Source organism: Polaromonas sp., assembly GCF_010365105.1.
In the GTDB taxonomy this organism is placed as follows: domain Bacteria; phylum Pseudomonadota; class Gammaproteobacteria; order Burkholderiales; family Burkholderiaceae_C; genus Polaromonas.
In genome coordinates this window covers 261,543-316,249 of sequence record NZ_JAAFGZ010000001.1, presented here as the reverse complement: position 1 = coordinate 316,249, position 54,707 = coordinate 261,543, and the positions used below count along the sequence as shown (strand labels likewise).

Annotated in this window: 48 protein-coding genes and 1 pseudogene; 20 read left to right on the top strand and 29 right to left on the bottom strand. The window is 64.3% G+C overall.

The window, feature by feature from the left end; all coding sequences use genetic code 11:
• Nucleotides 1–317: 317 nt before the first annotated feature.
• From GZ092_RS01485 to GZ092_RS01465, 5 genes are all read right to left on the bottom strand, one after another.
• Nucleotides 318–1,487 carry an FAD-binding domain-containing protein gene (locus GZ092_RS01485; protein WP_293633856.1) on the bottom strand — a complete coding sequence of 390 codons (1,170 nt, stop codon included), beginning with the start codon at nucleotides 1,485–1,487 and terminating at the stop codon, nucleotides 318–320.
• Nucleotides 1,484–3,070 (bottom strand): cryptochrome/photolyase family protein, encoded by a 1,587-nt coding sequence (locus GZ092_RS01480; RefSeq protein WP_293633854.1) that lies wholly within the window; start codon nucleotides 3,068–3,070, stop codon nucleotides 1,484–1,486. The genes GZ092_RS01485 and GZ092_RS01480 overlap by 4 nt, the downstream gene beginning before the upstream one ends.
• A complete protein-coding gene (locus GZ092_RS01475; RefSeq protein WP_293633852.1) occupies nucleotides 3,067–3,234 on the bottom strand; it encodes a DUF2256 domain-containing protein in 168 nt (55 codons plus the stop codon). Before GZ092_RS01475 ends, GZ092_RS01480 begins: the two co-directional genes overlap by 4 nt.
• A gap of 157 nt (nucleotides 3,235–3,391) precedes the next feature.
• Nucleotides 3,392–3,601 carry a DUF2788 domain-containing protein gene (locus GZ092_RS01470; protein ID WP_293633850.1) on the bottom strand — a complete coding sequence of 70 codons (210 nt, stop codon included), beginning with the start codon at nucleotides 3,599–3,601 and terminating at the stop codon, nucleotides 3,392–3,394.
• Complete coding sequence (locus GZ092_RS01465) at nucleotides 3,601–4,380, bottom strand: DUF2189 domain-containing protein (protein WP_293633890.1); 780 nt, start codon at nucleotides 4,378–4,380, stop codon at nucleotides 3,601–3,603. Before GZ092_RS01465 ends, GZ092_RS01470 begins: the two co-directional genes overlap by 1 nt.
• A gap of 289 nt (nucleotides 4,381–4,669) precedes the next feature.
• On the opposite strand from GZ092_RS01465, the gene GZ092_RS01460 reads away from it, so the two are divergent.
• Both GZ092_RS01460 and GZ092_RS01455 read left to right on the top strand, forming a co-directional pair.
• The gene (locus GZ092_RS01460) at nucleotides 4,670–5,038 is read left to right on the top strand and encodes a TraR/DksA family transcriptional regulator (protein WP_293633848.1); all 369 of its coding nucleotides are present in this window, start codon (nucleotides 4,670–4,672) and stop codon (nucleotides 5,036–5,038) included.
• Nucleotides 5,039–5,475: 437 nt separating this feature from the next.
• On the top strand, nucleotides 5,476–6,240 hold the full coding sequence (locus GZ092_RS01455; protein WP_293633888.1) for a DUF2189 domain-containing protein: 765 nt from the start codon (nucleotides 5,476–5,478) through the stop codon (nucleotides 6,238–6,240).
• A gap of 38 nt (nucleotides 6,241–6,278) precedes the next feature.
• Here GZ092_RS01455 and GZ092_RS01450 read toward each other — a convergent pair whose 3' ends face one another.
• From GZ092_RS01450 to dcd, 4 genes are all read right to left on the bottom strand, one after another.
• Nucleotides 6,279–6,893, bottom strand: a complete 615-nt coding sequence (locus GZ092_RS01450) for a heme-binding protein (protein ID WP_293633847.1) — start codon at nucleotides 6,891–6,893, stop codon at nucleotides 6,279–6,281.
• A 95-nt stretch (nucleotides 6,894–6,988) separates the two neighbouring features.
• The gene (locus GZ092_RS01445) at nucleotides 6,989–7,210 is read right to left on the bottom strand and encodes a TIGR02450 family Trp-rich protein (RefSeq protein WP_293633846.1); all 222 of its coding nucleotides are present in this window, start codon (nucleotides 7,208–7,210) and stop codon (nucleotides 6,989–6,991) included.
• A complete protein-coding gene (locus GZ092_RS01440; protein ID WP_293633845.1) occupies nucleotides 7,207–7,413 on the bottom strand; it encodes a hypothetical protein in 207 nt (68 codons plus the stop codon). Before GZ092_RS01440 ends, GZ092_RS01445 begins: the two co-directional genes overlap by 4 nt.
• Before the next feature lie 28 nt (nucleotides 7,414–7,441).
• Nucleotides 7,442–8,014 (bottom strand): dCTP deaminase, encoded by a 573-nt coding sequence (gene dcd, locus GZ092_RS01435; protein WP_029523828.1) that lies wholly within the window; start codon nucleotides 8,012–8,014, stop codon nucleotides 7,442–7,444.
• Between the two features lie 257 nt (nucleotides 8,015–8,271).
• Between dcd and GZ092_RS01430 the strand changes: the two genes are divergently transcribed.
• Nucleotides 8,272–8,694, top strand: coding sequence for a BLUF domain-containing protein (locus GZ092_RS01430; protein WP_293633840.1), 423 nt, complete (start codon nucleotides 8,272–8,274; stop codon nucleotides 8,692–8,694).
• 22 nt (nucleotides 8,695–8,716) lie between these two features.
• On the opposite strand, the gene guaD is transcribed toward GZ092_RS01430, so the two are convergent.
• The 12 genes from guaD to GZ092_RS01370 form a co-directional block, all read right to left on the bottom strand.
• Nucleotides 8,717–10,006: a guanine deaminase gene (gene guaD, locus GZ092_RS01425; RefSeq protein ID WP_293633838.1), complete on the bottom strand. Its 1,290-nt coding sequence runs from the start codon at nucleotides 10,004–10,006 to the stop codon at nucleotides 8,717–8,719.
• A gap of 18 nt (nucleotides 10,007–10,024) precedes the next feature.
• Complete coding sequence (locus GZ092_RS01420; RefSeq protein WP_293633886.1) at nucleotides 10,025–10,393, bottom strand: 6-carboxytetrahydropterin synthase; 369 nt, start codon at nucleotides 10,391–10,393, stop codon at nucleotides 10,025–10,027.
• 17 nt (nucleotides 10,394–10,410) lie between these two features.
• Nucleotides 10,411–11,046, bottom strand: a complete 636-nt coding sequence (gene queE / locus GZ092_RS01415) for a 7-carboxy-7-deazaguanine synthase (protein ID WP_293633836.1) — start codon at nucleotides 11,044–11,046, stop codon at nucleotides 10,411–10,413.
• Nucleotides 11,047–11,064: 18 nt separating this feature from the next.
• Nucleotides 11,065–12,147 carry a BMP family ABC transporter substrate-binding protein gene (locus tag GZ092_RS01410; protein WP_293633834.1) on the bottom strand — a complete coding sequence of 361 codons (1,083 nt, stop codon included), beginning with the start codon at nucleotides 12,145–12,147 and terminating at the stop codon, nucleotides 11,065–11,067.
• An 82-nt stretch (nucleotides 12,148–12,229) separates the two neighbouring features.
• Entirely contained in the window at nucleotides 12,230–13,492 is a 1,263-nt protein-coding gene (locus tag GZ092_RS01405) for a YbfB/YjiJ family MFS transporter (protein WP_293633832.1), read from the bottom strand.
• Nucleotides 13,493–13,613: 121 nt separating this feature from the next.
• Nucleotides 13,614–14,000, bottom strand: coding sequence for a response regulator (locus tag GZ092_RS01400; RefSeq protein WP_293633830.1), 387 nt, complete (start codon nucleotides 13,998–14,000; stop codon nucleotides 13,614–13,616).
• 2 nt (nucleotides 14,001–14,002) lie between these two features.
• Nucleotides 14,003–16,393 (bottom strand): ATP-binding protein, encoded by a 2,391-nt coding sequence (locus tag GZ092_RS01395; RefSeq protein ID WP_293633828.1) that lies wholly within the window; start codon nucleotides 16,391–16,393, stop codon nucleotides 14,003–14,005.
• A 79-nt stretch (nucleotides 16,394–16,472) separates the two neighbouring features.
• Complete coding sequence (locus GZ092_RS01390) at nucleotides 16,473–17,513, bottom strand: adenosine deaminase (protein WP_293633826.1); 1,041 nt, start codon at nucleotides 17,511–17,513, stop codon at nucleotides 16,473–16,475.
• 93 nt (nucleotides 17,514–17,606) lie between these two features.
• Nucleotides 17,607–18,758: a BMP family ABC transporter substrate-binding protein gene (locus tag GZ092_RS01385; RefSeq protein WP_293633825.1), complete on the bottom strand. Its 1,152-nt coding sequence runs from the start codon at nucleotides 18,756–18,758 to the stop codon at nucleotides 17,607–17,609.
• Between the two features lie 79 nt (nucleotides 18,759–18,837).
• A complete protein-coding gene (locus GZ092_RS01380) occupies nucleotides 18,838–19,758 on the bottom strand; it encodes an ABC transporter permease (protein ID WP_293633824.1) in 921 nt (306 codons plus the stop codon).
• On the bottom strand, nucleotides 19,758–20,840 hold the full coding sequence (locus tag GZ092_RS01375) for an ABC transporter permease (protein ID WP_293633822.1): 1,083 nt from the start codon (nucleotides 20,838–20,840) through the stop codon (nucleotides 19,758–19,760). The genes GZ092_RS01380 and GZ092_RS01375 overlap by 1 nt, the downstream gene beginning before the upstream one ends.
• Nucleotides 20,837–22,390: an ABC transporter ATP-binding protein gene (locus GZ092_RS01370; RefSeq protein WP_293633820.1), complete on the bottom strand. Its 1,554-nt coding sequence runs from the start codon at nucleotides 22,388–22,390 to the stop codon at nucleotides 20,837–20,839. Before GZ092_RS01370 ends, GZ092_RS01375 begins: the two co-directional genes overlap by 4 nt.
• Nucleotides 22,391–22,693: 303 nt before the next feature.
• Here GZ092_RS01370 and xdhA point away from each other — a divergent pair, with 303 nt between their 5' ends.
• A complete protein-coding gene (xdhA, locus tag GZ092_RS01365; protein ID WP_293633819.1) occupies nucleotides 22,694–24,283 on the top strand; it encodes a xanthine dehydrogenase small subunit in 1,590 nt (529 codons plus the stop codon).
• Nucleotides 24,280–26,679 carry a xanthine dehydrogenase molybdopterin binding subunit gene (gene xdhB, locus GZ092_RS01360; RefSeq protein ID WP_293633817.1) on the top strand — a complete coding sequence of 800 codons (2,400 nt, stop codon included), beginning with the start codon at nucleotides 24,280–24,282 and terminating at the stop codon, nucleotides 26,677–26,679. The genes xdhA and xdhB overlap by 4 nt, the downstream gene beginning before the upstream one ends.
• A 9-nt stretch (nucleotides 26,680–26,688) precedes the next feature.
• Here xdhB and GZ092_RS01355 read toward each other — a convergent pair whose 3' ends face one another.
• Nucleotides 26,689–27,516, bottom strand: coding sequence for a thermonuclease family protein (locus GZ092_RS01355; protein ID WP_293633815.1), 828 nt, complete (start codon nucleotides 27,514–27,516; stop codon nucleotides 26,689–26,691).
• 285 nt (nucleotides 27,517–27,801) lie between these two features.
• On the opposite strand from GZ092_RS01355, the pseudogene GZ092_RS01350 reads away from it, so the two are divergent.
• The 8 genes and pseudogenes from GZ092_RS01350 to GZ092_RS01315 all read left to right on the top strand — a co-directional run.
• Nucleotides 27,802–28,440 (top strand): annotated as a pseudogene (locus GZ092_RS01350) (porin); the annotation flags it as partial.
• A gap of 162 nt (nucleotides 28,441–28,602) precedes the next feature.
• Nucleotides 28,603–28,761, top strand: a complete 159-nt coding sequence (locus GZ092_RS01345; protein ID WP_293633814.1) for a hypothetical protein — start codon at nucleotides 28,603–28,605, stop codon at nucleotides 28,759–28,761.
• A 214-nt stretch (nucleotides 28,762–28,975) separates the two neighbouring features.
• Nucleotides 28,976–29,374: a group III truncated hemoglobin gene (locus GZ092_RS01340; protein WP_293633812.1), complete on the top strand. Its 399-nt coding sequence runs from the start codon at nucleotides 28,976–28,978 to the stop codon at nucleotides 29,372–29,374.
• A 240-nt stretch (nucleotides 29,375–29,614) separates the two neighbouring features.
• Nucleotides 29,615–31,267: a cbb3-type cytochrome c oxidase subunit I gene (locus GZ092_RS01335; protein WP_293633810.1), complete on the top strand. Its 1,653-nt coding sequence runs from the start codon at nucleotides 29,615–29,617 to the stop codon at nucleotides 31,265–31,267.
• Nucleotides 31,257–31,859 carry a cbb3-type cytochrome c oxidase subunit II gene (locus tag GZ092_RS01330; protein WP_293633808.1) on the top strand — a complete coding sequence of 201 codons (603 nt, stop codon included), beginning with the start codon at nucleotides 31,257–31,259 and terminating at the stop codon, nucleotides 31,857–31,859. The genes GZ092_RS01335 and GZ092_RS01330 overlap by 11 nt, the downstream gene beginning before the upstream one ends.
• A gap of 15 nt (nucleotides 31,860–31,874) precedes the next feature.
• The gene (locus GZ092_RS01325; RefSeq protein ID WP_293633806.1) at nucleotides 31,875–32,483 is read left to right on the top strand and encodes a cytochrome c; all 609 of its coding nucleotides are present in this window, start codon (nucleotides 31,875–31,877) and stop codon (nucleotides 32,481–32,483) included.
• A gap of 88 nt (nucleotides 32,484–32,571) precedes the next feature.
• Nucleotides 32,572–33,213, top strand: coding sequence for an SCO family protein (locus GZ092_RS01320; RefSeq protein ID WP_293633804.1), 642 nt, complete (start codon nucleotides 32,572–32,574; stop codon nucleotides 33,211–33,213).
• Nucleotides 33,210–33,866 (top strand): hypothetical protein, encoded by a 657-nt coding sequence (locus GZ092_RS01315; RefSeq protein ID WP_293633802.1) that lies wholly within the window; start codon nucleotides 33,210–33,212, stop codon nucleotides 33,864–33,866. Before GZ092_RS01320 ends, GZ092_RS01315 begins: the two co-directional genes overlap by 4 nt.
• On the opposite strand, the gene GZ092_RS01310 is transcribed toward GZ092_RS01315, so the two are convergent.
• Nucleotides 33,835–35,181 (bottom strand): glycerate kinase, encoded by a 1,347-nt coding sequence (locus tag GZ092_RS01310; protein ID WP_293633800.1) that lies wholly within the window; start codon nucleotides 35,179–35,181, stop codon nucleotides 33,835–33,837. The genes GZ092_RS01315 and GZ092_RS01310 overlap by 32 nt on opposite strands.
• 86 nt (nucleotides 35,182–35,267) lie before the next feature.
• On the opposite strand from GZ092_RS01310, the gene GZ092_RS01305 reads away from it, so the two are divergent.
• Nucleotides 35,268–35,600: an SMR family transporter gene (locus GZ092_RS01305; protein ID WP_293633798.1), complete on the top strand. Its 333-nt coding sequence runs from the start codon at nucleotides 35,268–35,270 to the stop codon at nucleotides 35,598–35,600.
• Nucleotides 35,601–35,716: 116 nt separating this feature from the next.
• Here GZ092_RS01305 and xdhC read toward each other — a convergent pair whose 3' ends face one another.
• Complete coding sequence (gene xdhC / locus GZ092_RS01300; RefSeq protein WP_293633796.1) at nucleotides 35,717–36,577, bottom strand: xanthine dehydrogenase accessory protein XdhC; 861 nt, start codon at nucleotides 36,575–36,577, stop codon at nucleotides 35,717–35,719.
• A 162-nt stretch (nucleotides 36,578–36,739) separates the two neighbouring features.
• On the opposite strand from xdhC, the gene GZ092_RS01295 reads away from it, so the two are divergent.
• Nucleotides 36,740–37,249, top strand: coding sequence for a hypothetical protein (locus tag GZ092_RS01295; RefSeq protein ID WP_293633795.1), 510 nt, complete (start codon nucleotides 36,740–36,742; stop codon nucleotides 37,247–37,249).
• A 314-nt stretch (nucleotides 37,250–37,563) separates the two neighbouring features.
• On the opposite strand, the gene GZ092_RS01290 is transcribed toward GZ092_RS01295, so the two are convergent.
• Nucleotides 37,564–38,580 carry a tripartite tricarboxylate transporter substrate binding protein gene (locus tag GZ092_RS01290; protein ID WP_293633793.1) on the bottom strand — a complete coding sequence of 339 codons (1,017 nt, stop codon included), beginning with the start codon at nucleotides 38,578–38,580 and terminating at the stop codon, nucleotides 37,564–37,566.
• A gap of 220 nt (nucleotides 38,581–38,800) precedes the next feature.
• On the opposite strand from GZ092_RS01290, the gene GZ092_RS01285 reads away from it, so the two are divergent.
• A complete protein-coding gene (locus tag GZ092_RS01285; RefSeq protein WP_293633791.1) occupies nucleotides 38,801–41,098 on the top strand; it encodes an NADP-dependent malic enzyme in 2,298 nt (765 codons plus the stop codon).
• Between the two features lie 221 nt (nucleotides 41,099–41,319).
• Here GZ092_RS01285 and GZ092_RS01280 read toward each other — a convergent pair whose 3' ends face one another.
• Entirely contained in the window at nucleotides 41,320–41,802 is a 483-nt protein-coding gene (locus GZ092_RS01280) for a DUF1854 domain-containing protein (protein WP_293633789.1), read from the bottom strand.
• A 135-nt stretch (nucleotides 41,803–41,937) separates the two neighbouring features.
• Entirely contained in the window at nucleotides 41,938–44,331 is a 2,394-nt protein-coding gene (locus GZ092_RS01275) for an ABC transporter transmembrane domain-containing protein (protein WP_293633787.1), read from the bottom strand.
• A gap of 312 nt (nucleotides 44,332–44,643) precedes the next feature.
• Here GZ092_RS01275 and cphA (GZ092_RS01270) point away from each other — a divergent pair, with 312 nt between their 5' ends.
• The 4 genes from cphA (GZ092_RS01270) (at nucleotide 44,644) to GZ092_RS01255 (ending at nucleotide 51,096) form a co-directional block, all read left to right on the top strand.
• Nucleotides 44,644–46,878 (top strand): cyanophycin synthetase, encoded by a 2,235-nt coding sequence (gene cphA, locus GZ092_RS01270; protein WP_293633785.1) that lies wholly within the window; start codon nucleotides 44,644–44,646, stop codon nucleotides 46,876–46,878.
• A complete protein-coding gene (cphA, locus tag GZ092_RS01265) occupies nucleotides 46,878–49,469 on the top strand; it encodes a cyanophycin synthetase (protein WP_293633783.1) in 2,592 nt (863 codons plus the stop codon). The genes cphA (GZ092_RS01270) and cphA (GZ092_RS01265) overlap by 1 nt, the downstream gene beginning before the upstream one ends.
• Before the next feature lie 180 nt (nucleotides 49,470–49,649).
• Nucleotides 49,650–50,480: an urease accessory protein UreD gene (locus GZ092_RS01260; RefSeq protein WP_293633781.1), complete on the top strand. Its 831-nt coding sequence runs from the start codon at nucleotides 49,650–49,652 to the stop codon at nucleotides 50,478–50,480.
• A gap of 172 nt (nucleotides 50,481–50,652) precedes the next feature.
• A complete protein-coding gene (locus GZ092_RS01255; protein WP_293633779.1) occupies nucleotides 50,653–51,096 on the top strand; it encodes a hypothetical protein in 444 nt (147 codons plus the stop codon).
• 1 nt (nucleotide 51,097) lies between these two features.
• Here the strand turns inward: GZ092_RS01255 and GZ092_RS01250 are convergent, their stop codons facing one another.
• Nucleotides 51,098–53,710, bottom strand: a complete 2,613-nt coding sequence (locus tag GZ092_RS01250; protein WP_293633777.1) for a CHASE domain-containing protein — start codon at nucleotides 53,708–53,710, stop codon at nucleotides 51,098–51,100.
• A gap of 168 nt (nucleotides 53,711–53,878) precedes the next feature.
• Complete coding sequence (gene urtE / locus GZ092_RS01245) at nucleotides 53,879–54,574, bottom strand: urea ABC transporter ATP-binding subunit UrtE (protein ID WP_293633775.1); 696 nt, start codon at nucleotides 54,572–54,574, stop codon at nucleotides 53,879–53,881.
• Nucleotides 54,575–54,707 lie beyond the last annotated feature (133 nt).

The window sequence follows — 54,707 nt, the reverse complement described above, 5'->3', positions numbered from 1 at the left end:
CACCCGCTATGACAAGCTCGACGTCACGTTTGTGGGCTTCGTGCACATCGCCGGCACTATGAAATGGCTCCATTGACTTTCCGAACACGGCCTAACCAAGCTGGTCATAAAATCCCGCCATTTTCGGGTCACTGCGTAGGATAAAAGCGGATTTCCCAATCCGGGCCTGCAAGTGGCAGGGTTTGCCATCACGCCACGACGTATGACCACTTCAAACTGTTATTTCGCAGCGGCAGCTGGCATCTGACTGCGGCCCGGACAGCCATGGCCCGTCAGGCCGCGCGCTGACATCACAGGCACCGGGCATTGGACCGCTTTCAGCGAACCAGCCTGGTGCGGCCACGCCACTTTGAAAAGCTGCCGCAGAGTTCGTCCACCGGCGTGAACAGGCGCGGCGCAGCATGCTGCCGGGCCGAAGCGGGCAGCCAGGGCTTGCCCACGCACTGCAGGTGCGGCTCGGCCAGCATATGCACCGAACGCGCCCCGCGCAGGGCCGTGCCGATGGTCTGCGCCGGTGCGTGCCAGCACAGCGGCGCCAGCTGGCGCATGCGGCGGACGACAAATTCCCAGCGCTGAGCCGTCCAGGGATGCTGCTGATGGAATTCGGCCACGACAATGCCCAGCACCAGCGTGCCTGCGGGCAGGTCGGCAGGCAGCACGCCCAAGGCCCACGGGTGCACCAGCCAGACATCCCTTCCCTGCACCACCTGTGCATCGACCGGCGCGAAATCGTCCGGCCGTGGCGGCAGGCTGAACAGCTCGGGAGGGTGAATGCCGGCGACGCCAGTGCGTCCAAAAACAGCCGGCTTCGCGCTGCGGGCGATGCGGTCAAGCGCCTCGTAAGAGGTGTCGATGACGCTGCCCGGGCTGTGCCAGTCGGACGGAGCGTATCGCTGCACATTGTCGGCATTGAACACATACGGCTTGCTGCTGCCGGTGCCGGCCACCCACTGCCAGCTCAGGTGGTTGCTGGCCAGGTCGCCGTCGAGCAGATGCGAATACAGCCATTCGGCGCCGACATGCCAGTGAACTTTTCTCAGGTGCACCACATAGCTGGCCAGCCACATGCGCGCATGGTTGTGCAGGTAGCCGGTGGCATAGAGTTCGCGCACCGCGCAGTCGATGGCCGGCACGCCGCACCTGGCCTGCACGATGTCGTCCGGCATGGCTTGCGAATAGGCCGCGTCCGGCAGCAGGCCGTCATGCAGCGACTGGTGAATGCCCAAACCGACATGGCGCCAGACATGCCGGAAATACGCGCGCCAGCCCAGTTCAAAGACAAACTTGTGCTGGTCATCGAGCGGATACACCGCATCCACGCCCGCATGCACCTCGGGCAGCGAGACAAAACCATGCGTCAGGTAGGGCGAGAGCCGGGTGACGGCGCCGTCCAGGTCATTGCGCGTGCGGGCATAGTCCTGCGGGCGAACCGCCTGAATGCGCGCATGGGCGGCCTGCAGGGTGGGTTCAAAGACAAAGGGCGTCATGGCGCTACCAGCGTTTGATGAGACAGCGCCTGCTGAAGGATCAGGGCGCGCTTTTCCGGGGTCAGCCGGGCGATGTTTTTCACCTGCAGCGCCATGCGCGGGTTTTTGGCCAGCCAGGGCTCGTGGCGTATCAAAAAATCCCAATACAGGGTGGTGAACGGGCAGGCCTTGTCGCCCGTAGCTTCGGCCGGGTCGAAGCGGCAGCCCTTGCAGTGGTTGCTCATGCGCTGGATGTACTTGCCGGTGGCGGCATAGGGCTTGCTGGCCATCACCCCGCCGTCGGCAAACTGGCTCATGCCCAGCACATTGGGCATTTCCACCCATTCGACCGCATCGACATACACCGCCAGGTACCACTCGTGCACCGCCTGCGGCCTGACGCCGAGCAGCAGCGCATACAGGCCCGTAACCATCAGCCGCTGGATGTGGTGCGCATAGCCATGCGCCAGGGTTTGCGTGAGGGCATCGCGAAGGCAGGCCATGTCGGTCTGGCCGGTCCAGTAAAAATCCGGCAGCGGCTGCTGCGCGTCCAATTCGTTGCAGGCGGCGTAATCGGGCATCTGCGTCCAGTAAATGCCGCGCACAAATTCGCGCCAGCCGAGGATTTGCCGGACAAAGCCTTCCACTGCCGCCAGGGGCGCGTGCCCGGCCCGGTATGCCGCTTCTGCTGCCTCCACCACTTCCCGTGCGCCGAGCAACTTGAGGTTCATCGACGACGAAAGGTGCGAATGGTAGAGCCATGCCTCGCCATGCCACATGGCGTCTTCAAACTGGCCGAACAGCGGCAGCCGCTGGGTGATGAAGCTGTCCAGCGCCTGCAGCGCCTGCGCCCGGGTGACCGGCCAGCCAAAGCTGTCGAGCGTGCCGGGGTGGCCGGAAAAGCGCGAATTGACCAGCGCCAGGACACCCTGCGTGATCGCGTCGGGCGCGAAAATGCTGCGCGGTGGCAGCGCGCCGGGTCCAGCCGCGCCAAAGGACTGTCGGTTGTCGGCATCGAAATTCCACTGCCCGCCCGCCGGCTTGCCGCCTTCCATCAGGATGCCGTGCTTGGTGCGCAGTTCGCGGTACCAGTATTCCAGCCGCAGCTGCTTGCGGCCCTGGGCATGCGCGGCAAAGTCGCGCACAGTGCTGAAGAAATGCCGGTCATCGCGCAGGTCCAGCGGCGTGGCTGATGCCTTGGCCGCAGCGCGCATCGCCTGCAGCACGCGCCAGTCGCCGGGCGCGGTCATGACCAGCGCCTGCGGCGCCAGCGTGTCGATGTCGGTTTGCAGTTGGGCCGCCAGCGTGCCGGCATTGGCGCTGTCGTCCAGGCGTGTGTAATGAACCGTCCAGCCCCGCGCACGCAGCGATTCGGCAAAGTGGCGCATGGCGCTTAAAAACAGCGCAATGCGCTGCCGGGCTGACCAGACGTGGGTGGACTCCTCGGCCACTTCGGCCATCCACACCGCGTCGCGTTCGGCATCGAAGCCGTCAAAGGCCGATGACTGTTCGTCCAGCTGGTCGCCCAGCACGATGACCAGGTGGCGCAGCCGCCCGGACGGCATGGGATTGGCTGCAGCCGCTGCCGTGTGCCTGCCGGTCATGCGGCTGCGCCACCGGGCTTTTTCCGGGCGCGGCAGGCGTCCGAGCAGTAAAGCACCTCTGTCCAGTTTTTCGCCCAGGCCTTGCGCCAGGTCATGGTGCGGCCGCAGACGGCACACAGCTTGTGGGGCAGCGCCTGCTTGTTGCCCTTGAAGTCATTTTTCATGCGCCGATTGTGTCAAGACCGAACCGTCAGCTTCGGCTGGCCTGATTTTCAAGGGGCTTTACACGCTATATTTTTAATAGCTGCTTATATAGACAGTAATTGCGGGAAAGTGGTTTTTCACTCGAAAAACCAAACACAGCAGGCAGGGGCGAGTGTTTTATTTTTCCAGTACCCACTGGATGATGAACTTGGCGACAAAGCCCACCATGCCAAAGGCCAGGCCCAGAAAAATCACGAAAGTGCCAAACTTTCCGGCCTTGGACGACCACGCCAGCTGGCCGATGATGAACAGCATGTAGAGCATGAACGCGCCCACGCCGAACGACAGGCCAAAGGCGGCCACCTGCTCTTCTGAATAACCAAACATCAGGCGTCTCCCTCGGGCGGCAGGCGCTCGGGCAGCGCACCGGCGTCGACCAGGTCGCGGTAGGCATGCCAGCTGGCATGGCCGAGCAGCGGCAGCACCACGACCAGGCCCAGCAGCAGCGTGCCCAGGCCGAGCAGCGTGAGCCCCATGATCAGCGCCGCCCACAAGGCCAGTGGAACCGGGTTGGTCAGCACTGCCTGCCAGCTGGTCAGCACCGCCTGCAGCACATCGACCCGGCGGTCGAGCAGCAGCGGCATGGCAATCACGCTGGAGGCAAAGATCGGCGCCGCCATCAGGCCGCCCATGGTCAGCCAGAGTTCGAAGACGTAGTGGCCCGGCGCCAGCACGATGTGGCGCAGGAAATCCAGCGGCGTGTTGACGGGTTCGGGCGCCAGCAGGGTGATCAGCGCGGCCGACGTCAGAACCCAGCCGGTGCCGGCCAGGGCCAGCAGCAGGCCGAAGCGCACCATGCTCCAGTAGCCGCCCCTGGCCGCATAGCGCGAGTATTGCCAGCGCGTCCAGGTGTTGACGATGAGCCGGAGATTGACCGGCTCGCCGCGTTCAATCGCCCGGCTGATGGCATACAGGCTGGTGGCCAGCACCGGCGCCACCACCAGAAAACCCGAAAAGGCACCGGCCAGCAGCCAGAAACGGTCACGTGCAAGCAGCACCAGCAGACCGCCGAACGCAGCTGGCACCAGGCCGTGCAGCAGGCTCAGCCAGCCGCCGCGCCGCATGTCCCGAGCACCGCGCGCCAGCCAGTTCAGGGGCTGGGCCATGCTGATGTTCCGGATGCCGGGCAGGGCCAGAGCACCGCGGCGGGTGCGCGGCGCAATGGGTGGAGGGGGAGGAAGATTGGATGAGGACACGGTGGGGTGAAAGCTTAACTGCAAATCTTCGGACAGTGCCTGGATTGACCGGTGACATGGCTGAAAAATGGCCTGCCATTGACCAGTGCAGGCATGTGTGCAGGCGCTCCACGCGCGTTTCACTCGCGTTGACCCTTGTCAATGACGGAAATCCCGGGCGAGCGCATGATGAATCCAGACCCATCAAGGAGACACTTCAATGACCCCAGAACAAGCGACGCCTTACCGGCAGCAATTGACAGCCATGCGCACCGCCATCCTGGCGCAGATGAACGACCAGCGCGGCGGCGTGCTGGGCCGCGCTGAAGCGGCAGCCGACCATTTCAATCGCCGCGAGGATTCCAGCGCCCAGGTGGCCACCGAGCGCGAACTGGAGTTTGCCATTGGCGAGCGCGAAACCGGTGAACTGGCCCTGATCGACGCCGCCCTGGCGCGCATCGCCACAGGCATCTACGGCGAATGCATTGACTGCGCAGCCCCCATCCCCGCGCCAAGGCTGAAGGCAAGCCCCGAAGCATCGCGCTGCGTTCCCTGTCAGGAAAAAGTCGAACAGCACCAAGCCGCCTGACATCCGGTTTCTGCTGTTTTTCTCCGCTGTCAAGAACGCATTGCACCAGTCTTTTTCTCACCATTGTCGGGATGGACCATGCCGAAGCCCGAGTGCTGATGTTTGACCGCAAACTGGCCGGTCATGCGCCGCTGGTTTGAGCAGCCTGCAGCCCTGCCAGCCCGCTCGGACGCAGGGCGAGATGCATGCCCGGGCAATCCTTGGCAGCAGCGTTTGTTGGTACTTTCCTGCTGGTCACGGCGTGGGGAACTGGTTAGGCTGACGGCTGACGACAGAACCGCCCTTTCAACCAAAGCCTCATGACCCCCTCTCCTTCCAGCGACGACGGCAGCATGCCGCCCGCAGCCCGTCCATCCCAACCCCATCTTCTGCGCGACGAGCTTCCGGTCATGGCCGCGCCGTATGTGCCACCGCCTCCGGTCGGGCCGCAGGCGATCATGCAGCCGCTCGGTCCGGGAGCGCCCTTTGCCTGGCTGGCCGCCGGATGGCGCGACCTGAAGGCGCATCCCGGCATCGGCCTGTTTTACGGGCTGTGCTTCTGGCTCATGGCGGTCACGCTCGGCGCCGTGTTTCGCGCCAAACCCGAATACACGCTGACGATTGCCTCGGGCTGCCTGCTGGTCGGCCCCTTCCTGGCAATGGGACTGTATGAAGTCAGCCGCCGCCGCGAGCAGGGCCTCACGCCCGAACTCGGGGCCTCGCTGACCTGCTGGGACAGCCACATCCGCAGCATGGGCATGCTGGTACTGGTGCTGATCGTGCTGGAGCTGCTGTGGGGCCGGGCGTCGCTGGTGGTGTTTGCAGTGTTTTTCAACACCGGCATGCCTTCAACCACCGGCGTATTGAATGCCGTGTTCAACCCCGACAACTGGGAATTCGTCGCCGTTTACCTGGTGGTAGGGGGCATGTTTGCGGCGCTGGTGTTTTCCACCGCCGTGGTGTCGATCCCGATGATCCTGGACCGCGACACCGACGCGATTTCAGCCGCCATCACCAGCATCCGGGTGATGTTTTCCAGCCCCGGCGTGATGCTGCTGTGGGGGCTGGTCATCACCACGCTGATAGCCGTGGCGCTGCTGCCCTGGGGCGTGGGCCTGCTGGTGATCGGTCCGCTGCTCGGGCATGCCAGCTGGCATGCCTACCGTGGAACAGTGCGCTGGCAGGAAGCTGAGGCAATGGCCAGCGACACGGCGCCAGGCTGAAACAGCCGGTCAAAAAACAGCTGGTGAACGCCGGCCGTTCAGGGATTTTTGACTTCCACCTGTATCTCGTTTCGCCGCCACATGGGCAGGGTCCACGGCGGGTCATAGCGCGCAAGCTGTGGCGCGCCGACGGGCTCCAGTTGGCGCGACCGCATCCAGGCCGCCAGTTCACCGGTTTTTTGCTGCACCTTGGATGCCGTGTTCAGGCCCGAGTAACCCAGCACGGCAAACGTCCTGGCAGGCAGTTCGCGCAGGCTGACGGCCGTGTTGACGGGTTTGGGCAGCGTCTGCATCGAATACTGGCCCGGCATCACGAACTGAATGCGCCACTGGCTGGCCGTCGCCATCGAGGCATCAGCGGCCACGGGCTCGGCCGTGACCGGGGCCGTCATGGCTATTTTTGCGGAACCAGCCACCGGCTCCAGGGTGACAGGCGCAGTCATGGCGATTTTTTGGGAGGATTTGTCAGCGCCGGTAGCCGTCACGGTGTTGTTGCCGAAGATGTAGTCGGCAATCAGCCTGAAGCCCTTGCCGGATGCCGCGTCCATGTCGCCCTCGACGAGCGTTTCGGCCACGATGACCGGCGCATACCGGCGGACTTCATAGCTGCCATCCTGTGTCAGCACGTCAAACTTCGGTTCTTCAACAGCCATGGCCATGCTCCCTGCAGTGATTCCGGCCATGAGTATGGCGGCAAAGCGCCCGGAGCGACACCACGCCACCGGGTTCGTTCTCAAGCGGGCGGCCTTCATACCCACCCCTGCTTCCAGACTTCCTCGTTTTGCAGGTCGCGCCAAGCGACTCGTTGCGTGGCGCGTGAAAAGACAGCCTCGATGTCCACCCACTCTGCGTTGTCGCCTGCCACCGGCGGCTCGATCACCTTGGTGACCATAAAGTGCTTGTCCTTGCGCACCGGCTGCACCGCCGTCCATTTCGACAGCAGGAGTTTTTTGGCATTCAGGGGGTTCATGCGCCAGGCGGATGGTCAGCCGTCCGAAGTTCCGGGGGTGTTTCACCACGCCCGGCATCAGCCGCTGCCTGGACCAAGGGCGTGCTGGACAAGCCCGGCGTATACATTTTCTCGCCGTCCCAGCGCTGGCCGCACCAGCACAGGCCTTCTGCATTGATCATGCAGGTGCCGGTTCCGCAGCAGCGGGTATCGTCATTTCTCATGGATTTCCTGGCCTTTCGTGGGTGAACTTCACGCCTTGGGCAGCGTCACGCCGACTTGCCCCTGGTACTTGCCGCCCCTGTCCTTGTAGCTGACTTCGCAGACATCGTCCTTGTCGCTCTCAAAAAACAGCACCTGCGCACAGCCTTCGCCGGCGTAGATGCGGGCGGGCAGCGGCGTGGTGTTGGAAAATTCCAGCGTGACGTAGCCCTCCCATTCGGGCTCGAAGGGCGTGACGTTGACGATGATGCCGCAGCGCGCATAGGTGCTTTTGCCCAGGCAAATGGTCAGCACGTTGCGCGGGATGCGGAAGTATTCAAGCGTGCGGGCCAGCGCAAAACTGTTCGGCGGAATGATGCAGCTGTCGCCGTGCATGTCCACGAAGCTTTTTTCATCGAAATTCTTCGGGTCCACCACCGTGCTGTGGATGTTGGTGAAGACCTTGAACTCGGGCGCGCAGCGGATGTCGTAGCCGTAGCTTGACGTGCCGTAGCTGATGATCTTGTGACCGTCCCGCTCGCGGACCTGTTTCGGCTCGAAAGGCTCGATCATGCCGGTGGTTTCGGCCATGTGGCGTATCCATTTGTCGCTCTTGATGCTCATAGTTTGATGCTCGTGTTTTTGATGCTCACGGTCTGGGCCGTGCAATGGCGCTGATTGTAAGCAGCGGTGGCTGCGGCGGCCTTGCAGAGCACCTACGCAAAAAATACCCGGCCCAGCGCACGGCATCGGGGCATTGGCCCGAAAAAAACAGCCCGCCGACTTAGGGCTTATGGGTTGAAGGGACAAACACTTTTGGGCAGCCGGGAGCCTGTATGCTGGTCAGGAGACAGCTAAAATAATTTGACGAGGTGTCAACCATGCTGATTCGTTTGTTCTATGTGAGCACCGCTCTGGGTCCACAAACCACCACCGTGACCGGCTCGATCCTGAAGGTGGCGCACGCCTGGAACGCGCAGCATGGCATCACCGGCGTGCTCTGCCAGGGGCAAGGGGTGTTTTTGCAAGTTCTCGAAGGCGAGCGAGACGCCGTCACCGGTTTGTTCGAACGCATTGCAGCAGACCGGCGCCATAAGAACGTGGAGATGGTTCACCGCGAAACCATCACCCAGCGGCGCTATGAAAAATGGGCGATGGCCCATGTGCAGTTGTCCGACCTGGACCCGATGACCAACATCGAGTGGCCCGAGTTCGATCCCTATTCGGTGACCGGACTGCTGGTCATGGCCCGGATAGACGAGCTGATTGCCGTGGGCACGGTCATCAACGCGCCAGACGCCTGACCGGCCCGGCTGGCAACCCGCCTCAGCCGGCCTGCGAAATCACGGTTCGCTCGACCAGCCGGTCGTCGCCCAGCACGATCATGGCAAACAGCAGCTCGTCCAGGCGGGCGGCCCGGCTTGTCCGGCGGGCCAGCAACGCCGTGGCCTTCGGGTTGAGCACGACAAAATCGCCCTCGCAGCCCGGCAGCAGGTTGCCCACCACACCCGCCAGGCCCAGCGCCTGCGCGGCGCCGGCGGTGTGCTGCCACCACAGGTGCTGCGGGTTCAGGGAAACGCCGGGCTTGGTCTGCCCTTCCCGGCCGACGTAATACGCAGCCAGCATGGTGTGAAACGGACTGAACGACGTGCCGCCGCCGACATCGCTGGCCAGCCCGTAGCCAAAGCCCACCCGGTCGGCGCCTAGATAGTCGAAAAACCCGCTGCCCAGGAACAGGTTGCTGGTCGGGCTGACGGCAGCCGCTGCACCGGTGTCGCGCATCAGCGCCCGGTCTTCGTCGTCAAAGTGGATGCAGTGGGCATAGATGGCGCGCGGGCGCATCAGGCCGAACAGCTCGTACACGCTCAGGTAGCTGCGCGCTTGCGGGTACAACTCCTTCACCCAGGCGATCTCATCCCTGTTTTCCGCCACATGCGATTGAATCCACACGTCCGGGTATTTCGCTGCCAGCTCGCCGGCGCCGCGCAACTGGGCCGCGCTGCAACTCGGCACGAAGCGCGGCGTGATGGCGTAACCCAGCCGATCCACGCCATGCCAGCGCTGGATCAGCGCTTCGGTGTCCAGCAGGCTTTGCTGCGTCTCGTCGCGCACGCCGTCGGGCGCGTGCTGGTCCATCAGCACCTTGCCGGCGATCAGGCGCAGCTGGTGCTTTTGTGCCTCGGCAAACAGCGCATCGACCGACTCGGGATGCGAGCTGGCAAAGGCCAGCGCGGTGGTGACACCGTTGCGCAGCATTTCCGCTATGAAAAAAGTAGCTACCTGCGCACTGTGGCCGTGCGTGGAGAAGCATTTTTCCTGTGGAAAGGTGTAATTTTCCAGCCACGGCAACAAGCCCTCGGCGGGCGAGCCGATCACATCGACTTGCGGAAAATGAATGTGCAGATCGACAAAGCCCGGCGCGATGATGCGGCCGGGGAAATGCTCGGCGGGCACGCCGGCAAAGCGCGGCACCAACTCGGCGTAGGGGCCGAGCGCCTGCACCACCTGCCGACCCCGGGCATCCGGGCCGACGACCAGCAGGCCATCGGTTTCCAGCGCCACCCGGGGAATATGCGGATCAGGAAAATAAAGAATCGAGGCGCGGTAAGCTTTCATCGCGCCAAGATTACCTGATTACAGCGGCCCGGTGACCCGGCAGCCATCGCCAATCGAGGCGCGCCAGACGCGTACCGAGGTCAGTGCAGGCAGCGTCGGCCGTAGTTTGGCAAAGATGAACTGGCACAGGTTTTCCAGCGTCGGCGGCCCCAGGCCCGGCACTTCGTCGAGCAGGTGGTGATCGAGTTGCTCGCGCAGCAGCGCCACCTCGCGCCGCACCAGCCCAAGGTCGATCACCATGCCGGTGGCCGGGTCGGGCTGGCCGGTCAAGAACACCTCGGCGTTGTAGGTGTGGCCGTGGATTCGCTTGCTGCTGGCGGTTTCAATCGCGCGGTCCAGCGTGTGCGCGGCATCGAAAAAGAAGGCCTGGCTGATCTCGCAGGCCATGGACGTTGACATATCGTTCATCGGATGCCGGTGATCTTGTGGGTTTGCAGGCTCAGGCGCCAGGCGGGCTGGGCAAGGCACAGCGCAATGCAGGCCTCGGTATTGCGCTGCTGGTCGGGGTTATCCATGGGCTGCAGGTAGCGGTGCGTGAACCGGGCAGACTGCAGTTCGGCCCAGTCAAGCGCCGGCTGCGGCCAGACGACCTTCAGTTCATGGCCTTCGCGCTGAATCCACGGCGCGCCGGCCTTGGGGCTGACGCAGATCCAGTCAATGCCGGGCGGCACGGCAATCGTGCCGTTGGTTTCCACCGCGATCAGAAAGCCGCGCGCATGCAGCGCATCGATCAGGGCGGAATCGACCTGCAGCAGCGGCTCGCCGCCGGTCATGACGACAAACCGGTAGGCGCTATCGCTGGCGGGCCACTGGGCTTGAATCTGCTCAGCCAGTGCGACAGCGTTCTTGAACTTGCCGCCCAGCGTGCCGTCGGTACCGACAAAATCGGTGTCGCAAAACCGGCAAATGGCGCTGGCGCGGTCCTGCTCACGACCCGACCACAGGTTGCAGCCGGCGAAACGGCAAAAAACGGCGGGACGGCCGGCATGGCTGCCCTCTCCCTGCAGCGTGTAGAAAATCTCTTTGATCTGGTAGCTCATGGTGTTCGTTCCGACTGCTTATTTGCTCAACGTGCCCTGAACGCCCTGCACCAGGAAGTTCATGTTCAGTATCTGCTCGTCGCTCATTGTCTTGCCGGCGGCCAGCACTTCATGGCCCTGGTTGTCCAGCAGCGCGGTGCGTGCCTTGAACGGATGCAGCCGGCCGGCGGCAATGTCGCGCTGGCGCGCCCGCACTTCATCGGCCACTTTTTGGGGCACCTTGGGGCCAAAACTGTCGACGCGGATCATGCCTTCCTTCACGCCGCCCCACAGCGCAGCGCTTTTCCAGCTGCCGTCCAGCACGGCCTGGGCGCGGCGCGTGTAGTAGCTGCCCCACTGGTGGGTAACGGCCAGCACCTGCGCATCGGGCGCGACCTGGCGCATGTCGGAATGGTAGGCAATCGCCAGCTTGCCGCGCTCTTGCGCCGCGCTCATCACGGCGGTCGAACCGGTATGGAACGCCATCACCTCGACGCCCTGGTTGAACAGCGCCATGGCAGCGTCGCGCTCGCGCGGCGGGTCGAACCAGGCACCGAGCCAGACCACCTTGACCGTCGCCTGCGGATTGACCGAGCGCATGCCCAGCGTGAAGGCATTGATGCCCTGGATCACCTCGGGAATTGCAAAGCCCGCTATGTAGCCGGCGCTCGTGGCCAGCCGGCCGGCGGCAATGCCGGCCAGGTAGCGGCCTTCGTAATAACGCGCATTGGCCACCGCCACGTTGGGCGCGGTCTTGTAGCCGGTGATGGATTCGAATTTCACGTCCGGAAAGTCCCGGGCGACCTTCAGCGTCGGCTCCATGTAGCCAAAGCTGGGCGTGAAGATCAGCCGGTTGCCCTGGCGGGCCAGGTCGCGGATCACACGTTCGGCGTCGGCGCCCTCGGCGACATTTTCGACATACGTGGTCTTGACCTGATCACCCAGCGCCGCCTCGACGGCCTTGCGTGCCTCGTCGTGCTGGTGTACCCAGCCGGCGTCGGTGACCGGCGCGACATAGACAAAACCGATTTTCAGCGGCGGCGCGGCCGGTGCTGCGGATTGCGGGAAAGCGGGAGAAATAAAACAGGCGGCCACGAGCGTGGCCGCGAGGTTTTTATACATGGTAGTCCTCTACATGGCCCCGGAAAAATGAAAACACCAGCGCGCCGAGGCAGCACGCTGGTGAAACCGCGATTTTAGCGTGTTACTTCAGAACCGGATAAGCACGCACCATCCAGGCATACAGCGCCGCGCCGACCAGCAGCGCACTGGCGGCAATCTGTAGCGACAGCGTGAAGCCCTCGCCTGTGGTGGCGGAATGCCTGAGCAGCAGCGCCACCAGCGGCGGACCGGCAATCTGCCCCACGCCATAAGCCGCCGTCAGCAAGCCGATGAAACTTGATGCCGTGGCCGGGCGCAGGCGCCGCACTTCCTGCAGCGCAAAAAAAGTGATGGCGGTGAACGGAATGCCCAGCAACAAGCTGCCGATGATGAAACCGGCCAGGCTCGGACTCCACAGGCTGGCACCGATGCCCAGCGCCTGCACGGCATAACACACGCCCAGGCGCACGCGCATGTCGCCAGCGTGCGGCAGGCGCGTGGCCAGCAGCGCGCCGAGCATGACGCCCAGGCCAAAGATCGGCCAGAACAGGTCCAGCCAGGCCGAACCGGGCAGCGCTGCTCTGGCAATCACCGGCAAGAAAGTCGCGGTGATGATGTAGCCAAAACCGGCCAGACTGTAGGCCAGCGTCAGCACGGCCATTTCAGACGGACCATGGCTTGCAGCCGCAGTGCGGGGCATGCCGGCCGCCTGGTGGCCGGGCGGGCCCAGCGCCATCAGGTGCTCGCTGCCGCCGCGCAGGATGTGCCACACGGCGGCTGACAGCACAAACGCCAGCACGCCCAGAATCATCCAGCCGCTTGCAGCCTTCCAGTGCAGGGCGACCATGCCGCTGGCCAGCAGGCCGCTGACGACAATGCCCGCGCCAGGGCCGGCATAGATGATGCCGCCCATGCTGGGAACGCCCAGCCGCGACAGTTGCGACAGGCACCAGCCGGAGGTGTAGACAAACACCACCGCGCTGGTCACGCCGGCCGCCAGGCGCAGCACCGGCCAGGCGGCCGGAAAGTACAAGGCCATGGCCAGCGTCAGGGCACCGGTCGCCAGCAGGCCGGCGCGCACCAGCGACGAAAAGGCCAGCGCCGGCAGCCAGCGCAGCCGCGCCCAGATCCAGGGCTGGAGCGTGCAGAAAATGGCGCCCAGCATGTAGCCCAGGTAATTGGCGCTGGCCAGCCAGCTGGCGCCGGGCAGATCGACCACGCCGTCGCTGAGCATCATCGGCAGGATGGGCGTGAAGGCAAACCGGCCGATGCCCATGGCAACGGCCAGCGATACCAGCCCGGCCAAAGCGATGGGCCAGGCGCCGGAGGGCACTGAAGAAGTAGGTTTTTTTGTCGCGGATGTCATGCCAGGAGCCTGAATTTTTCGATTGCGCTTGGTCCGGCAGTCCGGGGACCGGGAAAGTGCGCGAAGCCCAAGGGGTGTTGTTTGTTTCCAGGTCAGCCCGGCATCACGCCAGGATCGGGTTTCAGGGGCGCGCCGCCCATACCTGGCGCAACTGATCGGACAGCTTCATCGGGTCGAAAGGCTTGGAAATCACTTCCAGCGCCCCCATGGCCTTGTAAAGCGCCACTTCAGCGGCCTGCACCTTGGCGGTCATGAAGATCACCGGCGTATGCGCCGTGGCAGGCAACTGGCGCAAGGCCTGCAAGGTGCTGGGGCCGTCCATGCCGGGCATCATCACGTCCAGCAACAGCAAGTCAGCCATGGCGTCAGGGGCCAGACTCAGCGCCTCCTGGCCCGATGCGCAGGCCACGACGGTAAATTTCCCCACGACCTCCAGCGCCATCTTGGCCACCAGGCGGATGTCAGGCTGGTCTTCAACATAAAGAATGCGGCAAAGCGGTGAGGACATGGTCAATCCTGATTTTTGAAATGAATGCGCCCTGAATTCCCGGCATTTTCGGGGGTCAGGAGGGCGCGCTGTATCGCATTGAGCAATTCGGTGTTGGACGTGTTGGACTTGACCAGGACCGCATCCGCCTTTTTGCGTTGCGTCGGGTCTTCATCGCTGGCAGAAAACACGATCACCGGCGGCCTGGGCTGGAGTTTGTCGATGTCCTCGAACAGGCTCCAGCCCGAATCCTCGCCCAGCGCAAGGTCCAGCAGGATCAGGTCAAAGGAATTCTCGCGCAGCTGGACACGGGCGTCACTGAGCGTGGCCGAAAACTCGAACTCTGCACTGTCCTGAACGACGGCGGCAACGATGCTCTGGATGTCGGGATCGTCTTCCACATGCAGGATGCGCGCCTTTGCGCCCTTCGTACCCGCCACGGCCCGGCGCACGCTTAGCACCAGCCGGCTTTCGTCGATGGGTTTTTCAAGCCAGTCCGACACGGTGAGAAGTTTTTGATTGAATTGCAGTCGCCCTTCCCCGGGCATGGCAGAAATTGCCACGACAGGTAGATGGCGTGTACGTTCATCGCCACGCACTGCATTGATGAAGGACGCGCTACCCTGGAGATTCAAGTCCACGGTGAGGGCATCGAAGCTGCCGCGCAGGGCGCGTTCCAGCGCCTGCGGCGCACCATGCACCATTTCCGACTCGAACCCCGCTTTTTCCAGCATCATGCTGATCAGGAGCGCGACATCCGCATCGCTCTCGCAAATCAGGATGCATGGCCGCCTGGGGACGGGTTGAACGTCGCAGGGCGGCAGCGGCACAGCCGGTTGCGGGTTTCGCCATTCGGGGAACTCAAAGAAAAACGTCGAACCCGCGCCAGCACTGCTGGCAAAGCCGATCTGGCCGCCCATCTTGTGGACGAGGGCCTGTGAAATGTTGAGCCCCAGGCCGGTGCCGCCTTTTTCCCGGCTGTCGGATGCATCGGCCTGCGAGAACTTCTGGAATATCCGGTCGCGAAAACCATCAGGAATGCCCGGGCCGCAGTCAACAACCTCCACCCGGACCCCTTGTGGGACCCGCAACACGTTCACGGTCACCATGCCGTCTGGCGGTGAAAACTTCACGGCATTGGACAACAGGTTGGTCACGACCTGCACCAGCCGGTCGCTGTCGGCGCTTGCCTGAAGCGAGGTATCGGGCGCATGCAGCACCAGCTTCACGCCGTGCTGGCCGGCGAAGCCTTCATGGGCAGCCATGGCCTGCTGCACCAGTTGCGCCATGTTGACGACCGTCAATTCCAGATGCATCTTGCCGGACTCGATTTTTTCGCTGTCCAGGATGTCGTTGATCAGGCGGATCAGGCGCTCGCAGTTCTTGTTCGCAATGTCCACCAAACTCTTGGCGGCCTCGGGCAGCTCTCCGGCCACGCCGCCCAGAACCAGTCCCAGCGAGCCCCGGATCGAAGTCAGGGGTGTGCGCAGTTCATGGCTGACGGTCGAAATGAATTCGGTTTTCATGCGGTCGATGCGCTTGAGCTCGGTGATGTCCGCGCCCAGCGAGAAAAACCCGATGATGTTGGCGGCGTCCGCGCCGTCGCCATAACTCGGGAAATACTGAATGTCGTAGATCCTGTTCTCGCCGTTTCGCTTGACATAGGTGCGCTCGAAGCGAACCGGGCAACCGCGCAGCACCTCATCGGCCTTGTCATGAACGGGTCCGTAGGCTTGCGGGCTGATCAGTTCGGCCACCGTGCGGCCATGAATCTGCTCAAAATCCAGGTCCAGAATCTCTTCATAGGCTTTGTTGTGAAAGATGAAACGCTGGTCCCTGTCCCGGTAGGCAATCAAGGCAGGCACGGTGTCGGTGATCTGGCGCAGCCGCGATTCGCTCTCTTTGGCCGACTTGACGGCCTGGCTCAGCTCCTTGTTGGCCAGTTGATCCGACACGACGGCAGCCAAGTCGCGCAATGCGGCGGCATCTTCCGGGGTGAATGGGCGCGGTTTCTGGTCAATCAGGCACAGGGTGCCGACCCGGTAGCCTTTCGGGCCCTGCAAAGGCATGCCGGCATAAAACCGGATTCCCAGGGGGCCCGTGACCAGCGGGTTGTCAGCAAAACGTGGATCAACGCTTGCATCTTCCACGACCAAAGGCGCATCGCTCAGGATGGCATGGCCGCAAAACGAGATGTTCCGGGGCGTTTCCAGGTCATCGAGCCCCTGCCGTGACTTGAACCACTGCCGGTCATGGTCAATCAGCGACACCAGCGCGATGTTCACACCGAACAGCCGCTGGGCAATGCGCGTGAGACGGTCGAAGCGTTCTTCAGGCGCGGTGTCCAGTACGCATAAATCATGCAATTCCGTGACACGGGCAAGCTCTTCTTGTGGTTTTATGGGTTCAAGCATGGTTTTTTAACGTCTCGATGGGAAGGCATCAAATGCCAAAGCAGCCCTCAGGCCGTGCATTCAACTTTTCCATTGCGTGTCAGTGAAAAGCTTCGAAATTTGCATCCAGCCGGTCAATGTGGCGCTGCTTGGTCGCACTGTCGATAAAACTGGCCTCAAAACTGTTGCGCGCCAGGCGGTAGGCGTGTTCGGCGTCGAGCGGCCCGGCAGCAAAGGTCTGCGTGAAGTTCTCGTTCAGGTAGCCGCCAAAATAGGCCGGGTCGTCGGAGTTGACCGTCGCTGCCAGCCCGGCATCGAGCAGCTGGCGCAGGTTGTGGCTGGCCAGGTCGGGGAACACGCAGAGCTTGAGGTTGGACAGCGGACACACGGTCAATGCGATGCGGTCTTTGGCCAGGCGCTGCATCAGGGCGGCGTCCTTTGTGGCCTGCACGCCGTGGTCGATGCGCTCGACCTTGAGCAGATCCAGCGCCGTCCAGATATACGCCGGCGGGCCTTCCTCGCCTGCATGCGCCACCAGATGAAAGCCGAGTTCGCGGCAGCGGGCAAACACCCGGGCGAACTTTTCCGGCGGGTTGCCGACCTCGCCGGAATCCAGGCCGATGCCGATGAACTTTTCCTGGAACGGCAGTGCCTGGTCCAGTGTTTCAAAGGCGTCTTCTTCACTCAGGTGGCGCAAAAAGCACAGGATCAGCGAAGCGCTCACGCCCAGTTCAGCCTGCGCATCGACGCAGGCGCGGTGCAGGCCGTTGATGACGGTTTCCATGCTGACGCCGCGCGCCGTGTGCGTCTGCGGGTCGAAAAACAGTTCGGCGTGAACGACGTTGTCCTGCGCCGCCTTCAACAAATAGGCGCGCGCCATGTCGTAGAAATCCTGCTCGGTGATCAGCACGCTGGCGCCGGCGTAATAGATGTCCAGGAAGCTCTGCAGGTTGGTGAAGGCGTAAGCGCTGCGCAGCGCGTCCACGCTGGCATAAGGCAGCGCCACGCCGTTGCGCTCGGCCAGCGCAAAGATCAGCTCGGGCTCCAGCGAGCCTTCGATGTGGATGTGCAGCTCGGCCTTGGGCATCTGCCTGAGCAGCGCGCTCAAGCGGTCGGCGGCTACGGGTTTGACAAGCTTCATGGCAACTCCAGAAATAAAAAAAGCTGCCCGAAGGCAGCCCGCAAGTATCTCTGTTTTGCCGCCGCCCCCTTCGAAAAGGGGGCAAGCCGGACATCAGCCGCCTGGAACCTTGCCTTCGACGCCCTTGACGTAGGTCTTCAGGCCGCCCAGGAACTTGTCGTCGGCGACCACGTCCTTGGCCAGCAATTCCTTGCCGGTGTTGTCCATGATCGGGCCTTTCCAGATGGAAAAGCTGCCGTCCTTCAGGCCGGCCTTGACTTCGTCGATGCGTTTTTTCGTCTCGTCGGGCACATCGGCGGCGATGGACACCAGGTCGATCGCGCCTTCCTTGACGCCCCACCACGCACGCTCGTCACCCTTCCAGGTGCCGTTGAGCGCTTCACCCACGGACTTGATGTAGTACGGACCCCAGTTGATCACGGCTGAACCCAGGTGGGCTTTCGGGCCATAGGCGGTCATGTCCGAATCCCAGCCAAAGGCGCGCTTGCCCATCTTCTCGGCGGTCTGCAGCACGGCCGACGAGTCGGTATTCTGGAACAGCACGTCGGCGCCGCCGTTGATCAAGGCCGTGGCCGCTTCGGTTTCTTTTGGCGGGTTGAACCATTCGTTGACCCAGACCACCTTGGTCTTGATCGCCGGGTTGACCGACTGCGCGCCCAGCGTGAAGCTGTTGATGTTGCGAACGACCTCGGGGATGGGCACCGAGCCGACCACGCCCAGCGTGCCGGTCTTGCTCATCTTGCCCGCCACCACGCCGGCCATGTAGGCGCCTTCGTAGGTGCGGCTGTCATAGGTGCGCAGGTTGGGCGCGGTCTTGTAGCCGGTGGCATGCTCGAACTTGACATCCTTCAGGTCGGTGGCGACCTTGAGCATCGGCTCCATGTAGCCGAAGGTGGTGCCAAAGATCAACTTGTTGCCTTGAGAGGCCATGTCGCGGATGACGCGCTCGGCATCGGCCGACTCGGGAACCTTTTCGACAAAACTGGTGACGATCTTGTCGCCGAATTCCTTTTCAACCGCCTTGCGGCCGTTGTCATGCGCAAAGGTCCAGCCGCCGTCGCCGACAGGGCCGACATAGGCAAAGGCGACTTTCAGCGGTTCGGCCTTGGCCGCAGGTGCCACGGCGGGCGCGGGCGCAGGGGCCGGCGCGGCTTCTTCCTTCTTGCCGCAACCCATCAGGGCCGCCGAAGCCACCGCCGAAAGGGCCGCCAGCTTGAGCAGGGAACGTTTTTGCAGGTCTGTCATGTCATGTCGCTTTCATTCAAGGGTCAAAAAAATCGGTTCCGTCCGGGCGGGGAAAGCCCCATTATCGGATGCGGAAAACTCAGGCGCCCGGGTGGAATGGCTTGCCGATGGAGGTCGGCATGTTGATGCGTATCCACAGCGGATTGCGCGAAATCAGCACCAGCACCACGATGGTTGCCAGGTAGGGCAGCATCGACAGGAACTGGGGCGGCACATCCACGCCCAGCCCCTGCAGGTGAAACTGCAGCATCGTCACGCCGCCGAACAGGTAGGCGCCAAGCAAGACCCGCGCCGGGCGCCAGGTGGCAAACGTCGTCAGCGCCAGTGCAATCCAGCCCTTGCCGGCAATCATGCCCTCGACCCATAGCGGCGTGTAGACCACCGACACATAAGCGCCGGCCAGCCCGCACAGCGCGCCACCGGCCACCACGGCGGCCAGGCGGATGCGCCGCACCGGATAGCCCAGCGCATGCGCCGACTCCGGGCTTTCACCGACCGAACGCAGCACCAGGCCGGCGCGGGTGCGGTACAAAAACCAGATCAGCGCGGCGGTCAGCGCCATGGCGATGTAGACCATCGGATGCTGGCGGAACAGCGCCGGGCCGATGAAGGGAATATCGGCCAGGAAGGGAATCGGGTAGAGCGTTTGCTCGGGCAGCTTTTCCTGCACATAGTTGATGCCGGCAAAGGCCGAAAAGCCGCTGCCGAACAGCGTCAGCGCCAACCCGGTGGCGTACTGATTGGTGTTGAGCCAGATCACCAGCCCGCCAAAGAGGGCCGCCAGGACAGCGCCCGCCGCCATGCCGGCAGCAAACCCCAGCCAGGTGTTGCCGGTGTGCACCACGGTGGCAAAGCCGGCAATGGCGGCGCACAGCATCATGCCCTCGGCGCCCAGGTTGACGATGCCGGCTTTCTCGTTGATCAGCAGGCCGAGCGAGGCAATCGCCAGCACGGTGCCGGCGCTCAGCGTCGAGGCCAGCAACAAGGCGGTGGAATCCATCAGCGGGCTCCTTGGGCAGAAAGGGGAAGCGGCCGGGACAGCCGCAGGCGGTAGGCAATCAGGGTGTCGCAGGCCAGCAGGTTGAACAGCAGCAGGCCCTGGAACACGCCGGTGATCGACTTGGGCAGGCCCAAGCGCGACTGCGCGAGTTCGCCGCCGATATAGAACATGCTCATCAACAGGGCCGAAAACACCACGCCGACCGGATGCAGCCGCCCGACAAAGGCGACGATGATGGCGGCAAAGCCGTAACCCGCCGGCACATAAGGCGTGAGCTGGCCAATCGGCCCAGCCACTTCCAGCGCACCGGCCAGCCCGGCCGCGCCGCCCGAGATCAGCAGCGCCACCCACAGCGCGCGGCGCGACGAAAAGCCGGCATAGCGCGCGGCAGCAGGCGCCAGGCCGCTGACCTCCTGCGCAAAGCCGGCATAGGTGCGGTACAGGTAGAGCCACAGCGCGCCCACGCCGACCAGCGCCAGCACGATGCCGATCGTCACGCGCGAGCCCTGCATCAAGCGCGGAATCTGCGTGACGGCGTCAAACGTCCGGGTTTGCGGAAAGTTGTAGCCGTTCGGATCTTTCCACGGACCGAACACCATGTAGTTCAGGATCAGGCCGGCCACATACACCAGCATCAGGCTGACCAGGATTTCATTGGCATTGAAGCGGTCGCGCAAAAACGCGGTGATGCCCGCCCAAAACATGCCGCCCAGCACGCCCGCCAGCAAAATCGCCGGAACGATCCACGGCCCGGTGGTCTTGTCGGCCAGCAGCGCTACACCGCCGGCCGCCAGCGCGCCCATGACGAACTGGCCTTCGGCGCCGATATTCCACACATTGGAGCGAAAGCACACCGCCAGCCCCAGCGCAATGATCAAGAGCGGCGTGGCCTTGACCAGCAACTCGCCTATCGCATAGGGCGACCTGACGGGTTCCCAGAAAAACACCTGCAGGCCCTTGACCGGGTCCTTGCCCAGCGCCATGAACAGGCCAATGCCGATGGCCACGGTCAGCAGCAGCGCCAGCACCGGCGAGGCATAGCTCCAGAACGACGACGGCTGGGGCCGGATTTCGAGCTTCATGCCGCGCTCCCTGCAGCAGGCGTCCACAGGCCGCTCATCCACAGGCCGACCTTTTCCACCGTCGCCTCGGCGCGTGGCAGCGAGGGCGACAACTGGCCCTTGGCCATGACGTACAGCCGGTCGCAGATCTCGAACAGCTCGTCGAGTTCCTCGCTGACCACCAGCACCGCGCAGCCGGCGCCGGCCAGCTTGAGCAGTTCGCCGCGAATCTGGCTGGACGCGCCCACATCGACGCCCCAGGTCGGCTGCGAGACGATCAGCAGCGCCGGGCCGGCGTCGATCTCGCGGCCCATGATGAATTTTTGCAGGTTGCCGCCCGACAGCGACTTGGCCGCCGCCTGCGGTCCGCCGCACTTGACCTTGTAGCGTTCAATCGTCTGCCGGGCCTGCGCCAGCAGCTTGCCGCCGCTGATCCAGCCGCTGGACGACACCGCGTCCTTGCGCGTGAGCAGCAGGTTGCGCGCCAGCGACAAGGTCGGCACCGCACCGCGCCCCAGCCGCTCCTCGGGAACGAAATGCAGGCCCAGCCGGCGGCGGCGCGCCGGGCTCATCCGGCCGGCGCTTTGCCCCCGGACGGTGATCGCGTCGCTGGCGGCGCGCGTGTCTTCGCCCGACAGCGCATAGAGCAACTCCTTCTGGCCGTTGCCCGACACCCCGGCAATGCCGACGACCTCGCCGGCGCGCACCTGAAGCGCCACCTGGTTCAGATCGACGCCGAACTGGTCTTCCTTCGCCAGGTCAAGCTGCCTGACGTCGAGCACGATGTCGCCGGTCTTCACGATGCGGCGCTCCAGCGCGGGCGGCTCGGCGCCGATCATGAGGCGGCTGAGCGACGCATTCGATTCCTCGCGCGGGTCGCATTCGCCCGACACCTTGCCGCTGCGCAGCACGGTGCAGGCGGTGCACAGCGCTCTAATTTCGTGCAGCTTGTGGCTGATGTACAGGATGCTGCAGCCCTCGAACGCCAGCTTGCGCAGGGTGACAAACAGGTTTTCAACCGCCTGCGGCGTGAGCACCGACGTCGGTTCGTCCAGTATCAGCAGCTTGGGATTGGTCAGCAGCGCGCGAACGATCTCGACGCGCTGGCGCTCGCCGACGCTCAGGGTGTGCACCGGCCGCGTCGGGTCGAGTTGCAGGCCATAGGCCTGGGTGGTCTCCAGGATGCGCTGCGACACCTCGGCCAGGCTCAAATGCCTGCCCAGTCCGAGCCAGACGTTTTCCGCCACGGTCAGCGTGTCGAACAGGCTGAAATGCTGGAACACCATGCTGATGCCCAGCGCCCGCGCCTCCTGCGGGTTGCGCACCGCCACCGGCTGGCCGTCGATGGCCATGCTGCCGGCGTCGGGCTTGACCGAGCCGTAGATGATCTTCATCAGCGTGGACTTGCCGGCGCCGTTTTCGCCCAGCACCGCATGGATCTGGCCGGGCAGCACGCTGAGCGCAATGTCGCTGTTGGCGACCACGCCCGGATAGCTTTTGCTGATGCCGGCAAGCTGCAGCCGGGGCGTCAGGGCCGCGCCGGAGGCTGCGAAGGTAGATGAAGCAGTCAAGGGCATTCTGGTGATCCGGATATCTTTTTTTTCAGGCTTTCAGCCTGTTTACGCACACACTACGGGCAAAGTCAGCTATGTTTTCAGGAGCGCATGGGTTACGGTAAAGCACGGTCGCGAGTGCGGCATTTTCCTTGCATTGCATCCTGATTGCCGGCCTGTGCGCAGCGCTTGCAGCAAGCTTGATGCCATGCCAACGACCTCCCGCCTCTGGCATGCCGGACTGCTGATACCTGTCTGCCCCGGCGGGTAATATGAAGCGCTGCAGGCAGTGCATGGCCCGATTGTTTTAACCTGATTTCCATGACCCTCCAACCCTTTGCTGTTCAGCCCGCCGTCAAAAACATCCGCTTCATCCGCAAGGGCGAAGTGGTCAATCTCGGCAATGTACCACCCGGGCGCACCGTTTTGGAGCTTCTGCGCGAAGACCTCGGCTGCACCGGCACCAAAGAAGGCTGCGGCGAAGGCGACTGCGGCGCCTGCACCGTCGTGCTCGGCCAGATCGAGGATGGCGCGCTGCGACTGCGCGCCGTCAACAGCTGCATCCGGCTGGCGTACTCCATCGACGGCATGGCGCTATGGACGGTCGAGGATATTGCCCCCACGCTTGTCGCTTCGCGTACTGCGCTGCCCCCCGAGGGGGCGCTGCGCCTGCGGCCCGGCGAAGCCGGTTCCGCGGCCCCTGCTGGCGGGGAAGTCGGGGCTGAGCCAACACTTCATCCAGTGCAGCAGGCCATGCTGCAGTGCCACGCCTCGCAATGCGGCTTTTGCACGCCGGGCTTCGTGATGAGCCTGTTTGGCATGTACAACAACCATGTCAGCCGGGGCGCGCCCATCACGCGGGCGCTGGCGCAAGAGGAACTCTCGGGCAACCTGTGCCGCTGCACCGGCTACCGGCCCATCCTGGACGCCGCGCAGCACATGGCCAGCCTGCCGCCGATGCGGCTCGACGAAAACTCGCTGCTATCAAAACTGGAGCTGCTAGCGCAGTCGGGCTATGCGCAGGAGCCTGATTCAGCTTACAAATTGCCGTACACGCTGGCCGAGTTGCTCAGGCTTCGCGCCGCGCATCCGGCGGCGCAGCTGGTGGCCGGCTGCACCGACGTGGGACTGTGGGTGACCAAGCAGCACCGCCAGCTTGACGAGATCATTGACCTGACCCAGGTGGAAGAACTGCGCCACATTGAAGACCAGCCCGACCAGTTGTTGATTGGCGCGGCCGTGACGCTGGCCGATGCGTTTGCCGCGCTGGTCAACGACCGGCCGCAATTGCACCAATTTGCCAGCCGCTTTGCCGGGCTGCCCGTGCGCAACTCGGGCACGCTGGGCGGCAACATTGCCAACGGCTCGCCGATTGGCGACTCGATGCCGCTGCTGATCGCGCTGGGTGCGTCTGTCGTACTGGCCAGCGTGCGCGGGCAGCGCGAGTTGCCGCTGGAAGCGCTCTACACCGGCTACCGGACCAATGTGATGGCGGCCGACGAGGTGCTGGCCTTTGTCAAGGTTCCCAAGGCTGCGCCTGACGAGACGATGAAGGTTTACAAGATTTCCAAACGCTACGACGACGACATTTCCGCCGTCTGCCTGGCGATCAAGCTGCATATTGAAAACAGCATCGTCGTTCATGCGTCGATAGGCGCGGGCGGCGTGGCGGCCACCCCGGCCCGCGCCGTCCAGACCGAAGCCGCGCTCGCCGGCCAGCCCTGGACCCTTCAAACCGTTCAGCACGCCATCGCCGTGCTGCGCGCCGAGTTCAGCCCGATTTCGGACATGCGCGCCTCCGGCGCTTACCGCCGCGAAGTGCTGGGCAACCTGCTGCAGCGCTACTGGCTGGAGAGCCAGGGTGTGCAACAGATCAACCTGGAATCGTTCGTTCTGGAAGAAAGGGCATGACCATGGACAAGGACATTTCCCCCAGCCGCGATGAAGTCGCCGACCCGGACGTGATCAACGCCAACGCGCATGCCGACCAGCAGCCCGACACGCCGCCGGCTGCCGTCAGCCCGCCGCCGGTGCCGCAGGCGGCAGGCCGTTCGCGCTTTCACGAGAGCGCGCGTGCGCAGGTGCAAGGCGCGGCCATCTATGTCGATGACATTCCCGAGATCAAGGGCACGCTGCATGCCGCGCCGATTTTGTCCACTGTCGCCCACGGCCGGCTTCTTGGCGTTGACACGGCGGCCGCGCTGGCCATGCCCGGCGTGCGCGGCGTGATGCTGGCGCGCGACATTCCCGGCGACCCGCTGCTGGGCAACTTTTCGCACGACGAACCCGTGTTTGCGCAGGACAGCGTGCAGCACATCGGCCAGGTGATCGGCGTGGTCGTGGCCGATACCGTGATGCAGGCGCGGCGCGCGGCGCGGCAGGTCAAGTGCCACATCGACGCCCTGCCCGCCATCCTGAATGTGCATGACGCGTTGAAGGCGCAAAGCTATGTGCTGCCCCCGGTGTTCGTGCGGCGCGGCGATGCGGACGCCGCGCTGAAATCGGCACGGCACACGCTGCACGGCACGCTCGAAGTCGGCGGCCAGGAGCATTTCTACCTGGAAGGCCAGATTGCCTACGTGCTGCCGCAGGAACAAAACCAGTGGCTGGTGTATTCCAGCACCCAGCATCCGGGCGAGATCCAGCACTGGGTGTCGCATGCGCTGGGCATTGACAACCACGCCGTGCGCGTTGAGTGCCGGCGCATGGGCGGCGGCTTTGGCGGCAAGGAAACGCAGTCGGGCCAAATGGCGGTCTGGGCGGCGGTGGCGGCGCGCAAGCTCAAAAAGCCCGTCAAGCTGCGCATGGACCGCGACGACGATTTTCTGGTCACCGGCAAGCGCCATCCGTTTGCCTACGACTACACGGTGGGTTTTGACGACACCGGCCGCCTCGCGGGCCTGAAGCTGACGATGGCGGTGAACTGCGGCTTCAGCGCTGACCTGTCCGGCCCGGTGGCCGACCGCGCGGTGTTCCATGTGGACAACGCCTATTTTTTGCAGGATGTCGAAATCGCCTCCTACCGCTGCAAGACCAACACCCAGAGCCACACCGCTTTTCGGGGCTTTGGCGGGCCGCAGGGCATGATCGTGATCGAAGCCATCATGGGCGACATTGCCCGGCAGCTCGGCCTGGACCCGCTGGACGTGCGCAAGCGCAACCTGTACGGCATCGGCGAGCGCGACGTCACGCACTACCAGATGAAGGTCGAAGACAACATCCTCGACCCATTGCTATCGAAACTGGAGCAGACTTCGGGCTACCGCCTGCGCAAACAGGCGATTTTGGCATGGAACACCGCCAGCCCGGTGATCCAGCGCGGCATCGCCCTGACGCCGGTGAAATTCGGCATTTCCTTCACCGCCACGCTGTTCAACCAGGCCGGCGCGCTGGTGCATGTTTATACCGACGGCTCCTGCCAGGTCAACCACGGCGGCACCGAAATGGGCCAGGGCCTGAACACCAAGGTCTGCCAGATCGTCGCCGACGAACTCGGCATTGCATTCGAGCAGGTCCTGGCGACGGCCAGCGACACCAGCAAGGTGCCCAACGCCTCGGCCACCGCCGCATCGGCCGGCACCGACCTGAACGCCAGGGCCGCGCAATACGCCGCCCGCCATGTGCGGGACAACCTGGCGCAGTTTGTCGCCGGGCTGGATGGCTGCGGCGCGGGCGCAGTGCGCTTCCAGGGCGGCGAAGTGACAACGCCGACCGGCAGTCGCCCGTTTACCGAGGTCGTCAAGCTGGCCTACGCCAACCGCATCCAGCTCTGGAGCGACGGCTTTTACCGCACGCCCAAGATCCATTACGACAAGACCACGCTGACCGGCCGGCCGTTTTATTACTTCTCCTACGGCGCCGCCTGCACCGAAGTCGCCATCGACACGCTGACCGGCGAGAGCCGGGTGCTGAAGGTGGACATCCTGCACGACGTCGGCAACAGCATCAACCCGGCCATCGACATCGGCCAGATCGAAGGCGGTTTCGTGCAGGGCATGGGCTGGCTGACCACCGAGCAGCTGGTGTGGAACGAAAAAGGCCAGCTCAGCACCCACGCCCCCAGCACCTACAAGATTCCGACCACCGGCGATGTGCCCGCGCACTTCAAGGTCGATCTGTGGCCCGAGGCGAACCGCGAGGACAACGTGTTCGGCAGCAAGGCTGTTGGCGAACCACCGCTGATGCTGGCGATCAGCGTGTATGAAGCCCTGCGCGAAGCGGTGGCGCAGGCACGGCCGGGCGCGCGGGTGCAACTGGACGCGCCAGCGACGGCGGAGAACGTGCTTCGCGCGCTGGGGAGTTTGTGATCGTGGCGTTCAACAGCCGCCGTAGTTCTTGCCGCCCGATGCCGTGAGCGTGTACGTGCCGCCGCGAGGACCTGTATAGCAAGTCTGTGGTGACGCTGCGCTGCCGGAGTTGCTCGCGCTGTTGGCTGGGGTGGTCGGGCCAACGCTTGTCAATGCGGAATTTGCCGACCAGACGGATGCGCCACTGGAGCAGACCGGCGTCACGGGCTCGGACCCGTTGCGGTAAAACCAGGGCGCTTCGGGATCGCTTTGTACCCACAGGCCCGCTTTTTCCTGCACGGCTTTGCCCTGCGCCTGCATAAATTGATTGCGTGTCGCCTCGCTGATCTCGCATTGGTAGGCCTTGTAGAACCATGCCAGGCCCACTGATACCTGATCCAGGTTGACGTACTGGCAACTGTCCGTGAACACCGCGCCCACAATCCGGCCGTACTGGTCGGTCTTGCTGTAAGCCACTTTCACAGATTTTCCCAGCACGGCCTGGGCCAGGGCGGCTTGCGACAAGCTGCCGAACGGCTGCGCCAGCTCCGGCGCGTCGATGCTGTCCAGCCGGATTTGATAGGCGCTTGCGGCACGGCTCAGCGTGACCGTATCGCCATCGTGAACCTTTGTCACCAGTCCTTCCAGGAGTTTGTCTCCGACATGGACGCCGCACAGCGTGGTGCCCTGGGTTTCGGATGCCGTTGCGCCGCCGGCCAAGCCCGCATTTCCCGTCGGTTTCGAGTCGTTCGGCGCACAGTTGGCAGCGCCGCCTGAACAGCCATCAGAGCCGCCATCTCCACCGCCGCAGCCCAAAAGCAGCGCACCGGTAAAAATGCAGGCCAAAATATTTCTCATGTGTGTGCATTTCCTCAAGTTTTTCAAATCGGAACCCTCTGAATGGGTGGGGATCATAGGACGCCTGGTGGCGCAGGGAGTTTCACCCGCCCCAACCGGGAGCAATTCCGGGCATAGTCCTTGCCTTCCAGCAACCTATGGACACGTATTAGCCAGATTGCTTGCGAATAGTCCATAGCGATGCCGAGTGATCGGCACTTTCACCATTTGCTGGAGTTTCGCTGCATCAAAAAATCATGGCCCTGGGCGCCGCACAGCTGTGCACCGCCGGCACCCACGCGCAAGCCGCTCGGCGATTCGTTCACGTTTTCGCCGCTGATCCTGCACAGGAACGAGCCGCTGTTCAACGCCACGGGCTGGGCGGCGACCACGCCCTCGGACACCGGCTGGAGCAACCAGATTGCCTATACCACGCCGAAGTTCGGCGGCTTCCAGGCCAACTTCCAGTACCCGTTCGGCGAACTGCCGGGGACAACGGCAAGAAGAACATCGGCGCCAACTTCTTTTACTTGGGCGGCCCGCTGACGCTGACCGGCTTTTACGAACCCGACCAGATCAGCAACCCCGGCATTCCCCATGCCTACCTGGGCAGCACCAAGAAAGCTGGATGCTGCTGGGCGCCTGTGACTTCGGCGTGGTCAAGCCCTTCCTCAGCTATGGCCGGTCCAAAGCCGACAACTCGACCAACGAAGCCAAAACCATGCAGTTCGGCGCGTCCATCCCGGCCGAAGCGACCGGCAAGGTACTGGTGGACCTGGTCAGCACCAAACTGTCGAAGACCGGCGTGAAACGCACCAACGCCACCCTCGGCTACGACTACAACCTGTCCAGGCGCACCGATGCGTACGCCATGCTGATGAACACCGCATCATCAACAAATCCACAGGCAACAGCTTCGGCCTCGGCGTTCGCCACCGTTTCTGATTTGCAGGCCATGTGATGGCTCACGGCTTTTTCCCGGCGGTGTGAAAACCTCACGCCGAGGTGGACAACACGGCATCAAAACTGGTGCCGTCAAAGGGCAGCGTGTCGGCATCGGCGACCTGTCACTTCTCGTCCAGACGTTCTGCGGCGACCCTGAAGCGCATGGCCAAACCCTTGGCCAGCGAAATCGTGGTGTCCAGCAGTGCCGGTGATGACACCCGGGCCGACATGGCGCAGGAAGGATGGGATGCGTTTGAACATGGCCGCGAGCCCACCACGAAAAACCAATGCACAGGCATTGACGCCTTGTCAAAATACTGACAAAAAATGGGCTTTAGCGCAATAGATACATGCGCAAGCAGCTATCAACTCGATAGCATTTGGACAAGCCCGCTTTTTGTTGCCCACCCCGAAATCGCGATGCCCCCAGCCTACACACGGTTGATTCCCGAGTGATAAGCTCCACCGAAAATGTATGTTTTCAGCCGGGCCTGCGTCATCGACAAGTCCCACCTGCTTTCCCAAGGAACCTCACATGCCATCCGCAGACTTATGCACCGAAGACGAAATCGTCCAGCTGGTATATGGCTTTTACGACCGGGTGCGCGAGGACGCGGTGCTGGGGCCTGTTTTCAACCGGCACGTGAAGGACTGGGACAAGCACCTGCCAAAAATGGTCGATTTTTGGTCATCGGCGCTGCGGGGAACCGCCCGGTTTCGCGGTGCGCCCATGCCAAAGCATGCCGCCCTGCCAGGTCTGACGATCGAGTTGTTCCAGCGCTGGCTGCTGCTGTTCGGGCAGACCACCGACGCGCTGCCGAACGCCGCCCTTGCTGCGCGCGCCAAGGACCTTGCCAAGCGCATCGCCCAAAGCCTCTGGTACGGCTACCAGATGAAGCAGGGCGCGAGTCTGCTGACAGGCGAGACGGTATGAATAAAGTTATTACGCCTGATGAAGCGCTGGCCGCTTTTTTCCTCAAAGCCAGCCCTGCGCCGGGATTCAGGCCGGACTAGCCCGCCGATGCATCGGGGGCGACATTGCCCCTCTAAACAGAAATCATATGAAAACTCAAGCCCTCACCCATCGGCCATGCTGGCGACTTAAAACCGTCATTGGCACTCTTCCTTTGCACAGCGCTAACACCAGCCAGGCGGCGCTGGCAGGAGACGCATGATGGACAGCGCCATTCTGAGCCTGCTCGGCGCTTTTTTGCTCTCGATCATCGGCCTGTTCGTCTTCATCTGGTCGTCGCGCAAAGGACTGCTGGTTGAAAATCCGGCTGCCGCTTCGGTCATTTTTGCGCGCGGCGAGATCGGCCGGATCGACGACCCGGCGCTGCCGGACGACGCAAAGAATTCGATGCAACAGGCCGCGGCGGAGCCCGGATCGCCGCTGCATGCGGCCGATGCTGACGAACTTCAGGACCGCATCACGTCCGACCAGTCGAGCGCCTTTCCGGTCTTCATGTTCATCGCCTTTGCCTGTTTCTGGCTGCTGCTCGGCTCGGTCGCCGGCCTGACCTCTTCGATCAAGCTGCATCAGCCCGACTGGCTGACCGACCAGGCGTGGCTGACCTTTGGCCGCGTTCGCACGGTCCACCTGACCGCCGTGCTTTATGGCTGGATCAGCAATGCCGCGCTGGGCATGATGCTCTGGCTGCTGCCGCGCCTGCTGCGCACGCGGCTGCATGGCGCGATCTGGGCCATGCTGGGCGGCGCGCTCATCAACATGGGCATTGCCGCCGCCATTGGCTCCATCTCGGCGGGCTGGACCGACGGCATGGAATACCTCGAGATTCCGTGGCAAATCGCCATCCTGATTTTTGTCGGTTTTGCGCTGGTGATCCTGCCGGTGCTGTTCACGCTGGTGAACCGCAAGGTCGAGCACCTGTATGTCAGCGTCTGGTACATGGTGGCGGCATTGTTGTGGATTGCGCTGCTGTTCCTGGTTGCCAAACTGCCGGGCGTGCATACCGGCGTGCAGCAGGCCACCACCAACTGGTGGTACGGGCACAACGTGCTGGGCCTGTGGTTCACACCCGTCAGTGTGGGCGCGATTTACTACTTTTTGCCGAAAATCATCGGCCGCCCGGTTCGCTCCTACAACCTCTCGATTCTGGGCTTCTGGACGCTGGCGTTCTTCTATGGACAGGTCGGCGGCCATCACCTGATTGGCGGCCCGGTGCCGGGCTGGCTGACCACACTGTCAATCGTGCAAAGCATCATGATGGTGATTCCCGTCGTGGCGTTCAGCATCAACATGGGCGGCACGCTCAAGGGGCGCATGCACCTGGCGCGCTACTCGCCGACGCTGCGCTTCATGATGTTTGGCGGCCTCATGTACTTCCTCTCCTCGGTGCAGGGCTCGATAGAGGCACTGCGAAGCGTCAACCAGATTGCGCACTTCACGCACTTCACCGTGGCCCATGCCCACCTGGGCGCTTATGCCTTTGTCACGATGGTGCTGTTCGGCGCGATCTATTTCATGATGCCGCGCGTATTGAACTGGGAATGGCCGTACCCGCGGCTGATCACGCTGCACTTCTGGCTCTCGGCGATCGGCATTTCGATCTACTTTGTGGGCCTGTCGATTGGCGGCTGGCTGCAAGGCGTGGCCATGCTGGATGCCGCCAGGCCGTTCATGGACTCGGTCACGCTGACCCTGCCTTACCTCAAATGGCGCAGCGTCGGCGGCAGCCTGATGGTGCTGGCTCACTTCGTCTTCGTCGGCCATTTCCTGGCCATGGCGCTGCGTTTTGGACCGACGCGCACCGGCGCGGCCCTCTTCTGGCAGAACAACAAACAGGAGCTTGCTCATGGACAATGAAGTCAAGCTGGTTTCCGGCGCGATGGTGGCACTGGCAGTGGCCACTGCCGCACTGGTGGTCTTGCCTTACATGGAGGTGCGCGACATCCAGCCGCCCCCCGGTCTCAAACCCTATACCAGCGCCGAGTTGCGCGGGCGGGCGGTCTACATTTCCAACGGCTGCGTCTATTGCCACAGCCAGCAGCCGCGCGACCGCAAATTCGGCCCTGATTTCGAGCGTGGCTGGGGCCGTGCTTCGGTGCCGGGCGACTACACCTACGACAAGCCGCACCTGCTGGGCAGCATGCGGACCGGACCGGATCTGTTCAACATCGGCGCGCGCCAGCCCAGCAAGGACTGGCATCTGGGCCACCTCTACCAGCCGCGCGCCTACACGCCGGGTTCCATCATGCCGTCCTACCCCTTCCTGTTTACCGTCAAGGATGCCAAGGAAGCCGAAAAAGAAGGCGAGCAGACTTTGACCTTGCCGCCCGCTTATGGCCCGAACGTCGGCCAGGTGGTGGTGCCGACGCCAGAAGCGCTTGATCTGGTGAAATACCTTTTGTCGCTGAACCACACCTATCCGGTGTTGCCGCCGGCGCCCAAACCCTGATCGCGAGGCTGAAAAATGTTCAATAAATCAGAGGCGCGCAGACCGTCCCAGCAGCGCGAAGAAGGTGACCCCTCCGAGTTCAACCGGCCGATTCCGACCCTGGTTGCGCTCATCACGCTGGCGGTGGTGATCTCTGGCGTGGCCTATATCCTGCTGTCGGAACCATTCGGCCAGCCCGATCTTGGCGACCGGCGCACCCTGGCAGACCTGCGGGCGCCGGCGGCCGGGGCGCCGGGTGCTGCGGCCAATGGCAAGCAGGTCTTCACCGTTAATTGCGTAGCTTGCCACCAGGCAACCGGCAAGGGCTTGCCCGGTGTATTTCCGCCGCTGGACGGATCCGAATGGGTGGTCGGTGATGAACGCACGGTGGCCAACATACTGCTGCATGGAATTTCCGGCGAAATCACGGTGATGGGCAACACCTACAAGGGCGCCATGCCTTCCTTCAAGCAGCTCAGCGACGCCGAACTCGCTGCAGTGGCAAGTTACATCCGCGCGGAATGGTCGAACAAGGCCGACCCCATCAAGGCCGAATCGTTTGAAGCCGAACGCAAGGCCAGTACCCGCAGCACGCCGTTTAACGGCGGGGCCGAACTCAAGGCGCTGACGGCCAAGGCATCCTGACACGTCTTGTTTTAGCAGACCGCATGTACCTCGTTCCCCTGACTACCCCCGGACCGGGCTTGATCATGGACCGGAGGCATCCCACCTGATGCTCCGGACCGCGTTCCTGAGCGTCATGCTGGCCATTGCCGCCTATGCCTGCTCGGCCTGGCTTACCCATGATTTTCAGGTCTGGACGGCAGAAGGCGCCCGGCGCCTGGAAGTCGCCCTGCAACCGATTGCCGCTCCCGCCGTGCAGATTGACGGCCCCAGTCTGAAAGCACAGCCGCTGTCGCAATTCCTGGCGGGCGGACAGTCGGTCACGCTGGTCGATTTTGTCTATACCCGCTGCCAGACCGTGTGCCTGGCGCTGGGCAGCACCTACCAGCAAATGCAGGCGACGCTGCAAGCGGCCGGTCCCGGCGATGCGGCGGCGCAGCGGGTCAAACTGCTGTCGATCAGCTTTGACGGCCAGCACGACGACCCGCAAGTGCTACAGGCTTACGCGGCACGGCTGGGCGCCGACCCGCTGCACTGGCGCTTCGTGCGCCTGCCCGATGCAAAGGAAACCCGGCGTCTGCTGGCCGATTTCCAGGTCGTGGTGGTGCCCGACGGGCGCGGCGATTTCGAGCACAACGCGGCGCTGCTGGTGGTCGATCAGCATGGCCGGCTGGTGCGTATTTTTGACTATGCGGAGCAGCAACTCGCGCTCGACTATGCGCGTGACCTGGCGAGTAAGGTTTCGCCATGAACCGGTGGCCGACATCCAGGCTCAAAGGGTCTGTGACCGCTGCGGGAATCCTGATGTGCCTGCTGGCGCTGCCGTCAGCGCGGCAATGGCTTGAGGCCAGCATGACCCGTCACATGCTGGTGCAGTTTCCCTTGCTGGCCCTGGCCGGTTTCGGGCTGGCCGCCTGCCTGCCGCAACGCTGGGTCGAGCGCATGAATGGCTGGAACGGCTACGGCATCAGCGGCCTGTTGGCCACTGCCCTGCTGCTTGCGCTCCTGATGATTCCCCGCGTGCTCGACCTCGCGCTGGTCGATGGCCGGATCGAGCTGGCCAAATTCCTGGCGCTGCTTTTTTGCGGCGCGGCGCTGCGGCTGTCGTGGCAGCCAGCCGGCTTGCTGGTGCAGGGATTTTTCCTGGGCAACGTGTTGCCGATGACGGCCGTGGTCGGCTATCTGTTTGAAAGTTCGCCGGTGCGTCTGTGCAATGCCTACCTGCTCGGCGACCAGGAAAGGCTGGGGCAAGGTCTGGTCTGGATTGCGGCAGCCGTCGGGCTGGCATGGTTTTCCCGCCTCGTGCGCACGCTGATGCGCCGGGAAGAGGCTGCAACCAGCGTGCAAGCAGCACCGGATAAAACCCGGCGGGCTACAGAATCAATATCGCCCGGAAATCATTGACATTGGTGTAAGTCGGCCCGCTGACAACCAGGTCGCCCAGCCGGTCGAAGTAGCCGTAGGCATCGTTGCGGTCCAGATACTGGTCCAGCTTCATGCCTGCGGCCAGCGCGCGCTGCAAGGTGTCGGGCGCGACGAACGCGCCGGCATTGTCTTCAACGCCGTCAATGCCGTCGGTGTCGGCCGCAAGCGCATAAACATCAGGCTGGCCTTGCAGCGCCATCGCCAGTGCCATGCAGAACTCGCCGGCGCGACCGCCGCGCCCCCGAGGCGTGCCGGGCGGCTGCTTGCGGATCGTCACCGTGGTTTCACCGCCGCTCAGGATCACGCACGGCTTTTGAAATGGCTCGCCGGTCTGCGCCACGGCGCGCGCCAGCGCGGCATGCACCTTGCCGACTTCACGCGACTCGCCTTCCATTTCGTCGCTCAAAATGTAGGCAGGCAGTCCGGCGGCGCGCGCAGCGTCGGCGGCGGCTTGCAGGCTTTGCCGGGGCGTGGCGATCAGGTGGACTTCATGGCCGTCGAACAGCGCATCGCCGGGCTTGGGGGTTTCCAGCGCGCCCTGCTCCAGCAGGCTCATGATGTCGCCGGGCACCGCGATGCCGTAGCGCTGGAGAATCGCGACGGCCTCGGCGCAACTGCTGGCGTCAGGCACGGTCGGGCCGCTGGCAATGATCGACGGGTCGTCGCCCGGCACGTCGCTGATGGTCAGCGTGACGACGCGCGCCGGCGCGCAGGCGGCAGCCAGCCGGCCACCCTTGATGCGCGACAGGTGCTTGCGAACGCAATTCATCTCGCTGATATTGGCGCCGCTGGCCAGCAATGCCTTGTTGATGGACTGCTTTTCTTCCAGGCTCAACCCTTCGGCCGGCAAGGCCAGCAGCGACGAGCCGCCGCCTGAGATCAGGCACAGCACCAGGTCGTTTTTGCTCAAGCCCTGGACCATCGCCAGGATGCGCCCGGCCGCCGCCTGTCCGGCCTCGTCGGGCACCGGATGCGAGGCCTCGACGACTTCGATGCGCCGGGGCAGGCCTTCGGAGCGCGGCGGCACATGGTGGTAGCGCGTCACGACCAGGCCTTCGAGCGGCGCATCCGCCGGCCAGAGCGCCTCGACCGCCTGCGCCATCGCGCCGCCGGCCTTGCCCGCGCCGATCACGAGGGTGCGGCCACCACTCCCTGGCGTGGGCGGCTCCGGCAAAAACCGGGCGGTGTTGGCCAGCGGCAGGGCGCGCGTGACAGCGACCTGGAACAGGTGGTCGAGAAACTGGCGCGGTTGTGCGCGCACGTCAGAAAGGGAATGAAACGATGGTGTGGTCATGAAATGGTTGCCTCCAGAGCGGATTGTGCCGCGCAGCGCAACCCTAAAATTGTCGTTTCTCTTTGAACCTTCTGAAAGCGCGGCGCATGAATGCTTATCTTGCCCTGGGCATTGCGATTGTTGCCGAGGTGATCGCCACCACCGCCCTGAAAGCCAGCGACAGCTTCACGCACGGCCTGCCTTCGGCGCTGGCCGTGGCCGGTTATGCCATCGCCTTTTTCTTTCTGAGCATCACCCTGCGGTCCATGCCGACGGGCATTGCCTACGCCATCTGGTCCGGGCTGGGCATCGTGCTGATCACCCTGGCCAGCTTCGTGATCTACCGGCAAACGATCGACCTGCCCGGCCTGCTGGGCATGGCGCTGATCATTGCCGGCGTGGTGGTGCTCAACGTGTTTTCGAAAGCGGCGGCGCATTGACGCCGAAAAGGGGGCTGGCCTGGGGCGCCGAATGTTGACGATTTCCATGACCAAATAGTGCTTTTGCGCATGCGCTTATTGCGCAAGCAGCTATTGATTGCATAGCAGTTAGTGCGTCACGCCCTGCCCGTCGGCCCGTCAAGTGTCTGCAACAACTGCGCCGCTACCGCCACGGCGATCACATCGGGTTCCTTGCCCTTGATGCCCGGAACGCCGATCGGGCAGGTGATGTGCGCCAGTTCATCCGGGCTGAAGCCGCGCGCGTCCAGCCGGCGACGAAAGGCGGCCCACTTGGTCTTGCTGCCAATCAGGCCGACAAACGGCAGGTCGGCTTGCTCGCGCTGGCGCAACAGGCAGCTGGCGACAATTTCCAGGTCTTCGGCATGGCTGAAGCTCATGATCAGCACGCGCGACTGCGGCGCCAGACCGGGGACGGCCGACTGCACCGGCTCGGAATGCTCGCAGACCACGCGCGCCGGCAGGTCCTGCGGGAAAACGCCGTCGCGGCTGTCGATCCAGCGCAGGCAGAACGGCAGCGGCACCAGTACCCGGGCCAGCGCATGGCCGACATGGCCGCCGCCGAACAGCGCCACCGGTGTCAAGGGGCTGACCAGTGTGGACGCCAGTGCCGGCAGGTCGCTGGCGCTGACGCGTTCAAACGCCAGGTGGACCACGCCGCCGCAGCACTGGCCCAGCGAAGGCCCGAGTGCAAACCGCAGGCGCAGGGAAACAACGCTTTGCGGGACGGAGGACTCGCCGGATATCGCAAGCAGTGCCCGCGCCCGTGCCATCGCCTCGAATTCCAGGTGGCCGCCGCCAATCGTGCCCACCACAGCATCGGCAAACACGCCCATCCAGGCGCCGGTTTCGCGCGGCACCGAACCCTGGGTTGAAACGACACGCACCAGCACGGCAGGCTGGCGGGCCAGCCCTGCAAAAAAGTGTTCGGCATCCTGCGCGCAATAGCTGAAAATCATGAACAAAACATCTTGAAATAAAAACCATGCGAATGAAAAAAAGCACCAGCGGTTCATGGCACAGGCTTGAGGCGCTCCAGGCCCTGAGGCCCGGTCGCCGCAGCCGCTGTGCATGATGCGCCATGCCGATTCCGGTCCGAACCACCTTACCAAAATATGCCCATGTCTGAATCCAAACCCCGCCGATTCTGGCTGCTCAGGTGGCTCTCGGGTGCCGCTGCGCTGATGGCCAGCGCCTGCAAGATGGCGCCGCCGACCCTGCCCCTTTCAGTGCCGGTCCAGCCGCCCGGTGTCGTCGGGCCGGTGCCCGGCAACCGGGGCTCGGCCCGCAATTCCTCGGCGGCATCGCCCCGGGCCTACCGTGAAGACGGCGCCAGCCACCTGTACGGGCTAAATGCCGACCGCATCTACAAGGGCCGGCTGCCGCCGCAGTTGTACGCCGTGGGGGTGATGAATGTGGAGATTGACCGGCTGGGCCGCGTGACCCGGCTGGACTGGCTGCGCGCGCCGCGCCATGCGCCCGAAGTGATGGCGGAAATCGAACGCACCATCCGGCAGGCCTCGCCCTTCCCTGCGCCTGTCCGGCTGGGCAAGGTGGTTTATACCGACACCTGGCTGTGGCACAAGAGCGGCAAGTTCCAGCTCGACACGCTGACCGAAGGGCAGGATTAGAGCCCCCACGCTCCCCACTGCGTGTGGTTCGCTGCCCTACGAGGCGGCGCTGCGCCTGCGGCCTGGCAAAGCCAGCTCCGCAGCCTCTGCTGGCTGGAGCGTCTCGCCTCCACGCTTGTCGCTTAGCGTACTGCGCTGCCCTACGAGGCGGCGCTTCGCCTGCGGCCTGGCAAAGCCAGTTCCGCGGCCCCTGCTGGTGGGTCATTGCCCCCACGCTTCCCACTTCGTGTGGTTTGCTGAGTTGGGTGGATGACCTGGCTTCGCGCACTTGGCACTTCAGGCTGCTGTTGTTACTTGATTTCCCAATCTGCGAGCTACTCGATCTTCAGGTTCTGCGTTTTCACCACGTTGCGCCAGGCGCGGTAATCGGCTTCGATGAAGTGGCCGAGCAGCGCGGGCGAGCCGGGCGCGGCTTCGACGGCGTCGGCCTTGAAGCGGGCCAGCACTTCGGGCAGTGCGACGACCCTGTTGATCGCCGCATTCAGGCTGTTGACGATGGCTGCAGGAGTGCCGGCCGGTGCCATCAGGGCAAAGTAGTTCACCACGTCAATGCCCGGCAGGCCGGCTTCCGACATGCTGGGCACGTCCGGCAGTGCGCTGGAGCGCTTGGCGCTGGTCACTGCCAGTGGCTTGACACTGCCGTTCTTGATAAACGGCAGCAAGGCCGGAATGGTGCCGGTGACCAGCTGGATCTGCCCGCCAATCATGTCCATCGTCGCCGGCGCCACGCCCCGGTAGGGAATGTGCGTGATGAAGGTGCCGGTGCGTGCCTTGAGCAGTTCGAGCACCAGGTGGTTCACGCCGCCGGCGCCGGCCGAGCCGTAATTGAGCAGGCCGGGTTGCCGCCGGGCCAGCGCGATCAGTTCCTGCATGCTGCTGGCGGGCAGCGCAGTGTTGGCCGCCCAGACCAGCGGCCCGGTGGCAATCATGCCGACCGGCGTGAACTGGCGCAGCGGGTCGTAGTGGGCGCCAGGCACCGACGCGGCCACGGTGGTGAAGGGCGACGCCGCCAGCAGCAGCGTGTAGCCGTCGGCGGGTGCTTGCGCCACATATTGCGTGCCGATGGCGCCGGAGGCGCCTGCGCGGTTGTCAACCACAAACGCCGCGTTCATGACCTCGCCAAGCTTTTGAGCCACCAGCCGCGCCATCGCATCGGTGCCCGCGCCAGGGGCAAAGGGCACGACGATGCGGACGGGGCGTTCCGGGTAAGCCGCCGAAGGCGTGGACGCGCCTTGCGCCAGCGCGGCCGGCATCCAGAGGCTGGCCGTGCTGGCGACTGACAGCACCAGCGCCTGGCGACGGCGCAGGACGGCTTTTGAATCGAGAGGCATGGTGAGGCGAAAAAAGTTGCGAGTGGCCGGATTGTCGCCTCGGTCGGTGACGACGGCATGACGGGTCCGCGTATGCAGCAGGCGCCCGGCTTGCGCTAAAAAAATCGCTTCGGACCGTCTCCAGACAACAACCCGCAACAGTCCAGCATGAAACCCCGCGCATTTGCAGTACCCTTTGCTTTTTCATCAGCACGTGTTCAACAAAAAGTCAGGAGACACCATGGACAAAGCCCTTTCCCCCGCCGAACTGGCCCTGCGCGAAGCCGCGCGCGACTACCACCGCCTGCCCACGCGCGGCAAGATTTCGGTCAATGCGACCAAGCCCCTGTCCAACCAGCGCGACCTGTCGCTGGCCTATTCGCCCGGCGTCGCCTACCCCTGCCTGGACATCCAGGCCGACCCGTCGCTGGCGCATGACTTCACCTCGCGCGGCAACCTGGTCGGCGTGATCACCAACGGCACCGCCGTGCTGGGGCTGGGCAACATCGGCCCGCTGGCCGCCAAACCGGTGATGGAAGGCAAGGGCTGCCTGTTCAAGAAATTCGCCGGCATCGACGTGTTCGACATCGAGCTGAACGAGAACGACCCCGACAAGCTGGTGGACATCATTGCCGCCATGGAGCCGACGCTGGGCGGCATCAACCTGGAAGACATCAAGGCGCCGGAGTGCTTCTACATCGAGAAAAAGCTGCGCGAGCGCATGAACATCCCTGTGTTCCATGACGACCAGCACGGCACCGCCATCATCTCGTCGGCCGCGCTGCTCAACGGCCTGGAACTGGTCGGCAAGGAGATCGGCGAGGTGCGCGTGGCGGTGTCGGGTGCGGGCGCGGCGGCGCTGGCCTGCCTGGACGTGATGGTCGGACTGGGCGTGCGTGTTGAAAACATCTTTGTCTGCGACTCCAAGGGTGTGATTTACGAAGGCCGGCCTGGCGGTTTTGACGAGTCAAAAGCGCGTTACGCACAGACTGGTGCAGAACGCAGCATGGCCGACGCGGTCAATGGCGCCGACGTGTTCCTGGGCTGCTCGGCGCCCGGCGTGTTGACGCAGGACATGGTCATGACCATGGCCAAGAGCCCCATCATCCTGGCGCTGGCCAATCCGGAGCCTGAAATCCGGCCCGAGCTGGCCAAGGCCGTGCGGCCCGACTGCATCATTGCCACCGGCCGCTCGGACTACCCGAACCAGGTCAACAACGTGCTGTGCTTCCCGTACATCTTCCGCGGCGCGCTCGACTGCGGCGCGAGCAAGATCACCGAGGAAATGAAGCTCGCCTGCGTGCGCGAGATCGCCAACCTGGCAAAGGCCGACATCAGCGAGGAAGTGGCGCGTGCGTATGCCGGGCAGGAACTGTCCTTTGGCCCCGACTACCTGATCCCGACGCCGTTCGACTCGCGGCTGATCTTGCGCATCGCCCCGGCCGTGGCCAAGGCCGCCGAGGCCTCGGGCGTGGCCACGCGGCCGATCCAGGACATGGAAGCCTACCGCCAGAGCCTGAGCCGCTTTGTCTATTCCACCGGCATGCTGATGCGTCCGGTGTTCGGCGCCGCCCGCGCCGCCACCGCCAAGCGCGTGGCCTATGCCGAGGGCGAGGACGAGCGCGTGCTGCGAGCCGCCCAGTTGGCGCTCGACGACGGCATCGCCACGCCGATCCTGATCGGCCGACCGGCCGTGATCGAGGCGCGCATCCTGAAAGCCGGCCTGCGCATGCGGCTGGGCAAGGATGTCGAATGCGTCAACCCCGAGGACGACTCGCGCTTTCGCCAGTACTGGGAAACCTACCACCGGCTGCTGGGCCGCGAAGGTATCAGCCCCGAAGCCGCCAAGGCCGCAGTGCGCCGATCAACCACCAGCATTGGCGCGCTGATGGTTCACCTGGGCGACGCCGACGCCATGCTGTGCGGCCTGCACGGGCGCTTCGACGTGCACCTGGACCATATCCGCGACATCATCGGCCTGAAGGACGGCGCGCCCGGTTTTGCCGCGCTCAATGCCTTGATGCTGCCCAAGCACACGCTGTTCATCGCCGACACCTTTGTCAACGAAGACCCGAGTGCCGAACTGCTGGCCAGCATTGCGCTGATGGCCGCCGAGGAAGTGCGGCGCTTCGGCCTGCCGCCCAAGGTGGCGTTTTTGTCGCATTCCAACTACGGCTCGTCCAAGCGGGCTTCCGCCCTGAAGATGCGGCGCGCCCGCGAGCTGTTCACCCAGATGGCCCCGGACGTCGAATGCGACGGTGAAATGCATGGCGACGCGGCCCTGTCGGAAACCATTCGCCGCAACTCGCTGATGGACACCACGCTCACGGGCGAAGCCAACATCCTGATCTGCCCCAACCTCGATGCGGCCAACATCCTGTTCAACGTGCTGAAAGTCACCGGCGGCGAAGGCATCACCATCGGGCCCATCCTGCTGGGCGCGGCTGCCACGGTGCATGTCATGACGCCCTCGGCCACGGTGCGGCGCATCCTGAACATGACGGCGCTGGCCGTGGCCAACGCGGGCGCGGGGCGCTGAGGGCCTGACTTGCTCCTTTCCCCGCTGGGGGAAGGTTGGGATGGGGGCTTGCCCGAATTTGTGCTTCAGGCCAGACCTGAACGGTCGGGTTGCGGGATTGAAGATGCGCGCATCAAACAGGCTTGTTGCGCGCGCTGCATCTTCGCTATCAGCTATTAATTCAGTAGCAAAAAATGCTGGATGTCTTGCATACCGTGATGGCCAGTCAAACGGGTTCCGCTTTAAAGAAACCGCTCCAGCAGCCGGCGCGACGCCTTGTCCAGCGCGGTCATGTCGGCAATGCTGTACTGCGCGCCTTCGCTGCCGGCAATCAGGAGGGCGCTGCCTTTGATGCGGCGAATGTCTTCCTCGCCCTTGAGCACGAAGGCCGTGTTGCCCCGGTCGGTCTCCACCGTCCAGACGCTGGGCGTGCCGAACGAGGACACGCTGACCAGCCGCCGGATTTCGGGCATGAAGTCGCGCAGTGCCAGCTCTTCGCGCAGCAGCGCCTGCGGGCCGGCCGGCACATCGGCCAGCCGCTCGATCAGGACCAGCTCATGGCCGTCGGTGCCGACCAGCGAAATGCACTCCTCGGGCGCGGCCAGCGGAAAGGCCCGCACCGGCACCACGCCGTCATGGATGTCGCCATGCGCGTCCGTGAACCACAGCCGGCCCGACGCATCGCGCCTGAGCAGGAAATCGGGGGTATAGATGAAATTGATCATGTTTCAATCCACGCCCAAGCACCGCTTGAGCGAAATCCGGAAAAGGCCATCCTTGTGCCGAATGCGTTTTGTATCCCTGAAAGGGGCGGTTTCAAACCGGAGTTTGCGGTGGGTGAAAGGTCTTTCATTCAGGCACTAACTGCTGCCGCCGGTCCGCTGGGCGGTGTGCTCCAGCTGCGACGTGGCCACTGCCACGCTGCTGGCGCGGCTGCTTTCGGCGGCGCTGCTGTCCTCGCCCTTGTCATCGACCTGGCGCGACTGCGCCTCGTACAGCCGCCAGTAGTGGCCCTGTCTGGCCATCAATTCGTCGTGCGGGCCGACTTCAACTACCTGCCCACGGTCCATCACCACCAGCCGGTCGGCCTTGCGCAGCGTAGATAAACGGTGCGCAATCGCTATCGTCGTGCGGCCCTGCACCAGGTTGTCCAGCGCCTTCTGGATTTCCTTTTCGGTCTCGGTATCGACCGACGAGGTGGCTTCGTCCATGATCAGGATGCGCGGGTCGATCAGCAAGGCGCGGGCAATCGAGATGCGCTGGCGCTCGCCGCCCGACAGGCCCTGGCCGCGCTCGCCGACCAGCGAGTCGTAGGCCTGCGGCAGCCGCAGGATGAATTCGTGCGCATGCGCGGCGCGCGCGGCGGCGACGATTTCGGCGCGGGTGGCGCCAGGCTTGCCGTAGGCAATATTCTCGGCAATCGTGCCGTAGAACAAAAACGGTTCCTGCAGCACCAGGCCGATATGGCGCCGGTAGTCGGCCACGGCAAAACGCCTTATGTCGGTGCCATCGACCTGGATGCTGCCGTCGGTCACGTCGTAAAAGCGGCACAGCAGATTGACCAGCGTGCTTTTGCCCGAGCCGCTGTGGCCGACCAGGCCGATCATTTCGCCGGGTTTTATTTCCAGGTCGAGCCCGCGAATCACCGAGCGGTTGCCGTAGCGAAAGCCCAGCCCCTTCATCTCGATGCGGCCCTGCAGCCGGTCGATCTTCACCGGCTGCGCCGGCTCCGGTACGTTGGACACATGGTCCAGGATGTCGAAGATGCGCTTGGCGCCGGCCGCCGCCTTTTGCGTCACCGAGACGATGCGGCTCATCGAGTCGAGCCGGCCGTAAAAGCGCCCGATGTAGGCAATGAAGGCGGTCAGCACGCCGACCGTGATCTGCTGCTTGGACATCAGCCAGATGCCAAAGGCCCAGACCACCAGCAGGCCCATTTCGGTCAGCAACGATACCGTGGGCGTGAACAGCGACCAGACCTTGTTCAGCCGGTCATTGACCGCCAGGTTGAGCTGGTTGACAACGCGAAAGCGCTCGGCCTCGCGTTTTTCCTGCGCAAACGCCTTGACCACCCGGATGCCGGGAATGGTGTCGGACAGCACGTTCGTCACGTCCGACCAGACGCGGTCGATCTTCTCAAAACCGGTGCGCAGCTTGTCGCGCACCACATGGATCATCCAGCCGATAAAGGGCAGCGGCACCAGCGTGGCCAGCGCCAGGTAGGGGTTGATGGAAAACAAAATGGCGGCAGTCATGCCGATCATCAGCACGTCGGTGGCGAAGTCCAGCGCGTGCAGCGACAAAAACACGCAGATGCGGTCGGTCTCCGAGCCGATGCGCGACATCAGGTCGCCGGTGCGCTTGGCGCCGAAGTAGTCCAGCGACAGCTCCAGCAGGTGGTCAAACGTGGCGGTTCGCAGGTCGGCGCCGATGCGCTCGGACACCAGCGCCAGCAGATAGGTGCGAGCCCAGTTCAGCGCCCAGCCCAGCAGAGCAGCGGCAAGCAGCGCGCCCAGGATCATCCCGACCTTGCCGGGTTCGATCTGCTGGCCGTTCTGGAACGGGATCAGGATGTCGTCCATCAGCGGAATCGTCAGGTAAGGCGGCACCAGCGTGGCGGCGGTGGACGCCAGCGTCAGCAAAAAGCCCGACAGCAACTGCCAGCGGTAGGGCCGGGCAAAGCGCCACAGCCGCAGCAGCACCCAGGTCGAGGGCGGTGTGTGGACTTCGCGGGCGCAGGCCGGGCACTCGTCACTGTCCGGCGGCAGCGGCGCATCGCATTCGGGGCACACAGGGATCTCCTGACCCGCACGGTCCAGCGCAATCGCCTTGAGCCGGGCTGCGCCGGCCTGGCGACGGGCCTGTTGCAGCGCAAACAGCCGCACCATGCGCAAGGCCTGCGGATTCGCACCCAGGGTGAAGCGCCACAGGGCCAGGCGCCGCGATGGCTCGCCCTGGACATCATGCAGTTCCAGCGTGCCGACACCGGCATGGTCGAAATGGCGCAAATCGAGTTTCTGGATGGGCTCGTCGTCAGGATTCTGCATGAACAGGCTGGACCACTTGCCGGCAGCGCTGCGCGAGAGCAGGCGGCGGTCCGTCAGGACCAGCGCGCCGGCGGCAAAATGCAGCGTCGGGTCCAGGTCAACCAGCAAGGTACACAAAACGTTCTCTTGGGTTGCCAGTTGTGACACAAGCCCTGCGAGTGCCGGGTCGTCGGAGCTGGAATCTTCCACAGGGTGCTGATGTTGCATGTTGTCTCGAATTCATTTTCCGGTCGTGACCGTCTTGCCGGTGGCAGGTCCGACACCCCCGAAGCGTACGGGCGCGGTGCGAAAGGCATTCAAAACCTGGATTTTCGCCCAAGCGGTCGGCTCCGCCCGCGAGATTGACCCCCAGGTGCCGATGGCAGGCCCAGCCCGTGTCATCCCGAATTCGCAAAGCGTCACAATGAGGCCAGCCCCATCGATCATGATTCTCTCATCCACCCCTGGCCGGCATGTCGCCGGACCGGAATCAAAACGTTGCACCGGCCCGGCCGGTTGACCTAAACAAATTTGCCAACCATGAGCAAGCTGGACGATATCAAACTGCTGCGCATCCACTACCTGCGCGGACCCAACATCTGGACCTACCGCTCGGTGCTGGAAGTGTGGCTGGACCTGGGCGCGCTGGAAGACTTTCCGAGCAACCTGCTGCCCGGCTTCAACGACCGGCTGCTGGGCCTTCTGCCGGCGCTGCTGGAGCACCACTGCGGCGTCGGCGAGCGCGGCGGCTTCCTGCAGCGCCTGAACGAAGGCACCTGGACCGGCCATGTGCTGGAACACGTGGTGATCGAGCTGCTCAACCTGTCCGACATGCCGACCGGCTTTGGCCAGACGCGCAGCACGTCCAGGCACGGTGTGTACCGCATGGTGTTCCGGGCGCGCAACGAGCAGGTGGCCCGCACCGCGCTGGCCGAGGGCCACCGGCTGCTGATGGCCGCCATCAATAACCAGCCATACACCGCCGCCGATGTGCAGGCAGCCGTACAGGCCATCCGCGACCAGATCGACGACTGCTACCTAGGCCCCAGCACGGCGGCCATCGTGGCCGCAGCCACCGACCGGGGCATTCCGCACATCCGCCTGAACGACGGCAACCTGGTGCAGCTCGGCTACGGCGCCAACCAGCGGCGCATCTGGACGGCCGAAACCGACCTGACCAGCGCCATTGGCGAAAGCATTGCCCACGACAAGGACCTGACCAAAAGCCTGCTGGCCAGCTGCGGCGTGCCGGTGCCCGAAGGCACCATCGTGAACAGCGCCGAAGAAGCCTGGGACGCGGCAGAGGATATCGGCCTGCCGGTGGTCGTCAAGCCGTCCGACGCCAACCACGGCCGGGGCGTGTCGCTGGAGCTGAACACCCGTGAAGAAGTGATGGCCGCCTTTGCAGTGGCCGAGCCCGAAGGCAGCGAGGTGATGGTCGAGCGCCATGTGCGCGGCCATGAACACCGCCTGCTGGTCGTCGGTGGCCGCGTGGTGGCGGCTGCGCGCGGCGAGGTGGCATCCATCACCGGCGACGGCCAGTCGAGCATCAAACAACTGATCGACGAACAGCTCAACACCGACCCCCGGCGCGGCCTGGGCGAGGATTTTCCGCTCAGCCGCATCGACACCGCCACCGACGGCGCCATCGTGCTCGAACTGCAGCGCCAGGGCCTGACGCCCGACGCCGTTCCCGCCGCCGGCCGCGAGGTGCTGATCCAGCGCAACGGCAACGTGGCCATCGACTGCACCGACGAGGTGCATCCTGAAGTGGACTACATCGTCTCGCTGGCCGCCCGCGTGGTGGGCCTGGACATTGCTGGCATCGACGTGGTGGCGCAGGACATCTCGCGCCCGCTGCACAGCCAGGGCGGCGCGATCGTCGAGGTCAACGCCGGCCCCGGCCTGCTGATGCACCTCAAGCCCGCGCAGGGCGCGCCCCGGCCCGTGGGCCGGGCCATCTGCGACCACCTGTTTGCGCGCCATGCCGAAACGCCGGACCACCGCAGCCAGGGCAGCGACGGGCGCATTCCCATCGTCGGCATTGCCGGACTGGGTGGCACGCAGCACATTGCGCGGCTGGTGGCCTGGCTGCTGCACCTGTCGGGTCGCTACACCGGCCTGGCCTGCCGGGACGGGCTGTTCCTGGACCAGCGCCGCGTGGAAAGCGCCGATAGCACCAGCTGGGAAGCCGGCCAGCGCCTGCTGATCAACCGGGCAGTGCAGGCGGCGGTGTTTGAAAACGGCGCCGACACCATCCTGCGCACCGGACTGGCCTACGACCGCTGCCAGGTGGGCGTGGTCACCGACCTGGGCGGCGCTGCCGGACTGGCAGAATTCGACATTTTTGACGACGCCCAGATGTTCAAGGTCCTTCGCTCACAGGTCGATGTGGTGCTGCCGGGCGGCGCTGCGGTGCTCAATGCCGCCGATGCCGGCGTGGTGGAAATGCAGCGGCTGTGCGACGGCGAAGTGATTTTCTACAGCAGCGACCCGGGCGCGGCGACCCTTGCCACGCACCGCGCCGGCAACGGCCGCGCCGTGTACGTGCGGCAGAACCAGGTCGTTCTGGCCACCGGCGGGGCGGAGTCCTTTTTGCCCGGTCTGGGCAAGCTCAGCGCCTGGTGCAAGCGCCATGCCCAAAGCGGCATCTCCGAGCCTTCGCTGCTGGCCGCCGTTGCCACGGCCTGGGCGCTCGATATTCCGCTCAACCTGATCGGCGCGGGCATCGAGGCTTTTGAATCCAACCCACTACCTGCCGGGAGGGCAGCCTGATGGAAGTTTCCCGTATCCGGGCCCTGCGCGGCCCCAACCTCTGGAGCCGCCGCACCGCCCTTGAAGCCATCGTCGCCTGCACGCCTGACGAATGCTCCATCGACCAGTTGCCCGGCTTCGAGCCGCGCCTGCGCGCCCTGTTTCCGGACATCGGCGTGCTGCGCGACACCGGCCCCGCCGGTCCGGCGTCGCTGGCGCATGTGCTTGAAGCCGCCGCGCTGGAACTGCAGGCCGCCGCCGGCTGCCCGGTCACCTTCAGCCGCACCTCGGCCACGCTGGAGCCCGGCACCTACCAGGTCGTGGTCGAGTACAGCGAAGAAGCGGTGGGCCGCCTGGCGTTCGAACTCGCCCGGGCGCTGGTGCATGCGGCCCTGCAGCAGACGCCTTTTGACCTGCAGGCAGCCATTGGCCGCCTGCAGGGCCTCGATGAAGACGAGCGCATGGGACCGAGCACCGGCGCGATTGTAGATGCCGCCGTGGCGCGTGGCATTCCCTTTCGCCGCCTGACCAAGGGCAGCATGGTGCAGTTCGGCTGGGGCTCGCGCCAGCGCCGCATCCAGGCCGCCGAACTCGACAGCACCAGCGCCGTGGCCGAATCCATCGCGCAGGACAAGGACCTGACCAAAAAGCTGCTGCGCGCCGCCGGCGTTCCGGTGCCGCTGGGCCGTCCGGCCAGCGACCCGGACGACGCCTGGGCAGCAGCACTGGAAATCGGCCTGCCGGTGGTGCTCAAGCCGCAGGACGGCAACCAGGGCAAGGGCGTGACGGTCAACATCACGACGCGCGAGCACCTCGACATCGCCTACCGCGCCGCCGCCGAGCACGGCGAGGTCATGGTTGAGCGCTTCCTGCCCGGCTGCGACTTTCGCCTGCTGGTGGTCGGCGACAGGCTGGTGGCTGCCGCCCGGCGCGAGCCGCCGCAGGTGGTCGGCGACGGCCTGCACAGCGTGCGCGAGCTGGTCGATCTGGTCAACCTCGACCCCAAGCGCGGCGCGGGCCATTCCACGTCGCTGACCAAAATCCGCTTTGACGACATCGCTGTGGCCCGGCTCGATACGCAAGGCCTCACACCCGCTTCGGTGCCGCCCAAAGGCCAGCGCGTGATTCTGCGCAACAACGCCAACCTGTCCACCGGCGGCACCGCCACCGATGTGACCGACGAGGTACATCCGGAAGTCGCCGCCCGCGCCGTGGCGGCCGCACAGATGATTGGCCTGCACATCTGCGGCGTCGATGTGGTGTGCGAGAGCATGCTGCACCCGCTGGAGGCGCAAAACGGCGGAGTGGTCGAGGTCAACGCCGCGCCCGGCCTGCGCATGCACATCTCGCCGTCTTACGGCAAGGGGCGTGCCGTGGGCGCTGCCATGGTCGACGAGATGTTTCCGGCTGGCGACAACGGCCGCATTCCGGTGATTGCCGTGACCGGCACCAACGGCAAGACCACCACCACGCGCCTGATTGCCCACCTGCTGGCGGCGCACGGCCTGCGCACCGGCATGACCAACACCGACGGCGTGTACATCAACGGCCGGCAAACCGACAGCGGCGACTGCAGTGGCCCGAAAAGCGCACGCAACGTGCTGATGCACCCGGACGTCGATGCCGCCGTGTTCGAAGTCGCGCGTGGCGGCGTGCTGCGCGAAGGGCTGGGCTTTGACCGCTGCGAAGTCGCCGTGGTCACCAACATCGGCAGCGGCGACCACCTCGGGCTGAACTACATCACCACGGTGGAAGACCTGGGGGTGCTCAAGCGCGTGATCGTGCAAAACGTCGCGCCCACCGGTTACGCGGTGCTCAACGCGGCCGACGCCATCGTCACCGAGATGGCCCGGGCCTGCCCCGGCAAGGTGATCTTTTTTGCCACCGACCGCCACCACCCGCTGATGGCAACGCACCGGGCGCAGGGCAAGCGCACGGTGTTTGTCGATGGCCCGATGCTGGTCGCCGCCGAAGGCTCGCGCGTCGAGCGCATCGCGCTGCAGGGCATTCCCATCACGCGCGGCGGCACCATCGGCTTTCAGGTCGAAAACGCCATGGCGGCGGTGGCAGCGGCCTGGGCCGTCAACCTGAGCTGGGACACGATCAGGAGCGGCCTGGCGAGTTTCGTCACTGACACCCACAATGCGCCCGGCCGCTTCAACGTGATGGATTACGCCGGTGCCACCGTGATCGCCGACTACGGCCACAACCCCGACGCCATGCTGGCGCTGGTGGGCGCCGTCAATGCCATGCCGGCCCAGCGCCGCAGCGTGGTCATCAGCGGCGCGGGCGACCGGCGCGACAGCGACATCACCGACCAGACGGTCATTCTGGGCGCGGCGTTTGACGAGGTGATCCTGTACCAGGACGCCGCCCAGCGCGGCCGGGCCGACGGCGAGGTGATGGCGCTGCTGCGCAGTGGCCTGCAAGGCGCCAGCCGCACGACGCGGATCGACGAGGTGCGCGGCGAGTTTGCCGCCATCGACGAGGCGCTGTCGCGCCTGCAGCCGGGCGACCTGTGCCTGGTGCTGGTCGATCAGGTCCAGCAAGCGCTGGACCACCTGGCGCTGCGCATCAGCGAGGCAAAAGAAAAGCTGCTGGCGCTTCCCTGAAGTCCGGGCCGGCGGCTTCAGTGCATGCCCGCGCTGAAGCCACGGCCGGCGCTGCGGCATGCCACCGGCCGAAATTTTGTATCAAACAGGTCTCTTGCGCATACTCCACGGGCATAATCAGCTATTGATTTAGTAGCAAATCGGGTGCATTTTGCTCGACTGCCGCGTTAAACTGCGGCGATGACATGGAACGCAACGCTGGCACTCGACTACACCCGACAGGCTTCAACTACCGTCGCCCATTTTCGCCACAGCGGCCCGCTGCGCATCCTGCAAAGCCTGTACCCGGAAGGCGACGTCATCTGCCACAACGTCATCGTCCATCCGCCCGGCGGGCTGGTGGGCGGCGACACGCTGGACCTGGCCTTCAGCGCCGGCACGGGCGCACATGGCCTGGTCACAACGCCCGGCGCCACGCGCTTTTACCGCTCCACCGGCGAAGCCGCATTGCAGCGCACCCGCTTGTCGCTGCAAGCCGGCGCGCGCATGGAGTGGCTGCCGCTGGAGGCGATCTGCTACAGCGGCTGCCTGGCGGAAAACCGCCTGACGATGGAACTCGCGCCCGGTGCCGAACTGATCGGCTGGGACGTGACAGCGTTCGGCCTGCCCGCAGCCAGCCTGCCGTTTGCGCACGGCCATTTCTGCCAGCACATCGAAATGCCCGGCGTGTGGCTGGAACGCGCACGCATCAACGCCAGCGACACGCTGCTGATGAACAGCCCGCTGGGTATGGCAGGCCACCGCTGCCTGGCGTCGATCTTCTTCGTGGCCGGCAGCAAGCTGGAGCGCAACCGCCGGCAGGCCGCGCTGGACGTGGCGCGGGAGGTCATCGAGGCGCATGACTTGCGCGCCACGGCAGGCGCCACCAGCCCCGATGCACAGGTGGTCGTCGTGCGGGTACTGGCGCCGCTGGTCGAGCCGGCAATGGCATTGCTCAGGCAGGTCTGGCAGGCCTGGCGCGGGCATTTCTGGCAGCTGCCGGCGTCCACGCCGCGCATCTGGTCGATGTAGGCAATGCTTTCAGGGCACAAACCGCAAGGCGATGCCCCTGCGTCTTGCTGAAGGACAGGTCCTACAGCCGATTCCGTCATAGCACGCGCCCGGCCGGCCGCATTTCCTGTCAGCCTGCAAAGCCTGGTGGTTTCACACTTCCTTACATCCATCTTTATCAGGAGTCCCGACCATGTTCACATCCCTCAAGTTCCGTTCCGTGGCGCCCTTGCAGAACAAGCGCACCGGTAAGGGTGCGCGCTGTTTTGGACTCGCCGCCCTGCTTGCCATGTCGGCAGCGACCGCCCAGGTAGCGCCTCTGGACACCACCGGCCTGGATGCCTCGGGCAAGGCCAAAAGCGAACTGGCGACCTGCAACAGCGGCAAGACCCAGCAGGACCGGGCCGCCTGCCTCAGGGAAGTGCGCAATGCGAATGCGGAAAAACGCGCAGGCACGCTGCACAATGGCGGCGACTACAGCGCCAACGCCATGCGGCGCTGCGAAGTCTTCAAGGAAAGCGAAGACGCTGCCGCCTGCCGTGCCCGTGTCCAGGCGCAGGCCCAGCTGGAAGGCAGCGTGGCCGGCGGCGGCGTGCTGCGCCAAAGCGAGACCGTGGTGCCTGCCGCGCCGCAATAAGCTACAAAACGCCTGCGACCACAGCAGCAGGAAGGCTGAAGAAAAACGTCGCGCCTTCGCCCACGGCACCCTGCGCCCAGATGCGGCCACCATGGCGGGTCACGATCCGGTGCGTGGTGGCCAGCCCTATGCCAGTGCCTGAAAACTCTCCGGGCGAATGCAGGCGCTGAAAAGTGCCAAAAAGCTTTTCGACATAAGCCATGTCAAAACCGGCACCGTTGTCACGAACGTAGAACGTCGTCATGCCCGGACCGTCTTCGGGCAATTGACCGATCCAGATTTCCGCGCTGGTTGCATGGGCCGTGAACTTCCAGGCATTTCCGATCAGGTTCTCCATCACCTGGCGCAGCAACGCGCGGTCGCCCATCGCGACCAGGCCGGACTGAACGTTGACCTTCACCATCCGGCCATCGTCCTGCTCGCCGCAGGCTTGCAGGACGGCTGCTGCCATGGCGTGCAGGTTGACGGTTTCGTTCTTCAAACTGGTGCGCGACACATGGGCCAGCGTCAGCAGGCCATCGGTGAGTTCGCCCATCTGCCTGACCCCGGCGCGGATGCGCTGCATGTAGTGTCGTGATCGTTCCGCTGTCTCGATGGCGATGGTCTTTTCAAGCAGGTGGCTGAAGCCGTCAATCGAGCGCAAAGGTGCCCGCAAATCATGCGCCACGGAATACGAGAAAGCTTCCAGCTCCTTGTTGGCGGCCTCCAGTTCGGCAGTGCGTTGCCTGACCTTGTCCTCAAGTTGCGTGTTCAGCGCGTTGATCTCGGCCTCGGCCTGCTTGCGCTTGGTCACGTCGCGCAAAAACAGGTTGTTGCACGCCTCGCCGCCTGGCGTCAGGTAATTGGTCAGCGACAGTTCACATTCAAACCGTGAGCCGTCGCCCCGGTGCATGGTGACCTCACCCCTGGCATGGCCGGACAGCAGGGCCTGCGCCACCAGGATATGAAAGCGGGAGTCATGGCTGTCCATCAGTCCGGCGCGCCCGCGCTGCCGGATCTCGTCCTGGGTCAGCCCGAACAGCTGGCAGGCCGCCGGATTGGCATACTGGATCGAGCCGTTTGGCGTGGACTGCAAAATGCCGTGAAGGCTGCTTTCGAACAGCTGGCGAAAGTTTTCTTCGCTGGTGCGCAGCGCCATTTGCGCTTCCTGCCGGTCAGAAATATCCATATGCGTTCCGGACATCAGGCCAGGCTTGCCCGCCAGGGTCCAGGTCGACACCTTGCCCCGGTCCAGCACCCATATCCAGCGGCCGTCGCGATGGCGTATCCGGTGTTCGCATTCAAAATACTGGCTTTCCCCCCGGAAATGCCGTTTCAGCGCGGCCGTTACCGCTTGCACCTCGTCAGGATGGATGCGCTCGCGCCAGTCGCTGATCTGCTGCGGGCCCAGTTGCGACAGGTCATACCCCATCATTGCTGCCCAGCGTTCGTCGAGCTGAAGCATTCCGGTCTGCACGTGCCATACCCACGTCCCCACATTGGTTCCTTCCACAATGTTGTGAAGGCGCTGGCGTTCATGCGCCAGATCAGCGGTCATCCGCTGCGCCAGCGCCAGGGCGCGTGCCCGGCCACTGCCCAGCAGCCAGATGATCAGGGCCAGCAGGCCGCTCAGCGCGCTGCCTGACAAGCCCAGCAGCCAGGGCGCCAGTGTGCCTTGCTGGGCTTCAAAGGCATCCGTGGTGCCCATGCGCAGCGTCAGCGGCCGGCCGCCGACAAGCGTGACGCGTGAGGTCTCGAACATCGGCATGGCGCCCCTGGCCAGGCTGGGAACGCCGCCGAGTTCAAACAACAGCTTGTCGGGGGTCGTACCCGCATCATCCAGACTGTCATAGACCGCAAGGCGGGTCTGGCCCCCCATCCCGGCGGTGACTTCGGCCATGATTTCCTCCACCACCACAGGCGCCAGCAAAATACCCAGCAATTCGGCTTGTCGCTGCACTACCGTGGCGGGCTGCAGTCCCTGGCGGTAGATCGGCAGAAAATATACAAATGCAGGTCGCTGGCGGTCATCCTGAACCAGCTGGGTGCGCCCGCTGAGCGTTGCCTCGCCGGTCGTGATGGCGCGATCGATCGCCTGCATGCGGACCGGGTCGTCGGCAAGATTGAGTCCCAGCGCAGCCTGGTTGGGCGCGGCAGGCTCCAAAAACTTGATGACGTACAGCTCTGACGCCGTGCCCCGGTTTTTTACCGTGAAACCGGGGCTGTCATCGCGCCGCTGCGCTGCGACAAAAGAATTCACAGTACTGGCGTTAAGCCGTTCGATAAAGCCAAAGCCGCGGATTCCGGGGTATTCGAGCCCGACGTTGCTCGACTCGACAAAGGCGCGGAACTCGGCCCGTTCCACCGAGGCGCTGGCGGCGTAAACGCCCGCTGCCCCTTTCAGGCCGGTAAAGGGCAGGTTGAGGTGATGTTTGACGTCGGCTTCGATGCGTTCGACCTGCTGCTCGAAGCGGTTCCGTGCCCTGACTTGAAGTTCTTGCTGCTGCCAGCGCAAGGCCGACGCAGTTACGCCCAAACTGACCACGAGCACCAGTGCCGTGGCCAGCCGCATCGCGCGTACATTGCCGTCGGAACTGCTTTCGCCAGCGTACAGGTAAGGGGGGAAAACTTTCATCGAGTCGAGCGCGTCGTTGAAGCGCCCTGTGGGGATAACCCGATAGTATCCCCCAGCAATCCGGTGTTTTTGCCTGGCGCCTGACAGCCAAGGTCATGGAGTTTTTGACGATCCGGTCAATCAGCACGCCCGCCAGGAAGGGCCCTTGCAGTGTCGTGCGGACTGCGTTCAGATTGCCACCAGCTGGCGCACGCCATCGGCCTGCATGTCTTTCCCCTGCCCGCGTGCAATGAACTCGCCGCGTTCCATGACCAGGTAGTCGTCGGCCAGCTCCTCGGCAAAGTCGTAGTACTGCTCGACCAGCAGGATCGCCATGTCACCCCGGTCGGCGAGCATGCGGATGACGCGGCCGATGTCCTTGATGATGCTGGGCTGGATGCCTTCGGTCGGCTCGTCGAGGATCAGCAGCCTGGGCTTGGCGGCCAGGGCGCGGGCAATGGCAAGCTGCTGCTGCTGCCCGCCCGAGAGGTCGCCGCCCCGGCGGTTGAGCATTTGCTTGAGGACCGGGAACAACTCGAACAGCTCGGCGGGAATCGGCGTGCCGGCGCTTTTGTAGGCCAGGCCCATGCGCAGGTTTTCCTCGACCGTCAGGCGGGCGAAGATTTCGCGGCCCTGTGGGACGAATCCGATGCCTGCCCTTGCCCGTTCGTAAGGGGTGTATTTCTGGATTTGCTGGCCGTTGAATTCGATGGTGCCGGTCTTGATGGGAACCAGGCCCATGAGGGATTTGAGCAGCGTGGTCTTGCCGACGCCGTTGCGGCCCAGCAGGACGGTGACTTTTCCCGGATGGGCTTCGAGGCTCACGTCGCGCAGGATGTGGGAGCCGCCGCCGTAGTATTGGTTGATGTTTTTGACTGTCAGCATGGCTGCGTCCTTGTGGCGGTTTTGAAGTGGGTGTGACTTTGCTGGGGACTGGGGCCGGGGGTTGCCCGGCGGCAACTCACTTTTCTTTGCTTCGCCAAAGAAAAGTAAGCAAAAGAAAGGCGACCCGACTGCC

Bases quoted from the DNA above. Each gene is read 5' to 3' on its own strand.
- GZ092_RS01310 (WP_293633800.1), bottom strand. From the start codon at position 35,181: ATGACCACACCATCGTTTCATTCCCTTTCTGACGTGCGCGCACAACCG.
- GZ092_RS01445 (WP_293633846.1), bottom strand. From the start codon at position 7,210: ATGAACCCCCTGAATGCCAAAAAACTCCTGCTGTCGAAATGGACGGCG.
- xdhC (WP_293633796.1), bottom strand. From the start codon at position 36,577: ATGATTTTCAGCTATTGCGCGCAGGATGCCGAACACTTTTTTGCAGGG.
- GZ092_RS01380 (WP_293633824.1), bottom strand. From the start codon at position 19,758: ATGGATTCCACCGCCTTGTTGCTGGCCTCGACGCTGAGCGCCGGCACC.
- GZ092_RS01275 (WP_293633787.1), bottom strand. From the start codon at position 44,331: ATGCAACATCAGCACCCTGTGGAAGATTCCAGCTCCGACGACCCGGCA.
- GZ092_RS01470 (WP_293633850.1), bottom strand. From the start codon at position 3,601: ATGTTTGGTTATTCAGAAGAGCAGGTGGCCGCCTTTGGCCTGTCGTTC.
- cphA (WP_293633785.1), top strand. From the start codon at position 44,644: ATGAGCAAGCTGGACGATATCAAACTGCTGCGCATCCACTACCTGCGC.
- GZ092_RS01355 (WP_293633815.1), bottom strand. From the start codon at position 27,516: ATGAGAAATATTTTGGCCTGCATTTTTACCGGTGCGCTGCTTTTGGGC.
- GZ092_RS01475 (WP_293633852.1), bottom strand. From the start codon at position 3,234: ATGAAAAATGACTTCAAGGGCAACAAGCAGGCGCTGCCCCACAAGCTG.
- GZ092_RS01485 (WP_293633856.1), bottom strand. From the start codon at position 1,487: ATGACGCCCTTTGTCTTTGAACCCACCCTGCAGGCCGCCCATGCGCGC.
- GZ092_RS01420 (WP_293633886.1), bottom strand. From the start codon at position 10,393: ATGGCCTGCGAGATCAGCCAGGCCTTCTTTTTCGATGCCGCGCACACG.
- GZ092_RS01305 (WP_293633798.1), top strand. From the start codon at position 35,268: ATGAATGCTTATCTTGCCCTGGGCATTGCGATTGTTGCCGAGGTGATC.
- urtE (WP_293633775.1), bottom strand. From the start codon at position 54,574: ATGCTGACAGTCAAAAACATCAACCAATACTACGGCGGCGGCTCCCAC.
- GZ092_RS01410 (WP_293633834.1), bottom strand. From the start codon at position 12,147: ATGTATAAAAACCTCGCGGCCACGCTCGTGGCCGCCTGTTTTATTTCT.
- GZ092_RS01460 (WP_293633848.1), top strand. From the start codon at position 4,670: ATGACCCCAGAACAAGCGACGCCTTACCGGCAGCAATTGACAGCCATG.
- GZ092_RS01315 (WP_293633802.1), top strand. From the start codon at position 33,210: ATGAACCGGTGGCCGACATCCAGGCTCAAAGGGTCTGTGACCGCTGCG.
- GZ092_RS01395 (WP_293633828.1), bottom strand. From the start codon at position 16,393: ATGCTTGAACCCATAAAACCACAAGAAGAGCTTGCCCGTGTCACGGAA.
- GZ092_RS01405 (WP_293633832.1), bottom strand. From the start codon at position 13,492: ATGACATCCGCGACAAAAAAACCTACTTCTTCAGTGCCCTCCGGCGCC.
- GZ092_RS01430 (WP_293633840.1), top strand. From the start codon at position 8,272: ATGCTGATTCGTTTGTTCTATGTGAGCACCGCTCTGGGTCCACAAACC.
- GZ092_RS01480 (WP_293633854.1), bottom strand. From the start codon at position 3,070: ATGACCGGCAGGCACACGGCAGCGGCTGCAGCCAATCCCATGCCGTCC.
- GZ092_RS01255 (WP_293633779.1), top strand. From the start codon at position 50,653: ATGTTCACATCCCTCAAGTTCCGTTCCGTGGCGCCCTTGCAGAACAAG.
- GZ092_RS01330 (WP_293633808.1), top strand. From the start codon at position 31,257: ATGGACAATGAAGTCAAGCTGGTTTCCGGCGCGATGGTGGCACTGGCA.
- GZ092_RS01295 (WP_293633795.1), top strand. From the start codon at position 36,740: ATGTCTGAATCCAAACCCCGCCGATTCTGGCTGCTCAGGTGGCTCTCG.
- GZ092_RS01455 (WP_293633888.1), top strand. From the start codon at position 5,476: ATGCAGCCGCTCGGTCCGGGAGCGCCCTTTGCCTGGCTGGCCGCCGGA.
- GZ092_RS01400 (WP_293633830.1), bottom strand. From the start codon at position 14,000: ATGTCCTCACCGCTTTGCCGCATTCTTTATGTTGAAGACCAGCCTGAC.
- queE (WP_293633836.1), bottom strand. From the start codon at position 11,046: ATGAGCTACCAGATCAAAGAGATTTTCTACACGCTGCAGGGAGAGGGC.
- GZ092_RS01345 (WP_293633814.1), top strand. From the start codon at position 28,603: ATGGCCAAACCCTTGGCCAGCGAAATCGTGGTGTCCAGCAGTGCCGGT.
- GZ092_RS01340 (WP_293633812.1), top strand. From the start codon at position 28,976: ATGCCATCCGCAGACTTATGCACCGAAGACGAAATCGTCCAGCTGGTA.
- GZ092_RS01375 (WP_293633822.1), bottom strand. From the start codon at position 20,840: ATGAAGCTCGAAATCCGGCCCCAGCCGTCGTCGTTCTGGAGCTATGCC.
- dcd (WP_029523828.1), bottom strand. From the start codon at position 8,014: ATGAGCATCAAGAGCGACAAATGGATACGCCACATGGCCGAAACCACC.
- GZ092_RS01385 (WP_293633825.1), bottom strand. From the start codon at position 18,758: ATGACAGACCTGCAAAAACGTTCCCTGCTCAAGCTGGCGGCCCTTTCG.
- GZ092_RS01325 (WP_293633806.1), top strand. From the start codon at position 31,875: ATGTTCAATAAATCAGAGGCGCGCAGACCGTCCCAGCAGCGCGAAGAA.
- GZ092_RS01260 (WP_293633781.1), top strand. From the start codon at position 49,650: ATGACATGGAACGCAACGCTGGCACTCGACTACACCCGACAGGCTTCA.
- GZ092_RS01320 (WP_293633804.1), top strand. From the start codon at position 32,572: ATGCTCCGGACCGCGTTCCTGAGCGTCATGCTGGCCATTGCCGCCTAT.
- GZ092_RS01335 (WP_293633810.1), top strand. From the start codon at position 29,615: ATGGACAGCGCCATTCTGAGCCTGCTCGGCGCTTTTTTGCTCTCGATC.
- xdhA (WP_293633819.1), top strand. From the start codon at position 22,694: ATGACCCTCCAACCCTTTGCTGTTCAGCCCGCCGTCAAAAACATCCGC.
- GZ092_RS01250 (WP_293633777.1), bottom strand. From the start codon at position 53,710: ATGAAAGTTTTCCCCCCTTACCTGTACGCTGGCGAAAGCAGTTCCGAC.
- GZ092_RS01440 (WP_293633845.1), bottom strand. From the start codon at position 7,413: ATGAGAAATGACGATACCCGCTGCTGCGGAACCGGCACCTGCATGATC.
- GZ092_RS01285 (WP_293633791.1), top strand. From the start codon at position 38,801: ATGGACAAAGCCCTTTCCCCCGCCGAACTGGCCCTGCGCGAAGCCGCG.
- GZ092_RS01290 (WP_293633793.1), bottom strand. From the start codon at position 38,580: ATGCCTCTCGATTCAAAAGCCGTCCTGCGCCGTCGCCAGGCGCTGGTG.
- cphA (WP_293633783.1), top strand. From the start codon at position 46,878: ATGGAAGTTTCCCGTATCCGGGCCCTGCGCGGCCCCAACCTCTGGAGC.
- xdhB (WP_293633817.1), top strand. From the start codon at position 24,280: ATGACCATGGACAAGGACATTTCCCCCAGCCGCGATGAAGTCGCCGAC.
- guaD (WP_293633838.1), bottom strand. From the start codon at position 10,006: ATGAAAGCTTACCGCGCCTCGATTCTTTATTTTCCTGATCCGCATATT.
- GZ092_RS01390 (WP_293633826.1), bottom strand. From the start codon at position 17,513: ATGAAGCTTGTCAAACCCGTAGCCGCCGACCGCTTGAGCGCGCTGCTC.
- GZ092_RS01465 (WP_293633890.1), bottom strand. From the start codon at position 4,380: ATGGCCCAGCCCCTGAACTGGCTGGCGCGCGGTGCTCGGGACATGCGG.
- GZ092_RS01280 (WP_293633789.1), bottom strand. From the start codon at position 41,802: ATGATCAATTTCATCTATACCCCCGATTTCCTGCTCAGGCGCGATGCG.
- GZ092_RS01450 (WP_293633847.1), bottom strand. From the start codon at position 6,893: ATGGCTGTTGAAGAACCGAAGTTTGACGTGCTGACACAGGATGGCAGC.